Below are 57017 nucleotides of genomic sequence, written 5' to 3'. Positions count from 1 at the left end.
ATCTGGTTATGAAACTTATAAAGACGGTAATAAAGGATATATCATCGCACAGTTCTTCCCAAGAATGGCAGTATACAATGATGTAGAAGGATGGCAGAACTACCAGTTCTGGGGTAACGGAGAGTTTGCATTACCTTTTGGAGATTATGAAGTAGATATTACGGTACCAAAAGATCACCTACTTGATGGTACAGGTGAGATTGTAAACCTAAAAGATGTTTACAGTAAAGAAGAAATGAAGAGATGGGAGCAGGCAAAAAAATCTTATGATAAGCCTGTTATCATCCGTACTCAAGCAGAGGCAGAAAAAATGGCCGCTGGAAAAATGAAAGCAACACAAACGTGGAAGCTTAGAGCAAAAAACGTGCGTGACTTTGCATTTACATCATCACGTCGTTACATAATGGATGCACAGGCAGTAAAGTTTCCAGAGCGTGATGTAATGGCTATTTCTATCTACCCACCAGAAGGAAATCCATTATGGGAGGAGTACTCTACAAAAGCAATTGTACAAACACTAGATACCTACTCAAAGTATACTTTTAACTACCCTTACCCAAAGGCTATTTCTGTACACGCAAAGGGTCAAGGTATGGAGTACCCTATGATCTGTTGGAACTATGGTCGTCCTAACGAAGATGGAACGTACAGTGACAGAACAAAATTTGGTATGATCTCAGTAATTATACACGAGGTAGGTCATAACTACTTCCCTATGATTGTAAACAGTGACGAGCGCCAGTGGGGATGGATGGATGAAGGTCTAGATACCTTTATGCAGTACCTTACAGAGCAAGAGTTTGGTCAAAACTATCCAGAAGCTATAAAAGGAAATGACGCATACCCATCAAGACGAGGAGCACCTTCTAAAATAGTAGGGTATATGAAAGGAAATCAAGAATATATAGCGCCTATTATGTCTAACCCAGAGAACGCTTTTAACCTAGGTGCAAATGCCTATGGTAAGCCAGCAACTGCTCTTAATATCTTAAGAGAGACTGTAATGGGGCACGATCTTTTTGATCACGCGTTTAAAACATATGCACAACGCTGGATGTTTAAACACCCTACACCAGAAGATTTCTTCCGTACGATGGAAGATGCATCTGCAGTAGATCTTGACTGGTTCTGGAGAGGATGGTTTTATAGTACAGAGGCTGTAGATATAGGTCTTAAAGATGTAAAGCAGTACTATGTGACAGATAAAGTAACAGAGGCTGGAAAGGCATTACTAGCTCGTTATGGTATTACAGATCCTAGTCAAATTCAAGCTATTTATGTAGTAGATGAAGATAGCCCAGAATTTACAGAAGATATGAGAGGTAAAGATATGCTAGAAGCATCACCTACCCTTAAAGAATATCTTATGGATAACTTTACTCCAGAAGAGCGCGCAAAGATCAAAACCCCTAAGTTTTTATACAAAGTAGTTTTTGAGAAGCCAGGAGGAATCCCAATGCCTATTATTGTTGAGTATGAATATGCAGATGGATCAAAAAAGAAAGTTACATACCCAGCACAAGTGTGGAGAAAGAATGATGCAGAGGTAAGTAAAGCAATAGCTTCAGATAAGGAAATTGTAAAAATTACAGTAGATCCAGATCTTGAAACAGCAGATATTGATACAGATAACAACAGCTGGCCTAAAGCAAAAAAGCTAGGTAAGTTTGATAAGTTTAAAAACAATGCAAAGGGTAACTAGTAACTAATACCTTTGTCACTATTTATAAAGCCGTTTCTCAATCTTGAGAAACGGCTTTTTTATTACATAGACTTCTAAAGTATTAATAGTACAAGTGGCTGTAAACCATCTTAGCTTGTTTTAACAGAGCCTTTACATAGCTCTTCTTAATAGGGCTGTGGTTGCTAAGTTTATTGTGTTACTGTATTTGTGGAGCTTTTTACGCTTTCGCGAAAGCGTAATTATAACCATCTATTGAGTAGTTATTTTTACTGGAGAAAAGTCTTTTAAAACTTGTAAGACATTCCAAATTGTGCACCTATATAATATGGTCTAAAGTTACTTAGGTTATTTGCATAAGGATTGAGTTGATATCTAAAAACAGGCTCAACATTAAGACGCCATTTTTCGTTTATATTATAATGGCCACCTAAACCAAAGTTAAATGCTAGACTCAGCCCGTTGAGATTAGTTTCACGACCTACAAATATGGATTGTCCAGAGGCCGCGGTTGCATATATTTCATTATTACTCAGGATTAATAAGCTCAAACCAGGGTTTACACTAAATGAAACACGTTTATTTATAAATCTATATTGGAAACCTACTGGAACCTCTATGTAAGAAATATTTTGCTCTATAGAGACGATGTCATTTGCATTAAAAAAACTTTGCGCTTCTGGAGAGCTTTCTGTACTACTACCGCTATTTAAGTTAGCTAAGTTTATAGCAGAAAGTTCATAGATATTAATATTTCCATCTGTTACAGATACTTGAAAGTTATCTGTTTGATATTTTAATGGAGCATAGCCTATACCTAGTCTAAGGCTACTTTTTTCGCCTAGTGTGTAGTCTACGCGCATACCATATCCTACTGTAGATATCGCGTCACGGGGATTGTTTACTAGTCTATCATCTATAGAAGATCCTTTACTTACAGAACCATAACTTAATACACTGGTGTATGGAGAGATGGCAATCTCATATTCTGTAGCGTTTCTACGATCTTCGGCACGTTCTTCTTCTGTTTTAGGTAGTTTTATTTTTTTCTTTGCTCTTGTGTTTGAAGTGAGCGCCTTTTGTACAACCTTGTTAATACTATCTGTCTTTTTCTTTATGACAGCCGCCACTTCTATAGCTGCTTGCTCTTTTTGCTGAGCAATCTCGAGTTCTAATGCCTTCTTGACCTCGGCTTTATACTTTGCAAGAGCCTCTTCATTACCTTTGCTAGTGTAATGAAGTTGAGGGGTGTAACTTTCGTTACTGCGGTTACTGTTTGAAGCCGCAGTAGCACTGTTGTTTTTAAGCGCTTCAATTTCTATTAATGAGTAATTGATTTTGTTACTAGAACTAATAGTATTAATAGTTGGCCTATTTGTAGCTAACCCTGATTGAATTATTACTGTCTGTGAGTTGTAAGTGGTGTCTTGTTGTATCGTTTGTACTTTATCTTGCTCACCAGTAGTCGCTGTAGTGTTTTTATCTTCTATAGATTTTGAAGTTGTGGTTAACGCATCTTCTATATTAACGTTATCAGAGTCTTTAATAGTCTCGCTATTTACTAAGCTTTGTTTCTCTTTTTTTACGACTTCCTCTGGTTGAGCAAACCAAAGTAAGCTTAGTGCTCCTATAATAATAGCACTTCCAAAATAATACCAAAATGGCGCTATACGACGGCCTTTAGTCTGGTCAAGTTCTGCGGCAATATTATCCCATAGTCCAGCATCTGGTGATTGCTCTATACCACCTAGACGCTCTTTAAAGAGTTTGCCTATGTCTTTTCTAGTTCCCATTTACTATGGAATTTTTTTGAGCAGCCGTTAAGGCTATTATTCTTTCTTTTAATATTAGTTTGGCTCTGTGCAAATTAGATTTAGATGTGCCTTGGCTTATATTTAAGGCCATTGCAATCTCTTTATGAGTGTAGTTATCTAGTTGGTACAGGTTAAATACAAGTCTATATCTATCTGGTAATTCTTGCACTAGCTTGAGTAATGTTTGCAAGGGTATAGCCGTATCATCTTGATCTATAGTCGTGTCCTCTTCTTGAACCTGATGATCATCTATAGACTCTAAATATGGTTTTCTCTTATATCTATCTATTGCTTTATTTATAACAATGCGCTTCATCCACCCTTCAAAAGAGCCTGCATTTTTATAAGTATTAATTTTTGTAAATATGGTTACAAATGAGTCTTGAAGATTATCTTGAGCTTCATCTCTGTTTTTACAATACTTCATACTAAGCGCAAAAAGTCTATCCTTGTATACATTGTACAAAGACTGCTGTGCCTTACGGTCACCCTTTTTACATTTTTTTAAAAGCTTCTCTAGCTCCAAGAGATTTGATGTTAAACAGTGAGTATATAAAAAGCTTAAGATCTTTTGGGGTGTAAAAAGAGTTCTTAAGCTTTCAATATATTATTAAGATATTTTCAATTTCATAGCAACTTATTTCTGTTCTTCATAATAAAGACTAGAAGTTATAAAAAGGTTGCGTGAAAACGTAATTTTTTATCAGTAAGGATACCTGTAAAGTTAACAATGCTACTTATTTAAAATAAGAAGCACCCTGTAGAAGTGGGGTGATTATGATATAAAACCTTTAATTAACCTCTGTGTTAATTATAAAATCTATGTTGAGACCACCATTAACAGCTGTATTTGTTGAAGTAAAAACACGACCATCTGTAAGTAATAATTCAAATCTTGTTGTAAAAATATCACCAGCTGCAATGCTAGAAGATGTATTGTTTGTGTTACTTAAAAACTGATCTGCAGTAATTGCTAGGTCATAGACAGGAAAGCTGTTTTCGCCGGCAATAAAGTTACTAGCCGCAATAGTCTCAAAAAGAATTTCTTGCTCTACAAGTGCCTCTGTGCTGTCTCCACTCATCTCAGATAGGTCGTAGTAGGTTAGATACACTCTCATCTCTTCTAGAAGTGTCCCATTCTCATCATCCCTATATTCTAGTCTCGCTTCTAGTGAGCCCTGAGCATCTTCTTGAGAGATTGTGTTATTTGTGGTACTTACTAATTCTATTACAGCTCCATTTGAAGCCGAATCTGCAATACTGCTCAAGTTAACATTGTCATCATCACAGCTAGCAAATACCATAATTATTACGAGAAAGTAAATAGCTTTAAATTTCATAGTTTTTCGATTTTTTGATTAACCATAGCAATGTACAAATCTGTTTTAAATGAGGCTAGATAAGTAAAGTCAACTATTATCGGGAGTTACTTAATGGTTTAAAAGTGATAGGATAACGCTTTCGCGAAAGCGTAAACGCAACCCTAAAAAAATCAATCTATTTGGAACCCTTTTTTTAAGTCATTTTACAAACGCACTATAACTAGCGAGACGTAGTGCGCTGTCTTAATATTGAAAAAAACTTAAATATGTGGTTAAGTTTTCTTGGCGCACACTACTAAGACGTACTGTGCACTTGGATAAGTAGGTATAACTGCTTTAAATCTTACTAAAGTAGTGACTTATCCCAGATAGAATGCTCTGTACTGCATAAGCTGCGAGTATAAGTCCCATAATCTTACTTATGACAGTAATTCCGTAATTACCTATACGTTGTTGTAACCTATTTGCACCTAAAAGTATCAAGCAGGTGAGGCCTATAACTATAAGCACAAGCACGGTAGTGATAAGTTGTTCTTGTATAGAATATAAATGATTGTCTGTGAGTAAAACAACCGCCATTATAGCTCCTGGAGACGCTATAGAGGGTATCGCAATAGGAAAGATAGTAACGTGTTTATAATCTGTGATGCCATTTTTTTCTTGATCTGGCTTGCCATCACCAAAAATCATAGTAAGGGCAAAGAGAAATAAAATCACACCTCCAGAAATCTGAAATGCGTCTAGCGAGACAGACATTCCCTCAAGTATAAGCTGGCCTATAACAATAAAAAAGAGTAATATCATAAACGCCATAACAGAGGCTCTTATGGCAATTTTCTTTTTATACCTTAAGTCAAACTCCTTAGTCGCCTCAAGGTAAACAGGTATTGTCCCTATGGGATCAATAACGGCAAATATGAAAAATATAGAGGTAAATATCTCTGTCATAACAAATATTTATACGCCAAACTGGCCTAAGTGATAATCAAGGTGCTTATACTCAAGTTGTCCCCATTGCTCGTGAGTAAAGTGGCCAAACATAGGGTGTGGTTGCCACTCTTGTTGCTCACGTTTGTTATAAAAAGCATCTACCATAGATAGAAGTTTCTCACGCTCAAGATCTAGATCACGGCTATCTGTGATTTTTGCCTCTGGAGCTGTAGGCAGGTTTTTACGCCAGGGCTTATCATTATATAAAGATTTTTTAAATAACCGCATAATAGGGTTCCACTTTGCTTTTCTTGGTTTGTCACTTAGTGCTACCTTAAAAGGAAATTGACAGTGCGTTACCATTTGCCCTACATTCATCTTACCCCAGCGAGCTGCGCTATCTGGTTGTAAGGCTTGTATTCTGGTTTTTGTCTCTTGGTATGTGGTTGGGTCAAAAAGTGATTTCATAGCCAGTTCTTTGCGATTAATTTTCTTATATCAATATTAGACTATTAATGTACAATAATTACGGCTTCCTTTAAAAATGTGAGCAATCTTGATGTTTATGTTTTCTTTAAAATGCAATAAGATATAATATTGTAAAACCCTATATTTAAGGCTTATGCAAGAAAACACTGTAAAAGACACGTCCTCTTACATTTCAATAAAAAACTGGTCTGAAGATGATAGACCCAGAGAGAAATTAATGATTAAAGGTCGCTCTGTCCTTTCAGATGCAGAGCTTATCGCTATACTTATAGGCTCTGGCTCGCGAGAAGAGAGTGCCGTATCCCTTAGTAAACGCATTCTCTCACAAGCCGAAAATAACTTGTCTGAGCTGGGTAAACTTTCGGTAAAGGATTTAATGAAGTTTAAAGGAATAGGAGAGGCAAAGGCAGTCACTATCGCAGCGGCACTAGAGCTGGGTAGAAGACGTAGTGGCGGAGAGACGCTTTCGCGAAAGCGTATTACTTCTTCAAAAGATGCATATACCATATTACAACCCATTATAGGAGAATTGCCGCACGAAGAATTCTGGGTGTTGTTTCTTAATAATTCTAATAAAGTCTTACGCAAGGAGCAGGTAAGTAAAGGAGGTCTTACAGGCACGCTGGTAGATGTGCGTATGGTTATGAAAACGGCCATAGAGCTTAGTGCTGTGGGGATGATACTAGGGCACAATCACCCATCTGGAACGCTCAAACCCTCTCAGGCAGATAAGATGCTTACTACAAAGTTAAAAACCGCTGCTCAAAGCCTAGATATACAAGTATTAGACCATATTATTGTGACCGAAAAGCAGTATTTTAGCTTTGCCGATGATGGTATTCTATAACAGCAGCGCCCCATATGTTACTTGTTTACACGCACAAAATTACGCCTCGTGTCTCTTATGTTTTTAAACATATTTGCACTAGAGTACTGGGGGTGTCTGTAAAATTTACCACTAAGCTAGAAGAGTTTATTGCATACGAAGGAGCAAAACTCTCGTACACGTCAAAAAAGCTAGGTAATGAGTTGCACATACGTAGTGTAGATTTACTTTTTGAGCAAGGGATACTAGCCATAGATATTGCTGTGCAAGACTGGGAAGGTGTACCGTGTTTTTTTCAAATAAAAGACGCTAGTGCACAAATTCCTTATGATATTTTTGCTGCTTCTTTTTACCTCTTAAGTAGGTATGAGGAGTACTTACCACACGTAAAAGATTGTTTAGGTCGCTTTCCGGCAAGTGAGAGTCTAGCGGGTATGCACAACTTTTTAGAGCAGCCTGTGATAGATATATGGATACAGCGATTTGCTCGTGTACTTACAACTCAATTTCCAGATTTAATTACAAAAAAAACAGACTATAAAGTTCATATGCTCGTTACCGTTCCTCAGGCATTTAAGTATAAAAAACTTGGTGTACTGCGTGCTGTAGGGGGTTATTTTAGAGATTTTGGAAAATTACGCTTTCGCGAAATTTTAAAACGCTCACAAGTACTTCTCGGAACAAGGAAGGACCCTTATGACAGCTTTGGCTGGCTTGCAAACGTGCAAAAACAAAGTGCTATTCCGTTTCAAATATTTTTTCAAATAGGTGATTACGGGCAGACAGGAAAAAATATAAAGCACTCAAAACGCAGCTTTCAAAGTACCATAAAAATGATAGGTGATTATTGCAGCGTAGGTTTACTATTATCACCACAAGCAGCGACAGATAGACAGGCGCTGGCAATAGAGCGTAAACGTCTGGAGGAAATTATACACAGGCCTATGAGAAGTATGCACGTCTCAAACTTTAAACTTAATTTACCATATGTATACAGAGATGCTCTAGATCAAGAAATACAGAGCGATTATACAATGGGATATGCAGATATTACTGGTTTTAGAGCAGGTACCTCACAATCTTTTTTATTTTATGATCTAGACTACGAGATACAAACGCCATTACTTATACATCCCGTATGTATGCAGTCTGATAATGTGATTAATTATAAAAATCACACTATAGATTTTGTAAACCTCAAAGCGTTGAGTGATCGTATAAAGAAAGTAAATGGGGTCTTTAGAATTTCGTTTTCAAATCACTCTTTTGATGATATATACAGTAAAAAACTTTTTAGACACCTACTAGCAGATGAGTAAAATTACAGACGTATTTTTTGATCTTGACCACACCCTTTGGGATTTTGATCGCAATAGTGGTCTTGCGTTTATAAAGATTTTTGAAAGAAATAATCTCAGTATTAACTACAACGAGTTTCTTGAGGTGTATAGCCCTATTAATTTCCAGCAATGGAAATGGTACAGAGAAGAGCGCATCACAAAAGCCCAGCTACGTTACGGAAGGTTTAAAAAAACATTTGACAAGATGGGAATCTCCGTCACAGATGATATTATAGACAAACTCTCTGATGATTATATAGAATGTCTTCCAGAAAACAATCATCTTTTTGAAGGCACTATAGAACTGCTAGATTACTTATCGCCTAGATACAAGATGCATATTATTACAAACGGTTTTCACGAAGTGCAAACTACAAAAATGCATAAATCTGGACTTGCACCATATTTTGAAACGATGACCTCTAGTGAGTCTGTGGGGGTTAAAAAACCTAATGAAAAGATATTTCACTTTGCAATGGATAAAGCTGGCGTTGCGGCAGATCAAAGTATAATGATAGGAGATACTTATGAGGCAGATATTGTAGGAGCGCTTAAAGTAGGTATGGACGCCATTTGTTTTAATTATCATAAATTAAAACTTCCACAAGAGATTAAGGTTGTAGATGAAATAACACATCTCAAGAGTTTTCTATAATAGCAATAACACATAGACTACAAGCGTTTGCATTACATAAAGAACCCCACATATGAAGCCATCGTCAGTAAAACTATTTTTAGGTTGTGTCTTTTCGATATTGCTATATTGTAGCTCTTGTGTAGATGATGTAGATTTTGATCGCCTAGATGAGGTCGTACTTACACCCAGGCTAGATGCAGATTTGTTGTTTTTTACTGTAAACTACACTAGTTTGATTAATGAGGAGATTGTAAATAATCAAATAATACTGAGAGACACGACCCAGCTTAACTTTCTAGATGATGAGGTTACTCAAGAAAATCTAGTAGAGGTAGAAATTACATATAGAGCAACAAATAGTTTTAACCAGTCTATTACAAATAGGTCCATTTTTCTGAGTGAGAACGGAGTTATACAATATGAGATAATCTTTCCTGTTTCTGGTTCTAATAGCGGAGAGCCAGTTGTAACAGAGTTTACAGAGACTGTAACACAACAAGAGCTGCAAAGTATCCGTAATTCCATACAACTAGCAAATGAAGTTATTATTGATGCCGGGACATTACCTCAAACTGGTGAATTGAACTTACAGAGTAAAGCTATTTATTCTCTAGAATTTTCAGATCTGTAAGATGAAAAATAGATTAGTACTCTTCTTCCTATTTTGTACGTCTTATGTTTTTTCTCAGAACAGGCCTCAGCTCTATAATGTTGATGCATTACCGCAAAGCCTGTTAAGCAATCCAGGGACGGCAGTAAGTTTTGATAAACACATAGGAGTTCCATTGCTCTCTGGTCTGTCTTTTGAGGCAGGTTCATCTGGAGTAAGTGCTTATGACATCTTTAGAGATGATATTTCTATTAATGAAGCGATTAGTAATGCTCTTTTTGATTTGAGTAGTACAGACTATTTTAATGCAAACGTGCAAGTGGAGCTCCTCTCATTTGGGTGGCGTTCTTCAAAATCAGACATATATTATTCTGGTGGAATATATCACGAGATAGATGTATTCTCATATTTTCCTAAAGATCTAGCAACACTTGCATATAACGGTAATGCAGGTTATATAGATGTACCTTTTGAGTTTTCTGAGTTGGCTTTTACAGCAGAGGCGCTTTCGGTATACCATTTTGGAATAAATAAAAAAATAAACGATTCCTGGCAACTAGGCGTGAGAGCAAAAATGTATATGAGCGTCACAAATGTAAATAGTATAAATAATAGAGGAGATTTTACCACAAGAACAACACCTAATGGGCCTAATTTTTATACTCATACACTGCGCAATGTTAGTCTCGTGGCAAATACCTCTGGTGTTGCGTCTTTTTATGATGACGAGATAGATACAGACGTTACAGAGCTTGTAAGCAATGCCTTTTTAAGTAAAAACTATGGATTTGGATTAGATATAGGTTTTACTCATTTTATTAATGAGCAATGGTCTATTACAGGAAGTGTCATAGATTTAGGTGTTATAAGTCATAAGGATGATGTGCGCAATTTTACAGCGAGTGGTAACTATGAGACCAATGGTATAGAGCTTACATTTCCTGCGCTTATTGAGGGTGATGAGTTTACAGACTATTGGCAAGATATAGAAGATGAGTTTAAAGACTCGATAAACACAAATGATAGCTTGTCAAATAATTACACATCTTGGAGGCCAGTAAAGTTTAATACATCTGTACAATATGCTTTTGGTGAAGATCGTAGTGGTACTTGTAATTGCCGGGCTTCTAGTTCAAGAAAATATGTAAATAAGCTAGGGCTTCATTTAAATACTATTAGGAGACCTAGAGGGTTACAAACAGCCATTACTGCTTATTATGATAAAGATTGGACTAGTGGCCTACTTACGAGACTTACCTATACGTACGATAAGCGTTCTGCCACTAATCTAGGGTTCTTAGTAAGTACTAAAATTAATAAATTTAATCTTTATCTTGCCACAGACAATTTAATGCAATATACAAATGTTGCAAAAGCCAGAGGAGCAAGTCTACAGCTGGGTATGCAGCTAGTTTTTGATAATAAATTATAATCTAATGAAATACTTTTTTACTTTACTTATTATAGCATTAATGAGTATTAACTTAAACGCACAATCTGTAAATGATTATAAGTATGTTATTGTACCAGAGGAGTTTGATTTTTTAAAGTCACCAGATCAATATCAAGTAAATAGTCTTACAAAGTTTCTGTTTAATAAATATGGTTTTCAAGCATATTTAGAAAAAGATAAAGAAATTCTCAAGAACCCAATTGATCCTTGTGATGCACTGTATGCAGAGGTAAATAGTGAGTCTACTTTTATACAAGCCAAGCTCACGGTAACTTTAAAAGATTGCAATGATCAAGTGATATTTAAAACTTCTGAAGGGAGGAGTAAGAATAAGGATTACAAAAAGGCATACCACGCTGCTTTGCGTGAAGCTTTTTATGATATAGAAGCCCTCAAGTATAGCTATGACCCATCGGCTGGGGTAGAAGAGCGTCAGGTTTCAGAACAAACAAAAAGCGAAGTTGTCGTAAATAATGAAGAAACTGTCTTACAGCCATCTGCGAGTAAAGATAAAGTATTAGATATAGCAGCACCAGAGACGGTTGCTCCGCAATCTGGTCAAGTAAAAACTACTACAACATATACTAGCGAAGATGGGTTTTATAAAGCAAAACAGACGGGTACTTCGATCACATTTTATGATGACGCAAAAAAGATAGGCGTTGCAGAGATGGGTAATGAAGAAACATTTGATGTTACTACAACAGACTTTACTGGGACAGCCTTTTTCTTAGAAGGTAGGCTCGTTGTACAGCGTAAAATAAAAGGTATCGCGGGCGTAGTTGAAATGATATTTACAAAGGAATAATGAAGCAATTTTACACACTACTCATAAGTATACTTTTACTGTCTTGTGGTGATAAGACAGAACAAACTGTTTCAAAAGAAACTAGGCCATCAAAAGTCGTAAACACTAAGGATGTAAAGATTTTTGAGCAAATACCTAGCGATTCAAGCGGGATTACTTTTTCAAATACACTTAAAGAAGATGTAGGCTCACTAGCAAATCTATTTGATTTTGATTATTTCTATAATGGCGCTGGCGTGGGTGTGGCAGATATTAATAATGACGGCCTTCAAGATCTCTTTTTTACAGGTAACCAGGTGGCTAATAAATTGTATCTCAACAAGGGTGATTTACAGTTTGAAGATATTTCTGATACTGCAGGGATTAATGCAGGTAAACAATGGGCAAACGGTGTCACATTTGCAGATGTAAATAATGACGGCCTCATAGATATTTATGTATCACAAGGAGGACCTAAGCAAGCACAAGAGCGTGGTAACCTGTTATATATAAATGAGGGTGATAACCGCTTTCGCGAAAGCGCAAAACAATACAACATTGCAGATACGGGTATAAGTACACAATCTTCTTTTTTTGATTTTGATAGAGATGGAGACCTTGATCTTGTTGTATCAAACGAAAATGAACTCTATGGGCTTGATCCTAAGCGATTTTTTGCCAGTATGGAGATTCGTAAAAATTTAGAAAAAAGTAGTGTCCAGCTTTATGAAAATACGGGAAGTACGTTTGAAAATATAACAGAAAAGGCAGGTTTGCTTAGACCCGCCTTTGGTCTAGGCCTTGTGGTGAGTGATATAAATAATGACGGCTGGCTAGACCTTTATATTGCAAATGACTATTATGTGCCAGATGCGATGTACATAAACAATCAAGATGGAACCTTTACAGATAAAATAAAGGAGCATACCGGCCAAGTTTCTTTTTATGGAATGGGGGTAGATATAGCAGATATTAATAATGATAAGCTACAAGATATTTTTGTTTTAGATATGGCTGCTAGTGATCACGTACGTTCTAAAACCCTTATGGCTAGTATGAATGAGCAACGCTTTAATATGCTTACAGAAGATCTAGGTTTCCAGCACCAGTATATGTTTAATTCATTGCAGCTCAATCGTGGCAATGGCAGGTTTGATAACGTAGTGCACCAAGCCCATATGGCAAAAACAGATTGGAGCTGGGCAGGACTAATGGCAGATCTGGATAATGATGCAGACCGGGATGTATATGTCACAAATGGATACAGACGTTATGCGCTTGATAACGATATTCAAAATCAAGTACGTGAGACGCAGCGAGCCTTTAACGGTGTAGTACCACTAGAGGTGAAGCAAAAATTATATGATGCGATGCCTACTGAGAAGTTGAGCAATATTGCTTTTGTAAATAACGGAGATCTTGAGTTTAAAAATAACTCTTACCAGTGGGGTCTCGCTGTAGCATCTTACTCAAATGGAGGTGCTTATGCAGACCTTGATAATGATGGTGATCTAGAGCTTATCACAAATAATATAGACGACACAGCTTTTCTTTTTAAAAACCTATCGGTCGAAAATGAGATAGGAAACTTCATAAAAGTAAAAACCGAAGGTACCCTCTCAGAAGATTTTGCTAAGGTTACAATCATTACAAAAAATGGAACACAAGTAGCCGAAAATAAAAGAACCAGAGGCTACCTCTCTGCTGTAGAAGATATAGCGCATTTTGGGTTAGGAGACGAAGAAAATATAGATAAAGTTGTTGTACAATGGCTCTCTGGAAAACGCAGTGAGTTTATAGATGTAAGAGCAAATCAAATGCTGGTTGTAAAGGAAAGTGAAGCTGGTTTAACAGGACTTCCGGTTATAGAAATGGAGGAGCCTAAGTACGCTTTCGCGAAAGCTAGAACCACCTACGGGATAGATTTTACTCATAAAGAGAATGATTTTAATGATTTTAAAAAAGAAGTTCTGTTACCGTACAAGCAATCTCAATTGGGGCCTTTTATATCAAAGGGAGATGTAAATAATGATGGTCTTCAAGACTTATATGTAGGTGGTGCCGCTGGGCAAGCTGGCGCTATTTATCTGCAGTCTAAAACCGGATTTATTAAATCTTCACAACCTAGTCTTAATACAGATAAGTCATATGAAGATATGGAATCTCTTTTTGTAGATGTAGATCAAGATGGTGATCAAGATCTCATTGTATTAAGTGGAGGAAATGAGTTTGCTTCACAAGACGCATTACTTGAGAATAGATTGTATATAAATGATGGGAGTGGCAACTATAAGAGAGAAGCATTTGATAGTAATAGTGAGTATCGCTATTCTTTTAGTAAGAGCATAGCAGCTATAGATTATGATCAAGATGGTGATCAAGACATAGTAGTAGGTAATCGTATAGAGCAGGGTAAATTTCCAGTAAGTACAGCCTCTGTAATATACAAAAATGAAGGAGGCGTATTTACAGATGTAACAAAGACTGTAGCGCCAGACCTTTTAGATTTTGGAATTATAAACGATGTACTCACTACAGATTTTGATAATGACGGAAAGGATGATCTATTAATAGTAGGCGAGTGGTCACCCGTAGGATTACTTAAAAACATAGGAGGCACATTTGTTAAGCAGACTCTTCCAGAACTAGACGAAGCTTTAGGCTTATGGTTTGCTGCGACCGAAACAGATGTTAATGGTGATGGTGTGAAGGATTATGTGATAGGAAACATAGGTAATAACATTAAGTACAAAGCATCAAAGAAAAAACCATTTAAGGTCTTTGCAAACGATTTTGATGGCAATGGCACTTTTGATCTTGTGTTAAGTAATGAGTACAATGGTAATTATGTGCCTGCGAGAGGTAAGGAATGTAGCACACAGCAAATGCCCTTCATTTCTGAAAAATTTACAACATATTCTGATTTTGCAAATGCTACCCTCCAAGACATTTATGGAGAAGGTCTTAATAATGCATATGCAAAGGAGGTAAATACATTCTCTTCATTACTTCTTATAGGTAAAAAGGAAGGTGGTTTTACTACGGCTACACTTCCAGCTTTAGCACAAACTGGGCCAGGGCTTGCTATAGAAGTGCTGGACATTAATAAAGACGGGTATGAAGACTTAATTATTGCTGGTGCTATTTATGAAACGGAGGTTGAAACGCCTAGATATGATGCTGGAGTAGGAGTTATTTTAATATCAAATAAGAAAGATGGTTATAATGCACTGTCAACTGCAGAGACGCTACTTTTTCTAGATGGTAATGTAAAAGATATCCAAACTATAGCTCATAAAGGCTTGTCAAAAAATATCTTAATTTCTGCTGTCAATGATGCCGCTATAAGAGTGGTAGATATAGACTAGTAATTGTATTTAGAACCCCACTTGGCTTTTAGGTTTTCTTTTATAGCTTTTTCTCTTGTGTTATCTGTGGGTTCATACAGAGTCGTGCCACTTATTTCTTTTGGTAAAAACTCTTGTTGCACAAAGTTGCCAGGGTAATCGTGTGAGTATTTATAATCATCACCATAACCTATTTCTTTCATAAGCTTAGTAGGAGCATTACGTAAGGGTAGTGGTACAGATAAATCTCCTGTTTGCTTTACAAGTTGTTGTGCCTTTCCTATAGCCATATATGCAGCGTTACTCTTAGGAGAGCTTGCGAGATACGTCACACACTGACTTAAAATAATACGAGCCTCAGGGTATCCTATTGTAGTAACGGCTTGAAAACAGTTATTAGCAATAACTAGTGCAGTAGGATTTGCGTTCCCGATGTCTTCTGCTGCGGCAATAATAAGTCTTCTTGCAATAAATTTCACATCCTCTCCGCCTTCTATCATTCTCGCCAGCCAGTATACGGCAGCATTAGGGTCACTACCGCGTATAGATTTTATAAATGCAGATATGATATCATAATGTTGTTCTCCTGTTTTATCATAACGCACAATGTTTTGTTGCACTTTTGATAATACCATATCATTTGTAACGACTACATCCTTATCATTTTCTGTAGTTACTATGAGCTCAAAAATATTAAGTAATTTACGAGCATCGCCGCCACTTAGTCTTAATAAAGCTTCTGTTTCTGAGAGGGTAATATTTTTTTTCTTAAGGAGCTCATCTGTTTTAATAGCCCTATTGAGTAAGAGGATGAGGTCTTTCTTTTCAAAAGGTTTTAAAATGTAGACTTGGCATCTAGATAAGAGTGCAGGTATTACTTCAAAACTCGGGTTTTCTGTAGTTGCTCCAACTAGAGTCACCCATCCACGCTCAACGGCACCTAGTAGAGAGTCTTGTTGAGACTTTGAAAATCGATGTATTTCATCTATAAATAATATGGGGTTTTTCTGAGTAAAGAGGCCGCCACTTTGCTTTGCCTTATCAATTACCTCTCTAATGTCCTTGACGCCACTGTTTATCGCGCTTAGTGTATAAAAAGGTCTTTTAGACTCTTCGGCGATTATGGTTGCTAGTGTAGTTTTGCCTATACCTGGTGGTCCCCATAATATAAGTGAGGGTATAATCCCGGCTTTGAGAGCCTGTTGCAATGAGCCATTCTCACCTACTAGGTGATGTTGACTCAAGTAATCTTCTAGTTTTTTAGGACGTAGGCGTTCTGCAAGCGGTGTATTCATCATACAAAAATAGCTAATTAAAAATGTCTTGTATGACAATCTTTCATCTAGATACACTATGGTCACAAAATTGCTTTCTTGAGGCAAAGCTTGCGCTTATGGATAGTGAATCTTCGTATTTTAAATTCTATAATGGAGTAGTGGGGTACCCGTTGCTTTTTGTGCTCATTATCTGGTTTGTATTTTGGGTCGAGATTAAATTTGGATTAGATTTTACGCAATGGGGCGTACGTCCCAGAACATTTAAGGGATTAAGAGGTGTCCTTTTCTCACCATTCATACATAGTGGTATAAAGCACTTGTTGCACAATACAACAACGCTATTAGTTTTAAGTAGCGCCCTTTTCTATTTTTATAGAACAATTTCTTGGAAAGTTCTAGTTTTAATAGTGTTTCTAAGTGGTTTAGGAACTTGGTTAGTAGGTCGCACTTCTTATCATATTGGTATGAGCGGCGTTATTTATGGGCTCGTGGCTTTCTTATTTTTTAAAGGTATACTCGCTAAGCACTACAGGCTAGTAGCACTTTCACTTGTTGTGGTTTTTTTATATGGGAGTTTAATATGGGGCACGATGCCTACGAGCCAAAATATCTCTTGGGAAGGCCATCTATCTGGTTTTATAGCTGGTGCTTTAATTGCATTACGCTTTCGCGAAAGCGTACCAAAACCCATTACATATGCTTGGGAGGAACCTGATTATAATGAGGCAGATGATCCTTTTATGAGGCAGTTTGACGAAGATGGAAACTTCTTTGAATTGCCCCCTGATCCAAAAATTGACACAGAGGCAGACTCTTATACAATTATTTATCACTTTGTAAGTAACGACGGTGATGATGCGCAAGCTCTGAATGTCCCTCAGAAAGATTTATAAGCGTTGTCTCACCGCTTCATAAAGAAAGGCCCCACAGGCAACCGAAACATTTAAAGAGGCAATAGAACCCTTAAGAGGGAGTTTTGCTTGATGATCAACAATTTTAAGTACACCTGGTGATACACCGCTATCTTCACGTCCCATTACTATTGCAGTAGGTTCTTTAAAATCTACGTCGTAGAGATTGTTGTCGGTTTTTTCAGTTGCAGCTACAACTTGAATTCCTGATCCTTGCAGGTAGTAAATAGCATCTTTTATATGATCAACTTTGGCAATAGGCATACTAAATGCTGCACCAGCAGATGTTTTTACAGCAACACCATTGAGAGGAGCACCTCCTTTTTTGGGTATTATTACACCGTGGGCTCCTGTACACTCTGCAGTACGTATAATTGCACCAAAGTTTCGTACATCTGAGAGTTGATCAAGCAAAATAAATAATGGTGTTTCTCCACTCTCTACCGTTATATTCACAAGTTCTTCAAAGTCGTGATATTTAACCGGAGATATTGTAGCAACAGCACCTTGGTGGTTGAGTTGTGTAAGCTTATTAAGTTTTTCAATAGGTACAAAAGAGGTTTGTATCCCATTTTTCTTGATAAGTGTATTCAGTTCGCTCAGTAGTGAGTTGTGAAGTCCTTTCTGTAGAAAAACTTTATCTACTTCTTTGCCCGCTTCTATCGCTTCTATGATTGCACGCGTTCCGTGTATTTGTAGTGTTTTTTCCATAGTTTAAGTAATTATTAATAGCGATAAAATTAGGAGCGCAAAGTTACAGTTTATTTTAATGTCATTGCTTGCTTTATGTAATAGTTAGTTTTTAAATATAACCTCAATATCTTCAAACTTAATCTCACTAAAAGGTTTTAATGTTTTAGCATTAAAATATTTTATAAGATCTGGCGTGGCAATAGTATCTTCCTTTGCAACAAATTGTGTGTAATCTGCAAAACGTATCCCATTTATTGTTCTATGATTATAATATCTTTTAATTCTGGGAACTTTGCTTTCTGTAACAAATTTCTGACTTACATACATAATATCCTTTGTAGTAGGATCTATATAGAGGTAGAATTCATTGATGTCAATATCTCTTACAAATTTGGTTTTTACTTTAATGAACTGGTATTTATTTGTGCCTTTTGTAATAAATCCAACCGAGTCAATTTCCATATCGTTTGATGTGAGTACAAACGGTATTGAATTGCTGTAGGTGAAATTAGATAAATGAGACTTTTTTAAATAATTATCACTATCCACATTCCTTAATGAATCATTTAAGTATTCACTTAAAATGCCATTCTCAAGAATAGATTTTAATTGATCACCCTCTCGATTCGATTCTATTAGCGATAGTCCTACTCTGTAGCCATCTCTATCTACTTCGTATTTAAAATTGTTAACTGTGTACGAGATTGTAGAATTATAATAACTTTCGCCACCATAGTGTAATACTAGGTCGTCTAGGGTAACTCTAGTATCTGGATTTTTACAAGACCATAAACTCATAGTCATAATTATTAGACAGAAGTATGGGAGAGGTTTTAAGTTATATATATTGTATGAGTTTAGCACGATTGTGTATAGTTTAGATATGGATTTAATTTAGTCTAAAAGTAAAGAAGAGATTTAAAAAGAAAAAGCTCCGCAGAGCGGAGCTTTTAATATATAATAATATTCTTAAGATTATAAATCTATTGCTTAGTTAACTGAAGAGTTACTACATAACTTCCAGTTCCACAACCAGCATCACCATTAAAATCTTCGAAAGAAATCTCGATAACATCATCGTCACCTGGTTCGAATAGTTGAGAATAAGGAGAAGGGGGAACATCACCTTGAGATTGCTCAATAGTAGTTCCATCACATCCTAGAGTTCCAGCTAATGAAGTTCCAGATACAATAAACTCACCACAATTCATCATTATTGTTAGACGCTGTCCAAAGTCAAACGCTCCTGGGAAGTAAGTAAAATCAAAACCTCTAACTGCTCCAGTACCTTCTACTGTTACAACTTCAGTTCCCCAAGCTTCTCCAAAAGCACTAGATTGTGTACTTGTTTTCTCAAGTAAGTAATCTCCAACAAAATAATCAGCAGGAACTGGACAAGATACAGTTGCTACATATTGAAAAGGAGAAGAAAAGAAACCACCTGTAATAACACCTCCAGCATTATCTGCAGAAAATACTCTTCCATCAGTAAGGTTTAGTGCTAAACGGATAGTAAAGGTATCTCCACCTGTTAACTGATCTTCAGATGCAATATTAGTAAGCGCTCTTAATTCATCAAAACTATATAATAGTTCTGTTCTTGGTAGTCCAAACGGACCATCTACAAAAGCTGAAGCATCAACGTTTTCAATAAAAACTTCGTCTGTTATAGCTCCAGAACTATCAGAATCTGGACCAGGAGTATTGTCAGCGAAAGTAACGTAAACATCTACACTTTGAAGTAAATCCCCTTCGAATGCATCTTGCTCTTCTAAACTCACTGAGAAGTTAGCAACTTCAGCACCTGCTGCTGTAAGCGGCAGGTCATTTTGAAGGTCTAAAGTTCTAAGTACAGCACCACGAGTAACTGACTCTTGTACAAAATCGGTGGTGTTTTGTTCATCGTCCTCACAAGAGGCCATTCCAAAAAGAATGGCTCCAGCGAAGGCAAATTTTAATATATTTTTCATTTTTATCTTTTTTTAAATGTTAGTTCGAAGCCGGGAATCCTCCGTTCGGTGAAGATGGTGGGTTCGTGTCCCAGAATACTTGTATATTCTGATCTGGCTTTTGATTAATATTTGGATTTGCAACAATTTCAGAAGATGCATATGGGAATGATCTTGGGAAGTTACCAGGATCAGCCTCTAAGTTTGGTTGAAGCGTAGTTGGGAATCCTTGTCTTCTGTAGAAATTATAAGATTCAGCAGCCCCACCATAAAGAGTAACCCAGTATTGTTGTGCATAAATATTCCACTTTCCAGTCATATCTGCTGCGTCAAAGTCAGCTATGATATCACTAATAAAGTTTCCAACAACAACATCTGAAGGTTCAGTAGAACCATCATTAGTTGCATCAAGATCTCCAAATGTTTGAACCTTAGCAATAGACTTTGTTAAACCTGCTTCAATAAAATCAGCAGCTCCGTCAGCATCACCAGCTACAAGTGCCGCTTCTGCTCTCCAGAAGTCAACATAAGAAGCAAGTATGATTGGCTCGATACCAGCTCCACCGCCGCCAGCGCCTTGAGAAACACTACCAAATTCTGCTTGGTCATAAAGTCCACCAGAAGGATATACACCTGTTACAGTCCTTAAAAAGTTATCAGGAGGAGTACCGTCATCATCACCGTGATCTCTACCCCAGTAACCGTTTTCTAAGAAACAATACGTAAATCCTGCATAGTGAGGAGGAGGTGTCTCTAAAGAACAAGATAAAGTCTCTCCATTACCTTCTGGAAGACATCCAGCACCTGGAGTACAATCAGATTGACGGTAGAAGTAATATCTAATTCTAGGGTCATTAGTCTCAGACATATAGTTCATCAACCAGTTAGAACGGTATAAGTTACCTCCAGAAGGAGTGTAATCATTAGCGTAATCTGGGTGTCTGTTGTCTGGATTTAATAAGTTAGATCCAAATTTGAATTCTAAATCATCTTCAGTAGAGCTAATAAAGTTATCATCAGCAACGATAGCATTGAAAGTAGTTAGATCACCAGTTGTAATAGCTGCTTTCATTAGAATAGTGTTAGCTGCTTTTAACCACTTTGAAATATCTTCATCATAAAATAGATCTTCAACTGCAGTATTTACATCACCTTCAGATTCTGTAAGATCATTATTTAAAGCAGTAAGAGTAGCGCTTCCTTCTGAAACTAAATTTTTAGCCGCTTCATATACAGAAGCTCCATCTTGAACATTTGGACTTGGGAAATCTGTAGGATTAAACGCTTCATCAAAAGGAATATCTCCTATAAAATCTACTAGCCAAAGTAGTGAGTGTCCTAACATTATTTTACCTGTTCCAACTTGGAAACGAAGGTCTAATGATGGATCTGCATCTAAATCTTCTAGAGTTCTTACATCAACAAGCATTCCTGCATATGTACGACTCCAAGCACCATTTAAAGTACCTCCAGTTAAACCAGCAAAGTAGTTTCTATTTCCAAAATATTGAATTCTGGTTAGTGCTCCACCGTTACCATTGAATGTCTGTGCATTCAATTGGTAGTTCAGTTGAACCGAGTTTAGCAGAAAATTAGGATCTGCCTGGTCTGGTGTTAAGTTGTTAGGATCATTTACTAACTCTAGTTCTGTGGTTTCACAAGAATAGAAGAGAGATGAACCTGCTATAACAACAGCCATTATGAACTTAAATGTATTTTTCATAATTCTATTTTTATATATCTTTTAATTAAAATGATGCTTTTACGCTTACTCCATAACGTTTTGAAGAAGGACCGTTGATGTAATCAAATCCACGACCATTTCCAACTCCAACACCTGCTACGTTAGGATCGAAGTTTGCTCCATCTGGAGTGTTATAAGCGTCATACCATAGGTTAAATCCACTAGCTGTAACACTAAATGAACCAAATGGTGTTTTCTCTAAGAATTTTTTAGGTAAAGAATATCCTAAAGAAACTTCTTGTAATCTAAGAACAGAAGCATCATATACTTGAAGTTCTTTTGGGCCGAAAAGTACGTTGTTGAAGTAGTACTGAGAATTGTTAATTTGTACTTGGTTTTCAGAACCATCAGCTTGAACACCTGGAAGAATATAAGTATTCTCACGGTCTTCAGTTTCTGTAATAAGACCACGTCCTAATAATACTCCAATTGTAGAAGATGCAATATCTCCACCTTTTGTATGGTTTACTTGGAAACCAAGATTGAAGTTTTTGTAAGATAATGAGTTAATCCAGTTTAATACATAATCTGGGTTAGGGTTACCAATAATTGGTGTAATGCTACGACCATCATCAAGTATAACGTTATCTTGAACAACATAGTTACCAGCACCATTTACAACAAAGTTACCATCATCATCTCTTAAGATTCTAGTACCAACGATAACACCTAATTGCTCACCTCTAATTGCAGCATTTGCTCCAAGTACTGGGTCAGTAGATCCAGCATAAAGAATCTGGTCATCATCTTGTTCTGTTACAATCTGCTCACTTGTTGTAAAGTTAACTCTAGAGTTCCAGTTAAATCCATCATTTTCGCTTTGGAAGATGTCAACACCTAAATCAACTTCAAATCCGTCACCTTCAACCTTACCAATATTACTCTGTGTAGAAGTAAATCCAGTTGATGGAGGTAATGGTTTAAATACGATTAGATCATCAGTAGATCTGTTAAAGTAAGAGAAATCTAAGCTTACTCTGTTCTTAAGTAAACGAGCATCAAATCCAACTTCAAATTCAGAGATAAGTTCTGGCTTAAGATCAGGATTAGCTTGGAAGTTACTTACACTGTTAGTTGTAGTGTTACCACCACCAGCGTTTTGATCAATGTATTGGTTTGTAAATTGGTTAACAGTATTTACTGTTGGGAAACCACCAGGGAAACCAGCAGAAGTACCAAGACCAGCTCTTACTTTTAAGTAATTAAGTCCATCACCTTTAAGTCCATCAAATGCAGTAGTAGGTAAGAAAGATACACTTACAGATGGGTATAACTGTGAGTTGTTCTCTTTTGGTAGGTTAGAAACCCAATCATTACGAGCTGCAAGAGTAAGGAAAAGCATATTGTCATAATCTATATCTGCTTGTCCTAATACACCTACAATATTTTGGTAAGATGTAAATTGGATTGGAGCTTGCTCTAGGAAGTTAAAGTGTCTCTGTACACCAAAAACAAGTTGTCCTGTACTAGCTACACCTTGTTGATCAAATTCAACAGATCTTGATGTTGCTCCAGTAATGAACGTTAAACCTATTTTCTCAGAAAGATCGTAATCTCCACTTAATGCTAAGTAGTGATCCCAGATTCTGTTGTTGTTATCCCAAGTGTTATATTCACCGTTAATATCATCAACAGTTGCACCTAAAACTCCGCCTTTATTTACGTAGCTTACGTTACGCTCATTGTAGAAATCTACACCTGCACGATATTGTAAGTTAAGATTATCACTAATTGCGTATTGTAAAGTAGATGTTCCATATACACGGTTTGTTAACTGTGTATTTTTTGCATTTTGTACAATCCAGTTAGGGTTGTTAATGTCATTACCTTGACGGTAGTAAACACTTCCTCCTGTTTCAGGAATTGTGAATGGTAAGTTTGCTAAGTCTACGTTACGAGGTGTAAAGAATACATTTGCAAATACTGAGAATCCTAAAGTACCATTACCACGAGATGCAGCTACTGGAGGAGAAGAGAAATCAGTTCTAGAGAAGTTTAATGTTCCTGAGATTGTAAACTTATTAGATAATTGTGCTCTACCACCTACAGAAAGGTTATTTCTACGTAATTGGTTTCCAGGGATAAATCCTTTATCCTCTAAGTGACCGTAGTTTAAGTTGTAGTTTACTTTACCATCTTCAGATGCTCCGTTAATGTTTATAGAAGTGTTAGAAACACCACCTGTACGGAAGAACTGAGATACGTTATTATAAGGTCTGTACTCGTAACGTTGTCCAGCAAACTCATCTCTTAAGATTTGTCCGATATCTGCTCCTGTAGTTGAGTAAGGGTGAGCAACTGTACCGTTTTCGTCGATCTGTCCTGAAGGCTCATTTAAGTAACCTGCAACACCACCTGCTTCAAAAGCTGGACCCCAGTTTGAGAAGAACCATCCGAAAGATTGGTCAAAACCTCCACCAAACTTGTCTTGGTAATCTGGTAATGAAGCGATTTCATTAACAAAGTAAGACTGGTTGATTGTGATTTCAGTTTTCTTAGGTCCGCCAACTCCACTTTGCCCTGACTTTGTAGTAATAACGATAACTCCGTTACGTCCTGCTGTACCATAAAGCGTTGCAGCAGCAAGTCCTTTAAGAACGTTTACGCTAGCAATGTTGTTTGGATCAAGATCTAAGAAACGAGAAGAACCATTGTTTCCATTTAAGAAATTTCCTTGAGAGTTAGTATCACTACTAAAAGGTACACCATCTACAATAAATAATGCTTGGTTACTTCCATTAATAGAAGTATAACCACGTATTACCACGTTTGTTGCAGATCCAGAAGCACCACTCTGTGATGTAATCTGTACACCAGAAGCTTTTCCTGAAAGTACACGAGCAACGTCACCTTCGGTACGTCCTTCGATTTCTTCAGAAGCAACCTCACTTACTGCATAACCAAGCGCTTTTTTCTCACGCTTAACACCTTGTGCAGTTACAATTACCTCGTCTAAGGCATTGTCTGCAGCAAGAGCTACATTAATTGTTGATTGATTTCCTACTGTAACCTCTTGTGTTGCGAAACCAACAAAACTAAAGACAAGTACATCAGATGGACTTGCTTGAATTGAGTAATTTCCGTCAAAATCGGTTTGAGTTCCCGTAGAAGTACCTTTGATAATGACATTTGCACCAGGCAAAGGACCATTGTCTTCAGTAACAGTTCCGGAAACTGTTGTTTGTGCAAACGAAACTTGCACTACAAACGCTAGCAATAGCGTTAAAATTCCACTAAACTTTGTTTTCATTTTTATAAATTATTTGAATTAGCCAATGCCAAAAATCACAATAAAAAGTTAATTACACAACTAATAGTTCCTAAAATTTAGTTTTTTTTTAACGCTTTGTAAATGGTGTTAATCCCTTTATTTAAAAGCGTACGGCAAGAATTAGATGTAATTTTGTGTTTGAGAAGTCAAATGTGGAATTGTTAAATTTTCCGTTTGCAATATTGATTTGCAGTAGTCCTGCCTTAGTCCGTATTCCTGCTCCTGCTCCTAGGCTTAACAGGTGATTCTTTTCATTTGTAATACTATTTTCTACATACCCGCCGTCTGTTACTGTATTGATGTATAGGCTATTGCTTAATTTTAGTCTGTATTCTGTGTTTATGATAGCAGAGAGATTTGCAAAGATGCTGTTCTCTTCAAAGCCTCTTATAGAAGTAATTCCTCCTAGTCTGAAAAGTTCGTTTGTGATATAGTTTTCAGAAAACAAACTGTTAAAAGATCCAGAAATGTAGACTGAGTTTTTGTTATTAAAATTGAAAATCCTTTTCATTTTTAATAAAATTTGGGTCTGTGGTGTTTTTGTCATATTCGCAATTCTAGTTCCGTAATTAGTTTGAAAATGAAATTGCGTGGTTATAGGGAAGAAATAGTCATTGTTTCTTTTGGTATACTGGTATTCCAGGTATCCTGTTGTGGTATTAAAGTCTGCTACGTACTGTTCTGTTTCTTGATTGGTGAGAAGGTTTTCTGATGTTATATTATTGTATCCTGTTGAGATTTTGTGATTAGTAGTCGGGTGGTAATATGCCTGAATGTTTATATCTGTAGTTGAGAATGTGCTATCTTTTCTAAAGATGGAGAGTGAGCTTTCTATTCCTAAGGGTGTCTTTAGTATATAGGGTAGTGATGCTTTTATTTTAAGTTGTGATTGATCCTCCCCATCAGATTTGTAGTTAAGTGATAGCTCTTCGCCATAGTTAAAGTTGTTTATGAGTTGCAAGTCTAGGTAGCCATCTAGTCTTAAAGAGTTGTCTTCGTTTGATGCAAAACCAATAAAACCGTCAAATTGATTTTGATCTACTTTTTTAATGTAGTAAAAAACGGTGGTGCTATCTTTTTTAAAAAGAGCCTGAGCTTTTCTAGTTGTACTTATAAAACGTAAACTGCGTAACTCATCGTTTATGGTATTCAGCTTCTCTTGGTTGTAGGTTTTGTTGAGTACTTTTTTTGTTATGTTGTTTAAAAGCGTAGTTGGATAATTTGGATATCCTTTATAAATCACATCGGTTATTTTTCGTTGTTGATTAGATGTTACTTCTAGTCTACCATTTATGATGTTATTGGTTTTTGTGAGTTCTGTTATTCGAAAGTTTGCAAACGGATCACCATTGTTTGCGGCAATTGTTGTTAGTTGCTCTAATAGTGCTTTCGCGAAAGCGGTTTCTATAATTAGAAGATCATTATCTATTGTGTAGGCTGTCTCCTTAATATAAGTTTTGAGAATGGGTTGTTTTGAGATGTCAAGAGTTAATGAATTGTATCTAGTGTTTAGTGAGAGTATTGCTGTGTAGATGTTATTATTTTGTTGAACTGTTTTTTCAATATCAAAATAGCCTTCTGTAATGAGTTGGTTTGTGATGCTGTCTATTTCGTTATAGAGTAAAGCAGCTTCGGTAAAAGATTTAGTGTGTGGTATTGTGTTGAGTAATTCAGTTTCTTCTTTATTCTCTCCTTCTAGTAGTAGGAGTAGTTTTGAACCTGAATTTTGACCACCTAATGTAATGGTGAAGACAAATAGTGTAAGTAATAATATGTGGGTCTTCAAAAAATGGATGGATTTATGGTTGTTTTGGTAACGTGTTTTTCTGTTGCTAAAGTATGTTAGTTTTTTGGTATTCAGAACTTTTTTGAAAAATTAGCAGGCTGCTATTTGATGGCTGAGAAAAATTTCATACTTTTGCCAACCCTTAAAATGGGTATATTAAGTAAATTAACAATTAGGTAGAAAGAAATTATGCCAACAATTTCACAATTAGTACGTAAAGGAAGAACCAAGATTACCAAGAAGAGTAAATCGGCGGCCCTTGAATCGTGCCCACAACGCCGCGGCGTATGTACTCGTGTTTACACGACTACACCTAAGAAACCAAACTCGGCTATGCGTAAAGTTGCGCGTGTTCGTTTAACAAATGGTAAAGAGGTGAATGCATACATCGGAGGAGAAGGTCACAATTTACAAGAGCACTCGATAGTATTGGTAAGAGGTGGAAGGGTAAAAGATTTGCCAGGAGTTAGATATCATATTGTACGTGGAGCCTTAGACACTGCTGGTGTTGCAGGAAGAACGCAATCGAGATCTAAATATGGTGCAAAACGCCCTAAGAAGTAAATCAACAACACTTTAAGAAGAAGTAATGAGAAAAAAACAGGCCAAGAAGAGACCTATTCTTCCAGATCCAAAATTTAACGATCAGTTAGTAACTCGTTTCGTTAATATGATGATGTGGAGTGGTAAGAAGTCTACAGCTTTTAAAGTATTTTATGATGCAATTGACATCGTAGAAGAAAAGAACACAAATGAAGAAAAAACAGCTTTAGAGCTGTGGAAAGATGCTTTGTCTAACGTAATGCCTCACGTAGAAGTGCGTAGTCGTCGTGTAGGAGGGGCAACTTACCAAATACCAAACCAAATTCGTCCAGATCGTAAGATCTCTACTGCGATGAAGTGGTTAATTAGCTTTTCTCGTAAGAGAAATGAGAAGTCTATGGCTGCAAAGCTAGCTGCAGAGATTATGGCTGCGGCAAAAGAAGAAGGTGCTGCGGTTAAAAAGCGTGTTGATACACACAAAATGGCAGAAGCAAATAAAGCATTCTCACACTTTAGATTCTAAGAAATGGCAAGAGATTTAAAATTTACTAGAAATATTGGTATTGCGGCTCACATTGATGCTGGAAAAACCACTACTACAGAGCGTATACTTTATTATACGGGTGTAAGTCATAAAATCGGTGAGGTTCACGATGGTGCTGCAACGATGGACTGGATGGAGCAAGAGCAGGAGCGTGGTATTACAATTACCTCTGCTGCAACTACTTGTACTTGGAAGTTCCCAATGGAGAACGCTAAGCCTCTTCCAGAAACTAAAGACTATCACTTTAATATTATTGATACTCCTGGTCACGTTGATTTTACGGTAGAAGTTAACCGTTCTTTACGTGTTCTTGATGGATTAGTTTTTCTTTTTAGTGCTGTAGATGGTGTTGAGCCTCAGTCAGAAACTAACTGGAGACTTGCAGATAATTATAAAGTGCCTAGAATAGGTTTTGTAAACAAGATGGACCGTCAAGGTTCTAACTTCCTTGCTGTTTGTCAGCAGGTGAAGGATATGCTGAAGTCAAACGCTGTGCCTATCGTTTTAAACATAGGTGACGAGGGTGACTTTAAAGGTATTGTTGATCTTGTGAAGAACCGTGCAATTGTATGGCACGATGAAACTCAGGGGTCTACGTTTGACGTTATTGACATTCCTGAAGATATGAAAGAGGAAGCTCGTAAGTACCGAGCTATGCTTATTGAGGAGGTTGCAACATATGATGAAAACCTTCTTGAGAAATTTATGGAAGATGAAGATTCTATTACAGAAGAAGAGGTGCACGCTGCACTTCGTGCTGCTGTAATGGATATGGCGATTATCCCTATGATATGTGGATCTGCCTTTAAGAATAAAGGAGTTCAATTCCTTCTTGACGCAGTATGTCGTTACCTTCCTTCTCCTACAGATAAAGATGGTATCGTTGGGATTAACCCGGATACAGAAAAAGAAGAGCTACGTAAGCCAGACGTAAAAGAGCCATTTGCTGCTCTAGCGTTTAAAATTGCAACAGATCCTTTTGTAGGTCGTCTTGCATTCTTCCGTGCTTACTCGGGTCGTCTAGATGCTGGATCATATATCTTAAATAACCGTTCAGGTAAAAAAGAGCGTATCTCGCGTATATACCAAATGCACTCTAATAAGCAAAATGCTATCGATTTTATCGAGGCTGGAGATATTGGAGCAGCGGTAGGATTTAAAGATATTAAGACTGGAGATACAATGTCCGATGAAAAGAACCCAATTGTTCTTGAATCTATGGACTTTCCAGATCCAGTAATTGGTATCGCTGTTGAGCCAAAAACTAAGGCAGATGTTGATAAGTTAGGTATGGCTTTAGCAAAACTTGCTGAAGAAGATCCAACGTTCCAAGTAAAAACAGATGAGGCATCAGGACAGACTATTATATCTGGAATGGGTGAGCTTCACTTAGATATTATTGTAGATCGTCTTAAGCGTGAGTTTAAGGTAGAAGTTTCTCAGGGTCAGCCACAGGTTGAGTACAAGGAGGCTATTACTCAAAAAGCACAGCACAGAGAGACTTATAAAAAGCAATCTGGTGGACGTGGTAAATTCGCAGATATCGTATTTACACTTGAACCAGCAGAAGAAGGCGCTGAAGGATTACAGTTTGAATCTACTATTAAAGGAGGTAACGTACCAAAAGAATTTGTTCCTTCTGTAGAGAAAGGATTCAAAATGGCAATGGTAAATGGACCTCTTGCAGGTTATGAGGTTGATGCTATGAAAGTAACATTAACAGATGGATCTTACCACGATGTGGATTCTGATCAACTTTCTTTCGAACTTGCTGCAAAGCTTGGATTTAAGAACGCTGCAAAAGCTGCAAAAGCTGTTATAATGGAGCCTATTATGAAGCTTGAAGTTATTACTCCAGAAGAAAATATGGGTGATATCGTAGGTGACCTTAACCGTCGTCGTGGTCAAGTATCTGATATGGGAGACCGTGCAGGTGCAAAGACAGTAAAAGCTACTGTGCCACTTTCTGAGATGTTTGGATATGTAACAACGTTACGTACGCTTTCATCTGGTCGTGCGACTTCAACTATGGAATTCTCGCACTATGCAGAAACTCCTTCTAATATTGCAGAAGAAGTAATCGCTGCCTCAAAAGGTACAAACGAATAATTACTAAGGAAATGAGTCAAAAAATTAGAATAAAACTAAAATCTTACGATCACAACTTAGTAGATAAGAGTGCTGAGAAAATCGTAAAGACTGTGAAGACGACAGGTGCTGTAGTAACTGGACCTATTCCGCTTCCAACACATAAAAAAATCTTTACTGTATTACGTTCTCCACACGTAAACAAGAAATCTCGTGAGCAGTTTGAGCTTAGCTCTTACAAGCGTTTACTTGATATCTATTCTTCTTCATCAAAGACTATTGATGCTTTAATGAAGTTAGAATTACCATCTGGAGTAGAGGTAGAGATTAAGGTGTGATAGGTGTTTACGCTTTCGCGAAAGCGTAAATAATAACCGCACTAACTTGTCCTGAGCTGCGCGCGAGGGAAAAACGGAAAACACACATTCAAGGTCGAACGTGTTCGGCCTTGTTTTTTGAATTGAATTTTAATAATTAATATTTATAAATATGTCTGGGTTAATCGGAAAGAAAGTAGGTATGACTAGCATCTTTGACGAGAACGGGAAGAACATTCCTTGTACAGTTATTGAAGCAGGTCCCTGCGTTATCACCCAAGTCAGAACCAAAGAAACTGACGGGTATGAAGCCCTTCAACTTGGTTTCGATGACGTTAAAAAGGCAAACAAAGCTGCTAATGGTCACGCCAAAAAAGCAGGAACTGTTGCTAAACGTAAAGTTGTCGAGTTTCAAGGATTTGAAGGAGAGTTTAAATTAGGAGATGCAATTACTGTAGATCATTTTGCTGAAGGAGAGTTTGTTGATGTATCGGGAACTTCAAAAGGTAAAGGATTTCAAGGGGTTGTAAAGCGTCACGGTTTTGCCGGTGTAGGTCAAGCGACTCACGGTCAACATAACCGTCTTAGAGCTCCTGGTTCTATTGGAGCAGCATCTTACCCTGCACGTGTATTCAAAGGAATGCGTATGGCAGGACGTATGGGTGGTGACAAAATAAAAGTTCAAAATCTTAAAGTATTGAAAGTAGTAGCTGAGAAGAACCTACTTGTAGTGAAAGGATGTGTTCCTGGTCACAAAAATGCTTATGTAATCATTCAGAAGTAATGAAGGTAGCAGTTGTAGATATAAAAGGAAAAGAAACAGGGAGAAAGGCAGACCTTTCTGATGCTGTTTTTGGAATTGAACCAAACAAGCACGCTGTTTACTTAGACGTTAAGCAATTTCTTGCAAACCAACGTCAAGGTACGCACAAGGCTAAAGAAAGAGCAGAGATCGCAGGATCTACTCGTAAAATCAAAAAACAAAAAGGAACAGGTACGGCTCGTGCGGGTAGTATCAAGTCTGGTGTTTTTAAAGGTGGAGGACGTATGTTCGGACCAAGACCGAGAAATTACTCTTTCAAATTAAACAAAGGATTAAAGAGACTTGCACGTCGTTCTGCACTTACAATGAAGGCTAACGATAACGCAATCACTGTAATAGAAGACTTCAATTTTGACGCTCCAAAAACAAAGGATTTTGTGAACGTTTTGAAAGCCTTAGGCTTAGAAAATAAAAAGTCACTAATAGTGTTGGGAGAGTCAAATAATAATGTATATTTGTCGTCGCGCAATTTAAAGTCCTCAAAAGTCGTAAAAAGCTCAGAATTAAGCACTTACGGTATTATGAATGCAAATAATGTTGTATTCTTAGAGGGTTCTTTAGAAGGTGTTGAGGCAAACTTAGCAAAATAAGACACGATGAGTATTTTAATAAAACCTGTTATTACAGAAAAAGCGACAAAAGATAGTGAGGAAATGAATCGCTATACTTTTGAAGTTAGTATGAGAACAAATAAGGTTGAAATTAAGAAAGCGGTAGAAGCTGCTTATGGTGTTTCAGTTGAAAAAGTTCGCACAATGAATGTCCGCCCGGATCGCAAGTCTCGTTATACGAAGTCTGGTGTTCTTTCTGGTAAAACAAATGCTATTAAGAAAGCAATTGTACAGCTGGCGGAAGGTGATACAATAGATTTTTATAACAACATTTAAGACAACAAAATGTCAGTAAGAAAATTAAAACCTATCACTCCTGGGCAGCGATTTAGAGTTGTAAATGGTTTCGACCAGATTACAACTGATAAGCCGGAAAAAAGCCTTTTGGCTCCGAAAAAACGCTCAGGTGGTAGAAACAATACGGGTAAAATGACAATTCGCCAAGTAGGTGGAGGTCACAAGAAGCGTTACCGTATTATCGATTTCAAACGTAACAAAGAAGGAGTTCCTGCAACTGTTGCGTCTATCCAGTATGATCCAAATAGAACTGCGTTTATCGCACTTCTTAACTATCAAGATGGAGAAAAGAGGTATATCATTGCTCAAAACGGTCTTCAAGTAGGTCAGAACTTAGTTTCTGGGTCTAACGTAGCGCCAGAGATTGGTAATGCGATGCCACTTTCAGATATTCCATTAGGTACTATAATCTCTTGTATAGAGTTACGTCCAGGTCAAGGAGCTGTTATGGCTCGTTCGGCTGGAGCATTTGCTCAGTTAATGGCTCGTGATGGTAAATTTGCAACTGTAAAGTTACCTTCAGGTGAAACAAGATTGATTCTTGCAACGTGTATGGCTACAATAGGAGCTGTGTCTAACAGTGATCACCAGTTACTTGTATCTGGTAAAGCTGGTAGAAGCCGTTGGTTAGGTCGTCGTCCACGTGTACGTCCAGTAGTGATGAACCCTGTTGATCACCCTATGGGAGGTGGTGAAGGTAAGTCTTCTGGAGGTCACCCTAGAAACCGTAATGGTGTGCCTGCTAAAGGTTTCAGAACGCGTTCTAAGACGAAGTCGAGTAATAAGTATATTGTAGAACGTAGAAAGAAATAATAAGATATGGCACGTTCATTAAAAAAAGGACCTTACGTTCACTATAAATTAGAAAAGAAAGTTGCTGCAAACGTAGAAGGCAATAAAAAGACTGTCATTAAGACTTGGTCTAGAGCTTCTATGATTACTCCAGATTTTGTGGGGCAAACTATTGCAGTACATAATGGTCGCCAGTTTGTACCAGTATATGTTACTGAGAATATGGTAGGTCATAAGCTAGGAGAATTTTCACCTACGCGTTCTTACAGAGGACACGGAGCTGATAAGAAAAATAAAGGTAAAAGATAACAGGAGATGGGAGTTCGTAAAAAAGAAGCGGCAAATCGTCGCAAAGAGGCTAACAAGTCTATCGCTTTCGCGAAATTGAATAACTGCCCTACCTCTCCACGTAAAATGCGTCTTGTAGCAGATATGGTACGAGGAACGCAAGTGGAAAGAGCACTTCAGTTATTGAAATTTAGTAATAAGGAAGCATCACGTAAAGTTGAGAAACTAGTTCTTTCTGCAGTTGCAAACTGGGAAGCAAAGAATGAAGACGCAAGTATCGAAGATGCAAATCTTTTTATTAAAGAGATCAAAGTTGATTCTGGAACAATGTTGAAAAGATTACGTCCAGCACCACAAGGTCGCGCGCACCGAATAAGAAAACGTTCTAACCACGTAACAGTGGTTCTTGGAGCAAAAGATAACACACAAAGCAATTAATTAGATGGGACAGAAGACAAATCCAATCGGAAATCGCCTTGGAATAATCAGAGGATGGGAATCTAACTGGTACGGAGGTAATGACTACGGTGATAAACTTGCCGAAGACGATAAGATTAGACGTTATATTCACGCTCGTTTAAGTAAAGCTAGTGTGTCAAGAGTTATCATTGAGCGTACGCTTAAACTTGTAACCGTTACTATTACTACTGCAAGACCTGGTATCATTATCGGGAAAGGTGGTCAGGAAGTAGACAAGTTAAAAGAAGAGCTTAAGAAACTCACAGGTAAAGAAGTACAAATTAATATCCACGAAATCAAACGTCCAGAGCTAGATGCATTTCTAGTAGGTCAGAGTGTTGCTCGTCAGATAGAAGGAAGAATTTCTTTCCGTCGTGCAATAAAGATGGCAATTGCGGCTGCAATGCGTATGAATGCTGAGGGTATTAAGATCCAGATTTCTGGACGTCTGAACGGTGCAGAGATGGCACGTACAGAGTCTTATAAAGATGGACGTATTCCTTTATCAACTTTTAGAGCCGACATAGATTATGCTTTAGTTGAAGCTCACACTACCTACGGTAGACTGGGTGTTAAAGTATGGATTATGAAAGGTGAAGTATATGGCAAGAGAGAGCTTTCTCCTTTAGTTGGACTTCAAAACAGTAAGTCTAAAGGTGGCGGAGGTCGTAAGGATAACAGAGGACCACGTCGTAGAAAGTAATTTTTTAAAAAGACAGTAAAAAATGTTACAGCCTAGAAAAACAAAATTCCGCAAGCAGCAGAAGGGTCGTATGAAAGGACTAGCGCAAAGAGGGCACACGCTTTCTAATGGCCAGTTCGGTATAAAATCATTAGACTCAGCTTTTGTAACTGCGAGACAAATAGAAGCAGCTCGTATTGCAGCAACACGTTATATGAAAAGGGAAGGAACTCTTTGGATTAAGATCTTCCCGGACAAGCCTATTACAAAGAAACCTCTTGAGGTACGTATGGGTAAAGGTAAAGGTGCTGTAGAATATTGGGCAGCAGTTGTAAAACCAGGACGCATTATGTTCGAATTAGGAGGTATTCCTGAGCCAGTTGCAAAAGAGGCATTACGTCTTGCAGCTCAGAAATTACCAGTGAGAACTAAGTATGTCGTAGCTAGAGATTTTTCAGCTGAATAAATTTGAGTACTATGAAACAATCAGAGGTAAAAGGATTATCTACAGCAGAATTGCAAGAAGAGCTTGGTAAAGCAAAGAGATCTTATATGGATCTTAAGATGGCTCACGCTATCTCTCCACTTGACAATCCTATTCAATTGCGTTCTATGAGACGTACAGTCGCTAGAATTGCAACTGAATTAACTAAAAGAGAACAATAACGCTGCTTAAGATGGAAAAAAGAAATTTAAGAAAAGAGCGTGTTGGTGTAGTAACTAGTAACAAGATGCAAAAATCTATCGTTGTTGCCGAAGTTAAAAAAGTAAAGCACCCTATGTATGGTAAGTTCGTTTTAAAAACGAAGAAGTATGTAGCACACGACGAAACAAACGACTGCAACGAAGGAGATACGGTTAGGATAATGGAAACACGTCCTATGAGTAAATCTAAGACTTGGAGACTAGTAGAAATCATTGAAAGAGCGAAGTAATGTTACAGCAAGAATCAAGATTAAAAGTAGCAGACAATACAGGAGCAAAAGAAGTTTTGACTATCCGTGTATTAGGAGGTACTAAGAGAAGATATGCTTCTGTAGGAGACAAGATTGTTGTATCTGTAAAGGATGCAACACCTAATGGCCAGGTTAAAAAAGGTGCCGTGTCTACAGCAGTAGTTGTGCGTACTAAGAAAGAAGTACGTCGTCCAGATGGATCTTATATCCGTTTTGATGATAATGCTTGTGTTCTTTTAAATGCTCAAGGTGAGATGCGCGGTACTCGTGTATTTGGACCAGTAGCAAGAGAGCTTCGTGACAAACAGTTTATGAAGATTGTATCATTAGCACCAGAGGTGCTTTAATACAGAGAAGAAGATGACAAAGCTTAAAATAAAAACGGGAGATACTGTAAAGGTTATTGCTGGAGATCATAAAGGATCTGAAGGTAAAGTCGTAAAAGTATTTATCGAGAAGAACAAAGCTATCGTTGAGGGTGTTAATATGGTGAAGAAGCACGAAAAGCCTAGCGCCGCAAATCCTCAAGGTGGAATAAAAGAAAAAGAAGCGCCACTTCAAATATCTAACCTTTCCCTTTTAGATAAGGATGGTAAAACTACGAGAGTAGGTTACCGTATGGAAGATGGTAAGAAGGTACGCTTTGCAAAGTCTAACAACGAAATATTATAGTGATGGGATACGTACCAAGACTAAAACAAGAGTTTAATGACCGCGTGACGCCAGCCCTTCAAGAAGAGTTTGGATATAAGAACGTTATGCAGGTACCTCGTCTTAATAAGATTGTAGTATCTCGTGGTGTTGGAGCTGCGGTTGCAGATAAGAAGTTAGTTGAAAATGCTGTAGAAGAGCTTACTCTTATTACAGGACAGAGAGCTATCTCGACAATGTCTAAAAAAGATGTTGCAACATTTAAATTACGTAAAGGAATGCCTATTGGTGCAAAAGTAACTTTACGTGGAGAGCGTATGTATGAGTTCTTAGATAGACTTGTAACATCTGCATTACCACGTGTACGTGACTTTAACGGTATCAATGCAACAGGATTTGATGGACGTGGTAACTATAGTATGGGTATCACTGAGCAAATCATTTTCCCAGAGATCAACATTGACAGAATTAAGAAAATTGATGGTATGAACATCACTTTTCAAACATCTGCTCAAACTGATAAGGAAGCAAAATCGTTGCTTAAAGAATTAGGTTTACCTTTTAAAAAGAACTAAGATATGGCTAAAGAATCAATGAAAGCCCGTGAGGTAAAGCGTGCTAAAACAGTTGCAAAATATGCTGAAAAACGTAAAGCTTTAAAAGAAGCTGGAGATTACGAAGGACTGCAAAAGCTACCTAAGAACGCTTCACCTATACGTCAGCACAATCGTTGTAAACTTACAGGTCGTCCTAAAGGTTATATGCGTCAATTCGGTATATCACGTGTGATGTTCCGTCAGATGGCTAACCAAGGGTTGATACCAGGTGTTAAGAAAGCAAGCTGGTAGATTAAAGAGTATAAATTGGTAGAAGGTTCTTTTTATGCTTTCGCGAAAGCGGAAATAGAGAAAACCACTACCGTAACTATAATTAAATGAATACAGATACTATTGCAGATTTTCTGACACGTGTGCGTAACGCATCGGCAGCAAATCACAGAGTGGTCGAGATTCCAGCATCAAACCTTAAGAAGGCGATGACTAAAATCTTATTTGACCAAGGTTACATCCTTAGCTACAAATTTGTAGAAGGTAAAGCGCAAGATACTATCAAGATTGCCTTGAAGTATGATCGCATTACTAAAGAAGCAGTTATTAAGGATATCCAAAGAATCAGTAAGCCTGGTTTACGTAAATATTCTTCATCTAGTGAGATACCTCGTATCTTAAATGGTTTAGGTATTGCTATTGTTTCAACTTCAAAAGGAGTTATGACAGGTAAGCAAGCACAACAACATAATGTTGGAGGAGAGGTACTTTGTTACGTTTACTAATCAGATAAAAAGACAAAGACATGTCAAGAATAGGTAAAAGTCCAATTACAGTGCCAGAAGGAGTTACAGTAACTCTTGCTGATAACATTGTAACAGTTAAAGGAAAATTAGGCGAGCTTACGCAAGAGTACTCTGGTATTGAGATCAAAATCGAAGAAGGGGTTATTACTTTAGAGCGCGCATCAGATAAAAAAGACCTTCGTGCAAAGCACGGTCTTTATAGAGCTCTTATCGCAAATATGATAGAAGGAGTTTCTAAAGGTTTTGAAAAGCAACTTGAGTTAGTAGGAGTAGGATACAGAGCAAGTAATCAAGGGAATAAGCTTGATCTAGCTGTAGGTTTCTCTCACAACATCGTTTTAGATGTTGCTCCAGAAGTAAAAGTGGAGACAATCTCAGAAAAAGGTAAGAATCCTATCGTGAAGTTAACTTCACACGATAAACAACTAGTAGGAGCTGTTGCTGCAAAGATTCGTGGTTTCCGTAAGCCTGAGCCTTACAAAGGAAAAGGAATCAAGTTTGTAGGAGAGGTAATAAGAAGAAAAGCAGGTAAATCTGCATAATACATAGAGAAATGGCATTATCAAAAAGTGAAAAAAGAAATAGAATTCACCTTAGAATTCGTAAGACTATTTCTGGATCTGCGGAGAGACCAAGACTCTGTGTATTTAGAAGTAATAAAGAGATTTATGCACAGTTAATAGATGACCTTAACGGGAAGACTATTACAGCTGCATCGTCACGTGATAAGGATATCGCTGCTGCGAAAACTAACAAATCTGAAACTGCAAAACTTGTAGGTAAGGCAATCGCCGAAAAAGCTACAAAATCTGGAGTTGAAGCTGTAGTATTTGATAGGGGAGGTTACCTTTACCACGGAAGAATTAAACAACTAGCAGAGGGCGCAAGAGAAGGCGGTCTTAAATTCTAATAAAGTTATGTATCAAGATTATAAAAACGTAGAGTTAGTAAAGCCAAGTGGCTTAGACTTAAAAGATCGTCTAGTAGGCGTTCAGCGTGTTACTAAGGTAACTAAAGGAGGTAGAGCTTTTGGATTTTCTGCTATAGTTGTAGTAGGTGATGAGAATGGTGTTGTAGGACACGGATTAGGAAAGTCAAAAGAAGTAGCATCTGCAATTGCAAAGGCTATGGAAGATGCTAAGAAAAACCTAGTGCGTATACCGCTTAACAAAGCAACTATCCCTCACGAACAGAAAGGTAAATTTGGAGGAGCTCGTGTATTACTTTTACCAGCAGCTGCCGGTACAGGAGTAATCGCAGGTGGTGCAATACGTGCAGTACTTGAATCAGTAGGTATACACGATGTACTTTCTAAGAATCAAGGATCTTCAAACCCACACAACGTAGTAAAAGCAACTTTTGATGCTTTATTACAATTAAGAAGTGCAGAGACAGTTGCAAAGCAACGTGGTATCTCACTTGATAAAGTGTTTAAAGGATAAATCAAGGAACAATGGCAAAAATCAAAGTAACAAAGGTGAAGAGCGCGATTAATCGCACACAGAACCAGAAGAGAATTTTAGAATCTCTTGGATTGAGAAAAATAGGCCAGGTAAAGGTGCACGAAAATACACCTAACATCCTTGGTATGGTAAATAAAGTAAGTCACTTAGTTTCTGTAGAAGAAGCTTAATATAAATAACAGATGGAGTTAAATAACTTAAGACCTGCAAAAGGCGCTGTTAAGAAAAACGACGGTCGTAAAGGACGTGGCCAGGCAACTGGAAACGGAGGAACAGCTGGTCGTGGACACAAAGGACAGAAGTCACGTTCTGGGTATAGTAAGAAAATCGGTTTTGAAGGAGGTCAAATGCCACTTCAGCGTCGTGTACCTAAGTTTGGATTTACAAACATAAACCGTAAGGAGTATGCTGGTGTAAATCTAGATACATTACAAGAGTATGTAGACGCTGGTCGTCTTACAGAAGAGGTTTCTATAGATACACTTATTGAAGCTGGCCTTGTAGGTAAGAACGATTTAGTAAAGATTTTAGGTAGAGGTGAGCTTAAAGCTAAAATCAAAGTAACTGCTCATAAATTTACTGCAACTGCAAAAGCTGCTGTTGAGGCTGCTGGTGGTGAAGCTGTAACTTTATAATCGATAGAAGAGGATGAAATTTATAGATACAATAAAGAATATCTGGAAGATTGATGAGCTTAGGAATAGAATAATTCTTACGCTTACGCTTCTCCTCGTATATCGTTTTGGTGCACAAGTTGTACTTCCAGGTATAGATGCGTCACAATTGGGAGGTCTTCAAGCTTCTACAGACCAAGGGCTTTTAGGGCTTTTGGCTGCGTTTACAGGAGGTGCCTTTTCTAACGCATCTGTATTTGCATTAGGTATTATGCCTTACATTTCTGCTTCGATTGTAGTACAGTTAATGGGTATTGCAATACCTTATTTACAAAAACTACAGAAGGAGGGAGAAAGTGGTCGTCGTAAGATTAATCAGATTACGCGTTGGTTAACTATCGCTATCTGTTTATTACAGGCACCAGGGTACCTAGCTGCATTACCTGCGCTAGGAGTACCTTCAACTGCTTTTGTAATGGGTCTTACACCTACATTCTACATTTCTTCAGTACTTATCCTTGTAACAGGATGTATCTTTGCGATGTGGTTAGGTGAGAAGATTACAGATAAGGGAATAGGAAACGGTATATCACTACTTATTATGGTAGGTATTATCGCAACTATGCCTATATCATTTGTACAAGAGTGGGTTGCCCGTGTTACTGAATCTAATGGTGGATTAATAATGATCCTTATTGAATTAGTAATTTGGTTTGTGATTATTCTTCTTTGTATCCTATTGGTTATGGCAGTGCGTCAAGTTCCTGTATCATATGCAAGAAGAACTGCAACTGGTGAGTATGAAAAGAACGCGTTTGGAGCTAGAAATTTTTTACCTCTTAAATTAAATGCTTCTGGAGTAATGCCAATAATATTTGCACAGGCTATTATGTTTGTACCGGGTCTTATTGGAGAAGCGAGTTTCCTTGCTGACACATCGGTAGGTACTTGGTTACAGACTAACTTTGGAAATAATATATTTGGATTTTGGTATAATTTAGTTTTTGGACTTTTGATTATTATCTTTACATATTTTTATACTGCGATTACAGTTCCTACCAATAAAATGGCAGAGGATCTTAAGCGTAGTGGAGGTTTCATTGCAGGGATTCGTCCTGGATCTGAAACAGCAGAGTATTTAGATAAGATTATGTCTCAGATTACATTGCCTGGATCTATATTTTTAGCACTTATCGCTATATTTCCTGCTATCGCAGTTAATGTTTTAGGTATGCAACAGGGATGGGCTTTATTTTATGGAGGAACTTCCCTACTCATTATGGTAGGAGTGGCAATAGATACTATGCAACAAGTGAATTCTTACCTACTTAATAAGCATTATGATGGTCTTATGAAGTCTGGTAAAAACCGTAAAGCAGTAGCATAATGGCAAAACAAGCAGCAATAGAACAAGATGGGTCTATAATAGAAGCATTATCAAATGCAATGTTTCGTGTAGAACTAGAAAATGGTCACGTTGTGACAGCGCATATCTCAGGTAAGATGCGTATGCACTATATTAAATTATTACCTGGGGATAAAGTAAAATTAGAAATGAGTCCTTACGATTTGTCAAAGGCTCGTATAACGTACCGCTACTAAGCGGAAAAAAGCTGGATATGAAAGTAAGAGCATCCATTAAGAAAAGAAGTGCCGATTGCAAGATCGTTCGTCGCAAAGGCAGATTATACGTAATAAACAAAAAGAACCCTAGGTTTAAACAAAGACAAGGTTAATAGTTATGGCTAGAATTGCAGGGATAGATATCCCAAAACAAAAGAGAGGTGTAATTGCATTAACGTACATCTTTGGAATAGGAAAAAGTAGAGCACAAGAAATACTTGCTACTGCAAATGTATCAGAAGATAAGAAAGTATCTGATTGGGATGATGACGAGATAGGTCGTATTCGTGATGCTGTTGGTACATTTACTATCGAAGGGGAACTTCGTTCTGAAGTATCTTTGAACATTAAACGTCTGATGGACATCGGTTGTTACCGTGGTATTCGTCACCGTGTAGGTCTTCCATTAAGAGGACAACGTACAAAGAATAACTCACGTACGAGAAAAGGAAAGCGTAAAACAGTTGCAAACAAGAAGAAAGCAACTAAATAATAAGGCATAATGGCAAAGCAAACTGCAAAAAAACGTAAAGTTGTTGTAGAATCAGTAGGAGAGGCGCACGTAACAGCTTCTTTTAACAACATCATCATATCGTTAACAAACAAAAAAGGAGATGTAATCTCTTGGTCATCTGCTGGTAAAATGGGCTTCAGAGGTTCTAAAAAGAACACTCCTTATGCTGCTCAAACTGCTGCAGAAGATTGTGCAAAGGTTGCTCACGAGGCAGGCCTTCGTAAAGTAAAAGTTTATGTAAAAGGACCAGGTAACGGACGTGAGTCTGCTATACGTGCTGTACATAATAGCGGAATTGAAGTGACAGAAATCATTGATATCACTCCAATGCCACACAACGGGTGTCGTCCTCCAAAGAGACGTCGCGTTTAATAAATAATTATTTAATTAATATCTCGAGGGAGAACGGTTTGCAAAGGATTGACCTTAATTTCTAACCACCCTCAAAACACACATTTAAAATGGCAAGATATACTGGTCCCAAAACAAAGATCGCACGTAAATTTAGCGAGGCAATCTTCGGAGAAGACAAATCTTTTGAAAAAAGAAATTACCCTCCAGGGCAACACGGAAACAACAGACGTAGAGGAAAAAAATCTGAATACGCTGTACAACTAGCTGAGAAGCAAAAAGCAAAGTATACTTATGGTATACTTGAGCGTCAGTTTAGAAATATGTATGACAGAGCAAACCGTGCTCCTGGAATTACAGGTGAAGTTCTCTTACAATTATGTGAGTGTCGTCTAGACAACGTTGTTTATAGAATGGGAATGTCTCCTTCTAGAAGCGGTGCACGTCAGTTAGTAGGACACCGTCATATTACTGTAAATGGAAACATTGTAAATATCCCTTCTTATCAAGTAAAAGCTGGTGATGTTATCGCTGTACGCGAAAAGTCTAAATCTTTAGAAGTAATTTCTAACTCACTTTCTAATGCAAGTCACGTTTTTGAGTGGATCACTTGGAACAACGATAAGAAAGAGGGAACATTTGTGGCAGTACCACAACGTCTTCAGATACCTGAAAACATCAACACACAGTTCATCGTCGAGCTGTACTCTAAGTAATAACCACTAAAGCTAGAAAACCGATATGGCAATATTAAATTTCCAGAAGCCCGATAAAGTCATTATGATTGACTCTACTGATTTTGAAGGTAAATTTGAGTTTAGACCTTTAGAACCAGGTTATGGTTTAACAGTAGGAAACGCTTTACGTCGTGTATTACTATCTTCATTAGAGGGTTTTGCAATTACATCTGTACGTATAGAAGGTGTAGACCACGAGTTTTCAACATTGGCTGGAGTAGTAGAAGATGTTACAGAAATTATTCTTAACCTCAAACAAGTACGTTTCAAACGTCAGATAGAGGAGATAGATAATGAGACTGTAACTATATCCTTATCAGGTGTTGATCAATTAACAGCTGGAGATTTCCAAAAGTTTATTTCAGGATTCCAAGTGCTTAACCCAGATATGGTTATAGCAAATATGGATAAGAAAGTGAACCTTAATATGGAAATCACTATAGAGAAAGGACGTGGGTACGTTCCTGCAGAGGAGAATAAGAAATCTAATGCTCCATTAGGAACAATATTTACAGATTCTATTTATACACCTATCCGTAATGTAAAATACAGTATAGAAAATTACCGTGTTGAGCAAAAGACTGATTACGAAAAATTAGTTTTTGAGATAATTACAGATGGTTCAATCCACCCAAAAGAAGCACTTACTGAAGCTGCAAAAACACTTATCCACCACTTTATGTTATTCTCTGATGAGCGTATCACTCTAGAGGCAGATGAGATTGCACAAACTGAGACTTATGATGAGGAATCTCTTCATATGCGTCAGTTACTTAAAACAAAGCTTATCGATATGGATTTATCTGTACGTGCGCTTAATTGTTTAAAGGCTGCAGAGGTAGAAACTTTAGGAGATCTTGTTTCTTATAACAAGAATGATTTGATGAAGTTTAGAAACTTTGGTAAAAAATCACTTACTGAGCTTGAAGAGTTAGTAAATGTAAAAGGACTAAGTTTCGGAATGGATCTAGCCAAATATAAATTAGATAAAGACTAGGTAGCTGTACTTTAAATAGAATAGCGCTTTCGCGAAAGCGGAAAAATAATTATTACAATGAGACACGGAAAGAAATTTAATCACTTAGGGAGAAAGACTGCACATAGAAAATCTATGCTTGCAAATATGGCTTGCTCTTTGATTGAACATAAAAGAATAAACACTACAGTTGCAAAGGCAAAAGCACTTAAGCAATTTGTAGAGCCTATGATCACTAAATCAAAATCTGATACGACTCACAACCGTCGTATTGTATTTGCAAAACTTCGTCAGAAGGATGCAGTTACAGAATTATTTAGAGATGTTGCGGCAAAGGTAGGTGATCGTCCAGGAGGTTATACTCGTATCATCAAGTTGGGTAACCGTCTTGGAGATAACGCAGATATGGCAATGATCGAACTTGTAGATTACAATGAGATTTACAACGCTGGTAAACCTGCCAAAAAGAAATCTACTCGTCGTGGAGGTAAGAAAGCTGAAGCTGCTCCTGCAGTTACAGAAACTGCTTCTAATGAGGAAGAATAGAACGGTAAACCTTATGAAAATAGGTTAATTAGTATCGGGATTTACTGCAAGGTAAATCCCTTTTTTTATTTTTGGCGGTATAATTAAATGTTTGGCAAAGTGTTTGCCTATAAGTTACTGAAATTAAAATATTAGAAAATGAAAAAAATAGCTATAGTAGTAATGTGTGTTTTAGCAACATCACTTTATGCACAAAAGGATGCAGTAGATGCAAATAACAATGTACTTGGAGCACTTGCCTCTTTCGGTCCAGATGGAGCTGGCGTAGGAGGTTCTAGTATAGTTTTTAATCCAGCAAGGCGTATAGACGGTACTGTTCACGTTTTTGAAACGTGGCGTAACACGGCTATTATCCAAACTACCGGAGGTATGACGTTGCGTTTGCGTGATAATATTAATCTCAATGCCAGACGTAATGTTTTTGAATCTAAGATAGGAACAGACTCAGTATTTACTTTTGATTTTACAAACATTGAGAAAATGGTTGTAAATAATAAGACGTATAAAAACATCTTTTCTCCTGTAGAGGGAGGTTACCGTCTAGTAGAGGTTGTAGCAGAAACTGATGATTTTGCTATATATAAAGATTATAAAATCGATATTAAGGAAGGAAGCCCTAACCCGATGCTTGCTCAACAAAATGACAAGTACCTTATGAAAGACTCTTACTATGTGAAGAAGGGTAGAAGTTTTAAAAAGTTTAAATTAAAAAAATCTAGCTTTTTAAAACTTGCAGGTAGTAAAGCCGATATGCTTGAGGCCTATGCAGATAAAAATGATCTCAATTTTAGAGATGAGAAAGACCTTGAAAAGATCGCCAGTTACTATGGCAGTTTATAATATTATTTATGGGAGCTATTTGGCTCCCATTTTTTTTTGTTTAGATATGGGATAAAGTCCTTTTCTGAAAACCTTTTTTTAACCTATTTTTGTAAAGTTTATAAAATAAATTCTGAATGAAATATCAATCTAGAAGACCTGCCTTACTTTTATTATCAGATGGGACTATATTTCACGGTAAAGCCGTTGGAGATAAAGAAGCAACTTCATATGGAGAAGTTTGTTTTAATACCGGTATGACGGGATATCAAGAGATCTTTACAGATCCTTCATATTTTGGGCAATTAATGGTAACTGCAAATGCTCACATAGGTAACTACGGAGCTACAGATGTTGAGACAGAGTCTGATAAAGTAAAAATATCAGGTCTTATATGTAGAAACTTTAGTTATAATTATTCTCGCAAAGATGCTCAGGAGTCTCTAGAGCAGTTTTTAGATAAGAGTGATTTGTTTGCTATTTCTGATGTAGATACTAGAGCCCTAGTAGCACACATACGTGATAATGGATCTATGAATGCTTTAATTACTACAGATGTAGAAAATATAGAAGCGCTTAAGGCAAAGCTAGCCGAAGTTCCCGATATGAAAGGACTTGAACTAGCATCAAAAGTGTCTACAAAGGAGCCATACTACTTTGGAGAAGAAGATGCGGAGGTTAAAATTGCAGCCCTTGATATTGGAATTAAGCGCAACATCTTACGTAACCTTGCAAAGCGTGGAGCTTATGTAAAGGTTTTTCCTTATGATACAACATACCAAGAAATGAAATCTTGGAATCCAGATGGATATTTTCTATCAAATGGTCCTGGTGATCCAGAACCGCTCGTAAATGCCATTCAGGTCGCAAAGGATATCATTGCAGATGATGAGCCTCTTTTCGGGATATGTCTCGGCCATCAAGTAATTGCCCTTGCAAATGGAATTTCAACATATAAGATGCATAATGGGCATCGCGGTATTAACCACCCTATTAAGAACCTAATTACAGGTAAAGGAGAGATAACCTCTCAAAATCACGGTTTTTCTATTAATAGGGAAGAGACAGAAGCACATCCAGAGGTAGAGATAACACACGTTCACCTTAATGATCATAGTGTTGCTGGTATTAAAATGAAAAATAAGAATTGCTTCTCAGTACAATATCACCCAGAAGCAAGCCCAGGACCTAATGACGCTACCTATCTATTTGATCAGTTTATAGAAAATATAAAAAGCGTAACAGCATAAAAATTTAATCCCTTCCATTATGGCAGGGATTTTTTTATAACGCTTACGCGAAAACGTTATCGCGACAATAACCTATCAATTTATAGAAATTAAGGTCAAAATCGTATTTTTACGTAACTAACAAAACAACTAAGAAAATGAGCATTATCATAGAAATTCACGCAAGACAAATATTTGATTCAAGAGGTAACCCTACAGTAGAGGTAGATGTATTTACAGAACTGGGCGCTATGGGTAGAGCAGCAGTACCTTCTGGAGCATCTACAGGTGAGCACGAAGCTGTTGAGTTGCGTGATGGTGGTACAGATTTTATGGGTAAAGGTGTTAAGAAAGCGGTAGAAAATGTAAACACCCTTATCGCTCCAGAACTCTTAGGTGTTTCAGTTTTTGAACAAAATGCCATAGATGAGTTAATGATTGAGCTAGATGGCACTCCTAACAAGTCAAAATTAGGAGCAAATGCTATATTAGGAGTTTCATTAGCCTGCGCAAAAGCCGCAGCAGCCGAGCTTAATATGCCATTATATAGATATATAGGTGGAGTTAGTGCAAACACACTTCCAGTACCTATGATGAATATTATAAATGGAGGTTCTCATAGTGATGCACCTATTGCCTTTCAAGAGTTTATGGTAATGCCTGTAAAAGCAGAGAGCTTTAGTCACGCCTTACAGATGGGCACAGAAATATTTCATAATCTTAAAAAAGTATTGCACGACAGAAATTTAAGTACAGCTGTAGGAGATGAGGGAGGATTTGCGCCTGCACTTGACGGTACAGAAGATGCACTTGATAGTGTAAAACTTGCTGTAGAAAAAGCTGGTTATTCTTGGGGTGATGAGATAATGATTGCCTTAGACTGTGCCGCTGCAGAGTTTTATGTAGACGGAAAATATAACTATGCAAAATTTGAAGGAGAAGGAGGTAAAATACGCACTAGTGAGGAGCAAGCAGATTATCTAGCAGAACTAGCAGATAAGTATCCTATTATCTCAATAGAAGATGGTATGGATGAAAATGACTGGGAAGGCTGGAAATACTTAACCGATAAGGTGGGTGATAAAGTGCAGCTTGTAGGAGATGATTTATTTGTTACTAACGTAGAGAGACTCTCTCGAGGTATTAATGAAGGTATTGCAAACTCAATTCTTATTAAGGTAAATCAAATAGGGACTCTTACAGAAACTATTGCAGCCGTAAATATGGCTCACAATGCTGGATATACATCAGTAATGTCACACAGGTCTGGAGAAACCGAAGATAATACTATTGCAGATCTCGCAGTAGCACTTAATACGGGACAGATCAAAACTGGTTCGGCCTCTAGGTCAGATCGTATGGCAAAGTATAATCAACTTATTCGTATAGAAGAAATGCTTGCAGATACTGCTTACTTTCCGGCAATGAATGCTTTTAAAATTAAATAGAATTAAAACTATATTTTTTAAAACCCTCTCTCTGAGAGGGTTTTTTTATGAGACTATTTTTATTTATGAGTCTAGTTTACTTTGTTGGTTTGCTGGTATATAGGAGTCAGTTTAAGTAAAAAACAAAAATTTTATTAATTTTTACAAGTAGAATGTTTGTTAAATGCAAATTTTTTAAAAAAGAAAGAATAAACTTACATAAAAACACTTGCGCATCGATAAAAAGGATGTAAATTGCCGACGTAAAGATGAAGTAACCGCTATAAGGTTATCTTTAGACTTTCATTAGGTAGTTAAAATTCAAGAAGTAACACCTTAATAGTTTGCCCACAATTGTTGATACCACGTTAGTGAATAAACAGGTATATAATTTTTTAAGTTGGGTAAAGAGCGGGCAGTGAGGCCCTTTTGCTGCACGCTCGCTCTTTTTAAAAAACTGTATCTAAGCATTAAATCTTTATTTTAAATTTGAGGGCTTAGCTATGATTTCAGAGAGTTATCGCACAGTACTATCTTAAGATAATTTATACATCTCCATCTATTTATTTACGCGGTAAGTAATAGAAAGGTCAAAAGACCGATATTTTTACATTTTATTAACCATCTAGCGGCGTATTATGTTAAATAAAACGACTTCTTTTTTGTAATTTAGCCTTCCAAAATAAACTAAGTAAAAATAAATTTTTTCAGGCATAGATGGCAGATAAAGCAACTTTAACAATAGACGGAAAGAGCTACGAGTTTCCTATCATTACAGGGACAGAGCAAGAGCAGGCAATAGATATTAAAGCACTTAGAGGTGCTACTGGAGGTATAACGACTATTGACCCAGGTTATAAAAATACAGGGTCTTGCCAGAGTGCTATAACTTTCCTTGATGGAGAAAAAGGTATTCTTAGATATAGAGGATACTCAATAGAAGAACTTGCCGAAAAAGCAGACTTTCTTGAAACTGCATATCTTTTAATTTTTGGAGAATTACCTACAAAGGAGCAACTTGCAAAATTTGATGCAGATATTAAGTCTGAGTCTCACGTAGATGAGGATATGAAGAAAATCTTAGATGGTTTTCCTAAGTCGGCTCACCCTATGGGAGTATTAAGTGCTCTTACATCTGCACTTATTGCATTTAATCCTTCTACAGTAAATGTAGATTCTGAAGAAGAAATGTATAACGCAATCGTAAAGCTACTAGCTAAGTTTCCTGTGCTAGCTGCCTGGGCAATGCGTAAAAAGAAAAGTCAGCCGTTAGATTACGGAGATAACTCACTAGGGTATGTAGAGAACTTCCATAAAATGATGTTCTCAAAACCTAATGAAGCTTATACCGTAGATAAAGAGATAATCGCTGCTATAGATAAGTTATTAATCTTACACGCAGACCACGAGCAAAACTGTTCTACATCTACAGTGCGTATTGTAGGATCATCTCACGCTGGTCTATTTGCTTCTATCTCTGCAGGTATCTCTGCATTATGGGGTCCTTTACACGGAGGAGCAAACCAAGCAGTTATAGAAATGCTTGAGGCAATAAAGAATGATGGTGGTGACACTAAAAAATATATGGCAAAGGCAAAGGATAAGCAAGATCCTTTCCGTCTTATGGGCTTTGGACATAGAGTTTATAAAAACTTTGATCCGCGCGCAAAGATCATAAAAGTAGCTGCAGACGAGGTTCTTGGTCAACTAGGTATACAAGATCCAGTTCTTGATATTGCAAAAGGTCTTGAAAAAGAAGCGCTAGAAGATCCATATTTTGTAGATCGTAAATTATATCCTAATGTAGATTTTTACTCAGGTATTATTTACAGAGCTTTAGACATTCCAGTAGAGATGTTTACGGTTATGTTTGCATTAGGTCGTCTTCCAGGATGGATTGCACAATGGAGAGAAATGCGTCTTAACAAAGAACCTATAGGTCGTCCACGTCAGGTTTATACTGGTGAAAACTTAAGGGCTTTTAAAGAAGTTTCTGAGAGATAAAAATTCAATAGTACATTATAAAGGAGCAAGCGTTTAGCTTGCTCTTTTTTTATGCCTTAAAAGCAATAACGTAACTATTTAAAAATTGTAAATTCACTTTCGTGAAAAATTCCAAATACCCATCACCAGTTATCGTAGAGCAACCTGAACTTATCCTAGTAGGTTTACAGGCTACAATGTCTCTAGCTCATAATACTACAATGCAGTTATGGCAAACCTTTGGACCGCTAAGGAGGACTATTCTTAACAAGTCTAATAGAGGGAGTTATAGTGTGCAATGCTATGCAGATGATTTTATGACTACTCCATTTACACCAGAAACTAAGTTTGTAAAATGGGCCGCAGTAGCTGTAACAACCGAAAATGACATTCCAAATCAATTAGAAGTATTAAAAGTTCCAAAAGGTAAATGGGCAGTTTTTCCATACAAAGGAACCACACGTGATTTTGGAGTATTTGCTCAATATATCTACAGTCAGTGGTTGCCAAATTCTGGGTATCAATTAGATGATAGACCACATTATGAATTTATGCCAGAGGACTACCTAGGCCCAAATAATCCACAATCTCAAGAAGAAGTGTGGATACCTATTAAGTAAGCTTTCGCGAAAGCGTAAAAATCAAAATGCACTGCATATATGATAAATTTCATATAGATTGGCATTCTTTTTTTAGCAAATCTGAGTTATCTTTACCTTATGCTTAAACTAAACGTAAAGAACGAAACTTCAAGGCTTAGAGCCGTAATCTTAGGTACTGCCGAAAGTAATGGACCTACGCCAAAACTTGAGGAAGCCTATGATCCAAAATCTGCGCTACATTTAAGAGAAGGAACATATCCTCTAGAGAAAGATATGGTTCCAGAGATGGAAGCCGTTGCAGCAGTCTTTAAAAAGTATGATGTAGAGGTTTACAGACCGCAAATTATAGAGAACCTAAATCAGATCTTTACACGTGATATAGGATTTGTTATAGATGATAAATTCTTTAAATCTAATATATTACCAGACAGAGAAGAAGAGATAGAGGCCATTGAGCACGTTATAAGACAGGTGCCGTCTACACACGTTTTTAGATTACCAGAAGAAGCGCACATTGAGGGGGGAGATGTTATGCTGGCAGATAATCATATTTTTATAGGTACTTATCGTGGTGATGATTATCCAGATTATATCATTGCGCGTACCAATATGCTTGCTGTAGGTATGATACAAGATTTGTTTCCTCGCAAGAAGGTAATGTCTTTTGATCTCAGAAAGTCTAATACAGATCCTTATAATAATGCCTTACATTTAGATTGCTGTTTTCAGCCAGTGGGGAATGGGAAAGCTATACTTCATAAAAATGGCTTTTTACAAGAAAAGGAATACGAGTGGCTGGTAAACTTTTACGGGAAAGAAAATATCTTTGAAATCACCTCTCAGGAGATGTTTAATATGAATTCAAACATCTTTAGTATCTCTCCAGAGGTAGTAATTTCTGAACGCAATTTTACTAGATTAAACACTTGGCTACGTGATCAAGATATCACTGTAGAAGAGGTTCCTTATGCAGAGATAGCAAAGCAAGAAGGCTTGCTGCGCTGCAGTACATTGCCACTTAGAAGAGATTAAAAAATAAAAAGGCTGGAAGTTTTATCTTCCAGCCTTTTTTACTTTAATTAGTCCAGTAATCTATTACCATAACATCTGCTACGTGCGGCTGTATAGAGGCTACAAAATTTTGATGAGCAGTATGGGGTAGATATGTATCTAGACCATCTTGCGAGTCAAACGTTAATAAAAATGCGTGGGTAAAACCTTTGTTTAAGTCTTCTGCACTTTTATGTAATCCCCATTCATAATCTTTTATGCTTTTAATTTGAGATGGTAAGGTCGAGAAGTCTGTAACAATTTTTTCAATCTCTTGCACCGTACTCTCTTCATTAAATTTAAAGAGTACCATATGCCTTAGCTGTCTTGTATGCTTCATTTCTTGCTTGCTTATTTCACGGGTTGATGTAGTATTTTCTTGTGAGCACCCAAGGGTGATTATTAATACAAATAAGGTTACGGTTAGTTTCATATAGTACAGTTTAAATTATTTAGTAAAAATCAGATGTTAAGTAGTTTTAACTGCACCAGCAAGTTTTTTTGCTCTCGATACTACCTCTGTAATATCTCCATTAAGGTCATCATAGGTTACTACAACCCCCATACGTCTGTATGGACGAGAAGTAGGTTTTCCAAATAGCCTGAAATCGCTTTTTGGCGCAGTAGCCAAGGTATTAATGCCAGTAAAACCTGGATTTTCTGAGTGAGCCGTAGCTAGTATAACTGCACTTGCACCTATACGTTCTTGAGTAATTTCTTTAATAGGAAGTCCTAGCACAGCTCTTAGGTGTAGCTCAAACTCATTATAATTTTGCGTGTTTGCAAGCGTTACCATACCGGTGTCGTGTGGACGTGGTGAAAGCTCAGAAAAGTAAACGCCATCATCTCCTATAAAAAATTCTACGCCCCAGATACCGGCACCGCCTAGCGCTGCAGTAACTTGAGCCGCCATATCTTGAGCGGTTTTAAGATGATCTTCTTGCATTGCGGCGGGTTGCCAGCTTTCTTGATAATCGCCACGTTCTTGACGGTGACCTATAGGAGGACAAAACAAAGTGTTGCCGTCGTGTTGTGTAAGCGTGAGTAGGGTTATCTCATAATTAAAGTTTACAAAAGCCTCTACAATCACCTCTGCAACATCACCTCGAGAGCCTTCTTGAGAGTAGTCCCACGCTCGTTGTATGTCGTCTGGTGTTTTAATGGTAGATTGTCCTTTTCCGCTAGAAGACATTAGTGGTTTCACCACGCAAGGAATGCCTACTTCTTTAACCGCTTTTTGGAGCTCTTGAGCAGAGGTTGCATAGCGATAATTTGCAGTTTTTAAGCCAAGGTCTTTTGCAGCAAGATCGCGTATAGATTTGCGATTCATTGTAAAATTTGCTGCTTTTGCACTAGGTATTACAGTGATTCCTTGTTTTTCATAATCATATAATCGCTCTGTTCTTATAGCTTCTATTTCTGGTACTATATAGTCTGGGCTATGTTTTGCTACAAGCGCATCTAGTGCCTTCCCATCTAGCATATTAATTACTTCGCGACCATCTGCTACTTGCATAGCAGGGGCATTATCATAACTATCTACAGCAATTACGGTCTGACCTAGACGTTGTGCAGCTATTATAAATTCCTTTCCTAGTTCTCCTGAGCCTAGTAATACTATTTTTTTATTCATAATGTTTTGCTTTCGCACTTCGGCAAGCTTAGTATAAACTTCACTTGCGTGAAAACGGTATTATTTACTTTCTTCTATCCAACCATTAATTTTTTCCTCAAGTAGTTCGAGAGGGATACACCCTGTCTCGAGTACCTCTTTGTGAAAATCTCTTATGTCAAATTTATCACCTAGCTCCTGAGTTGCTTTTTCTCTAAGTTCTCTAATCTTAAGTTGGCCTATTTTATAAGAAAGCGCTTGTCCTGGATTTGCCATATAGCGCTCAATTTCTGATGTAATACCTGCTTCACTTTCGGCTTCATTTTCTAGGCAATATGCGATTGCTTTCTCACGGCTCCATCCTTTGGTGTGGATTCCTGTATCTACTACAAGCCTAACTGCTCGGTGCATTTCGGCTCCTAGTGTTCCAAAATATTGGTATGGGTCTGTATAAAGTCCTAATTCCTTACCAAGCGACTCTGTATATAATGCCCAGCCCTCGCCATAAGCACTGTACCATAAAGTTTTTCTAAACTGTGGTAGTGTCTCGCTTTCTTGCGTGAGTGACACTTGGAAGTGGTGACCTGGTATAGCCTCGTGTAAAAACAAAGACTCGTCTGAGTATACATTATAGGTAGTTGCGTCTGGTATAGGCGTGTAGAAAATACCTGGTCGAGTACCATCTAGCGATCCTGGGTTATACTCTGCACTTGCAGATTTCTCACGGAAAGCTTCTGTCTGTCTTACTTCAAAAGCTGTTTTAGGCTGTAGGCTAAAGAGCTGGTCTACCTGCGGCTTTATTGTCTCGTGCATTGCATTAAAGTTTGCAATAATCTCTTCTGGAGTAGTGTACGGCATTAGCTTTTTGTTAGTACGTACATCGTCAAAAAATGCTTTAAGATCTCCTTTAAAACCTACTTGCTCCTTAACTTTTTCCATCTCCTTGCGTATACGAGCTACCTCACTTAGACCAAGCTGGTGTATCTCGTCTGCGCTCATTGTGGTAGTGGTGTATAATTTTATTGCATAGTCATAATACTCACTTCCTTGTGGTAAGTCACTATAACCAGAGCTATCGCGTCCAGCCGCTAAATATTCATTTTGTAAGAAGTCACGCATCTTTGCATAAGCAGGGATTACTTTACCTTCTATCATATTTTTATAATCTGTGCGTATGATATTCTGATCTTCTTCTGTAATTCCATCAGGAAAATTTGCGACAGGCTTGTAAAAAAGGTGGTTCTCTATGGTAGGCTCTGTCATAGCATCCATTTGCGGGATGATTTTCTTAATAAGTGATTTAGGAAGTACATACCCTTCTGTCATACCCTTGCGCATATTTGTTACTGAGCTGTTGAGCCACACTAGGTACTCATCTACTCGTTGTTGCCAGTTGCGGTAATCTTCTACAGTGTTAAAAGGTTGTGCACTCGCTCCACTTGCAAGCTGGCCAAACATAAGATGTGGTGACCACATCTGGTCTATAGGCGTGAGGTCTTTTTTAAATTCCATACCCTCTAGATTGATAGCAATATCCCAGAGCAATACCTCCTTACTCATCTTCTCTGTGTCTGTAAGGTCACTGTCGTTAAACAGCTGTATAGAATCACGGTAAGATGTATAATAAGTTTTTACTGCATCCTTATGAGATTGAGATAGTGCATCTGGAAATTTGTCATTATACCTATTATCACCAGACATTGTTGCATTAAGCGGGTTAAGCTTTAGGCCGTCTTCATAATAGTTATCTAGCACATTGTTAAATGCCAGAGATGTGTCTCTTGTGCTAGTTGTTTCTGTGGTAGCGTCGTTTTTACAAGCTATAAGGCTTAGAGCCATCATTCCTGCAAGTAGCGTTTTTTTCATAAGTCGAGTCGTATTAATTCTCACAGTATTTTACTACTGATCGTGGTTTTTGTGGGTTTTTACGCTTTCGCGAAAGCGAGATTACTCATTTTAAAAATTACTCTACTAAGATACCTATAAGTACATAAATTATGAGGTAATAACTTGCTTGTTAAATTAGGTGTGTATGTGATTTTTGTCGCATCTTTAAGGCAGTCAGGTTCTTAAAGCTGTAAATTATGATACATCTATTGACAAAGAAAGTGAGCAATACCTCTAGAAAGTGGTTATTAACGCTATGTTTAATTGCTGCTTGTGCTAGTTCTATGTATGCGTGTTCTATTTTGTATTATGTAGATAAAGAGACAGGTACCATTTATGCCGTAAATAATGAAGACTTCTGGCTTGATACCGACGCTTATATACAGATAGAAAAGGCGACTTCAAAAAAGCTCGCTAGATTATGGTATGGCTGGGATAATTTTGCTCAGGGAGGTATAAATAGCGCAGGATTGTTTTTTGACGTAGCGGTAACGCCAGAACAAAAAATGCCAGAAGGGTATGGCTGGACAAAAGGTAACATAGGAGATGATTTACTGGCAAACGCAAGTACAGTAGCGGAAGCGCTTGCCTGGATAGAGGAGCAAAAACTCGCCGTGCACCAGAGTCATTTTTTAATAGGTGATGCCACCGGTAATGCAGTTATTGTAGAGTGGATAGACGGCAAGAAACATATCATACCTATGGAGGGCAACACGCTAGTAGCCACAAATTTTTTGATAAATGCTCCAGAAGAAGGCGGCTTCCCTTGCCACAGATATCAATCTATAAACTCACGCGTAGATGAGCTAGAACGCAGTGGTGAAGACATCACCTTAAAATCTGTGGGGCAAACGATGGCTGGAGCAGTGCAACCAGCTGTAGACTGGGGTGAAGGTAGAATGGGAGGGACGCTCTACACTACCTTTTTTGATATTACAGCAATGCAAATGGTTATGGTGCCAAAACTAGATGGAAGTAAAATGATGCGTATAGATCTCAATAAAGAATTTGCACTTAACAAAAAACGAAAAATCGATATGGATTAACTCCATTTAAAATGAAAAACCCGCTAAGAGATTAGCGGGTTTTGTTTTGCTTTCGCGAAAGCGTAATATATAAGGTCTATGAAACAGCAGCTTTAATCTGCTTCATTGCATCATTAATGTTGTCTACACTCGCTGCATAAGATATACGTATACAATCTGGGTTTCCAAATGCTTCACCAGTAACCGTAGCAACATTTGCCGCTTCAAGAAGGTAAAGAGAAAAATCTGTTGCGTTTTCTATTTTTTGACCTCCTAGCGTTTTTCCAAAATAGTTTGAGATATTTGGGAATACATAAAATGCACCTTCTGGCTCGTTACATTTAAAGCCTTCAATGTCATTGAGTAAGTCCAGTATTAACGTACGACGACTTTTAAACTCATCAATCATATATTGTACTTTACTTACTGGAGCCTCAAGAGCGGTAATTACTGCACGTTGTGCAATACAGTTTGTACCACTAGTAATCTGTCCTTGCATCTTGTTACAAGCGCGTGCAATATATTCTGGTCCCCCTATGTAACCTACACGCCATCCCGTCATTGCAAATGCTTTTGAAACACCATTTACAGTTACCGTACGGTCATACATATCTGGAAACTGTGCCATACTTGCGTGATCTCCCACATAATTAATGTGCTCATAAATCTCGTCACTTACTACTATAATTTGAGGGTGCTTTGCAAGTACATCTGCCAGAGCGCGTAGCTCTTCTTTACTATATATCGATCCAGATGGATTACAAGGAGAGCTATACCAAAGCATCTTTGTCTTAGGCGTGATAGCTGCTTCTAGCTGCTCTGGTGTCATTTTAAAATCTGTATCTATTGAGGTTTTTACCTCTACTGGTACACCTTCGGCTATTTTTACAATGTCTGAGTAGCTCACCCAGTAAGGGCAAGGTAATATCACCTCGTCACCTGGGTCAAGGCATACAAGAGCAATATTTGCAAGTGACTGCTTTGCACCTGTAGAAACTACAATTTGTGGTAGGGTGTAATCTAGATTATTATCTCTCTTAAATTTTGTGATAATCGCCTCTTTTAACTCTACATAACCATCTACCGGTGTGTATGAGTTGTAATTATCATTTACTGCTTGAATTGCAGCATCTTTAATAAAGTCTGGAGTATTAAAATCTGGTTCTCCTAGACTAAGACCTATGATGTCTTTTCCTTCTGCTCTTAATTCGCGAGCCTTTGCAGCCATTGCAAGAGTTGCAGAGGTTGCCATATTTGTAACGCGGGTAGATAAATTCTTCATACGAG

The 57017-nt window shown here is 37.5% G+C and carries 64 protein-coding genes (1 of these 64 running past the window's edge); 48 read left to right on the top strand and 16 right to left on the bottom strand.

Annotation, left to right across the window (positions count from 1 at the left end; genetic code table 11):
• Positions 1 to 1702, top strand: partial view of a M1 family metallopeptidase gene (locus tag ABVM49_RS01615; protein ID WP_375252657.1) — the 3' portion only. 605 nt of this gene lie to the left of the window's left edge; the window shows 1702 of its 2307 coding nt (coding positions 606–2307); the start codon falls outside the window, past its left edge; its stop codon occupies positions 1700 to 1702.
• A 266-nt stretch (positions 1703 to 1968) separates the two neighbouring features.
• Here ABVM49_RS01615 and ABVM49_RS01610 read toward each other — a convergent pair whose 3' ends face one another.
• From ABVM49_RS01610 to ABVM49_RS01590, 5 genes are all read right to left on the bottom strand, one after another.
• Complete coding sequence (locus ABVM49_RS01610) at positions 1969 to 3474, bottom strand: hypothetical protein (RefSeq protein WP_405202741.1); 1506 nt, start codon at positions 3472 to 3474, stop codon at positions 1969 to 1971.
• On the bottom strand, positions 3464 to 4021 hold the full coding sequence (locus ABVM49_RS01605; protein ID WP_038599546.1) for an RNA polymerase sigma factor: 558 nt from the start codon (positions 4019 to 4021) through the stop codon (positions 3464 to 3466). The genes ABVM49_RS01610 and ABVM49_RS01605 overlap by 11 nt, the downstream gene beginning before the upstream one ends.
• Positions 4022 to 4286: 265 nt before the next feature.
• Positions 4287 to 4835: a hypothetical protein gene (locus ABVM49_RS01600; RefSeq protein ID WP_405202740.1), complete on the bottom strand. Its 549-nt coding sequence runs from the start codon at positions 4833 to 4835 to the stop codon at positions 4287 to 4289.
• Positions 4836 to 5153: 318 nt separating this feature from the next.
• On the bottom strand, positions 5154 to 5765 hold the full coding sequence (locus tag ABVM49_RS01595) for a MarC family protein (RefSeq protein ID WP_405202739.1): 612 nt from the start codon (positions 5763 to 5765) through the stop codon (positions 5154 to 5156).
• A gap of 9 nt (positions 5766 to 5774) precedes the next feature.
• Positions 5775 to 6215: a DUF1569 domain-containing protein gene (locus ABVM49_RS01590; protein WP_038599554.1), complete on the bottom strand. Its 441-nt coding sequence runs from the start codon at positions 6213 to 6215 to the stop codon at positions 5775 to 5777.
• 154 nt (positions 6216 to 6369) lie between these two features.
• Between ABVM49_RS01590 and radC the strand changes: the two genes are divergently transcribed.
• From radC to ABVM49_RS01555, 7 genes are all read left to right on the top strand, one after another.
• Positions 6370 to 7083, top strand: coding sequence for a DNA repair protein RadC (gene radC / locus ABVM49_RS01585; protein ID WP_038599557.1), 714 nt, complete (start codon positions 6370 to 6372; stop codon positions 7081 to 7083).
• Positions 7084 to 7175: 92 nt separating this feature from the next.
• Positions 7176 to 8381 (top strand): polysaccharide deacetylase family protein, encoded by a 1206-nt coding sequence (locus ABVM49_RS01580; protein WP_405202738.1) that lies wholly within the window; start codon positions 7176 to 7178, stop codon positions 8379 to 8381.
• Positions 8374 to 9057 (top strand): YjjG family noncanonical pyrimidine nucleotidase, encoded by a 684-nt coding sequence (locus ABVM49_RS01575; RefSeq protein ID WP_375252651.1) that lies wholly within the window; start codon positions 8374 to 8376, stop codon positions 9055 to 9057. The genes ABVM49_RS01580 and ABVM49_RS01575 overlap by 8 nt, the downstream gene beginning before the upstream one ends.
• Before the next feature lie 52 nt (positions 9058 to 9109).
• Positions 9110 to 9670 carry a hypothetical protein gene (locus ABVM49_RS01570; protein WP_405202737.1) on the top strand — a complete coding sequence of 187 codons (561 nt, stop codon included), beginning with the start codon at positions 9110 to 9112 and terminating at the stop codon, positions 9668 to 9670.
• A 1-nt stretch (position 9671) separates the two neighbouring features.
• Positions 9672 to 11081, top strand: a complete 1410-nt coding sequence (locus ABVM49_RS01565) for a DUF5723 family protein (protein ID WP_405202736.1) — start codon at positions 9672 to 9674, stop codon at positions 11079 to 11081.
• A 4-nt stretch (positions 11082 to 11085) separates the two neighbouring features.
• Positions 11086 to 11910: a hypothetical protein gene (locus ABVM49_RS01560; protein ID WP_405202734.1), complete on the top strand. Its 825-nt coding sequence runs from the start codon at positions 11086 to 11088 to the stop codon at positions 11908 to 11910.
• Positions 11910 to 15257, top strand: a complete 3348-nt coding sequence (locus tag ABVM49_RS01555) for a VCBS repeat-containing protein (RefSeq protein WP_405202733.1) — start codon at positions 11910 to 11912, stop codon at positions 15255 to 15257. Before ABVM49_RS01560 ends, ABVM49_RS01555 begins: the two co-directional genes overlap by 1 nt.
• Here ABVM49_RS01555 and ABVM49_RS01550 read toward each other — a convergent pair.
• Positions 15254 to 16531: a replication-associated recombination protein A gene (locus ABVM49_RS01550; protein ID WP_405203646.1), complete on the bottom strand. Its 1278-nt coding sequence runs from the start codon at positions 16529 to 16531 to the stop codon at positions 15254 to 15256. The two genes, ABVM49_RS01555 and ABVM49_RS01550, sit on opposite strands and share 4 nt — an antisense overlap.
• A 98-nt stretch (positions 16532 to 16629) precedes the next feature.
• On the opposite strand from ABVM49_RS01550, the gene ABVM49_RS01545 reads away from it, so the two are divergent.
• The gene (locus ABVM49_RS01545; RefSeq protein ID WP_405203645.1) at positions 16630 to 17406 is read left to right on the top strand and encodes a rhomboid family intramembrane serine protease; all 777 of its coding nucleotides are present in this window, start codon (positions 16630 to 16632) and stop codon (positions 17404 to 17406) included.
• Here the strand turns inward: ABVM49_RS01545 and rlmB are convergent.
• From rlmB to ABVM49_RS01515, 6 genes are all read right to left on the bottom strand, one after another.
• A complete protein-coding gene (gene rlmB / locus ABVM49_RS01540; RefSeq protein WP_405202731.1) occupies positions 17401 to 18135 on the bottom strand; it encodes a 23S rRNA (guanosine(2251)-2'-O)-methyltransferase RlmB in 735 nt (244 codons plus the stop codon). The genes ABVM49_RS01545 and rlmB overlap by 6 nt on opposite strands.
• An 84-nt stretch (positions 18136 to 18219) precedes the next feature.
• Positions 18220 to 18921 (bottom strand): hypothetical protein, encoded by a 702-nt coding sequence (locus ABVM49_RS01535; protein WP_405202729.1) that lies wholly within the window; start codon positions 18919 to 18921, stop codon positions 18220 to 18222.
• Positions 18922 to 19100: 179 nt separating this feature from the next.
• A complete protein-coding gene (locus tag ABVM49_RS01530) occupies positions 19101 to 20039 on the bottom strand; it encodes a hypothetical protein (protein WP_405202727.1) in 939 nt (312 codons plus the stop codon).
• Between the two features lie 67 nt (positions 20040 to 20106).
• Complete coding sequence (locus tag ABVM49_RS01525) at positions 20107 to 21789, bottom strand: SusD/RagB family nutrient-binding outer membrane lipoprotein (RefSeq protein ID WP_405202726.1); 1683 nt, start codon at positions 21787 to 21789, stop codon at positions 20107 to 20109.
• 25 nt (positions 21790 to 21814) lie between these two features.
• Positions 21815 to 25060 (bottom strand): SusC/RagA family TonB-linked outer membrane protein, encoded by a 3246-nt coding sequence (locus ABVM49_RS01520; protein ID WP_405202725.1) that lies wholly within the window; start codon positions 25058 to 25060, stop codon positions 21815 to 21817.
• A gap of 121 nt (positions 25061 to 25181) precedes the next feature.
• Positions 25182 to 26867 carry a hypothetical protein gene (locus ABVM49_RS01515; RefSeq protein ID WP_405202724.1) on the bottom strand — a complete coding sequence of 562 codons (1686 nt, stop codon included), beginning with the start codon at positions 26865 to 26867 and terminating at the stop codon, positions 25182 to 25184.
• Between the two features lie 189 nt (positions 26868 to 27056).
• Between ABVM49_RS01515 and rpsL the strand changes: the two genes are divergently transcribed.
• From rpsL to ABVM49_RS01325, 38 genes are all read left to right on the top strand, one after another.
• Positions 27057 to 27431 carry a 30S ribosomal protein S12 gene (rpsL, locus tag ABVM49_RS01510; RefSeq protein ID WP_013751318.1) on the top strand — a complete coding sequence of 125 codons (375 nt, stop codon included), beginning with the start codon at positions 27057 to 27059 and terminating at the stop codon, positions 27429 to 27431.
• A 25-nt stretch (positions 27432 to 27456) separates the two neighbouring features.
• Positions 27457 to 27933, top strand: coding sequence for a 30S ribosomal protein S7 (rpsG, locus tag ABVM49_RS01505; RefSeq protein ID WP_035327538.1), 477 nt, complete (start codon positions 27457 to 27459; stop codon positions 27931 to 27933).
• A 3-nt stretch (positions 27934 to 27936) separates the two neighbouring features.
• Positions 27937 to 30063, top strand: coding sequence for an elongation factor G (gene fusA / locus ABVM49_RS01500; RefSeq protein ID WP_035327540.1), 2127 nt, complete (start codon positions 27937 to 27939; stop codon positions 30061 to 30063).
• 11 nt (positions 30064 to 30074) lie between these two features.
• A complete protein-coding gene (gene rpsJ / locus ABVM49_RS01495; RefSeq protein ID WP_013073266.1) occupies positions 30075 to 30380 on the top strand; it encodes a 30S ribosomal protein S10 in 306 nt (101 codons plus the stop codon).
• Positions 30381 to 30531: 151 nt separating this feature from the next.
• Positions 30532 to 31143: a 50S ribosomal protein L3 gene (gene rplC, locus ABVM49_RS01490; protein WP_375252338.1), complete on the top strand. Its 612-nt coding sequence runs from the start codon at positions 30532 to 30534 to the stop codon at positions 31141 to 31143.
• On the top strand, positions 31143 to 31772 hold the full coding sequence (gene rplD, locus ABVM49_RS01485; RefSeq protein WP_405202719.1) for a 50S ribosomal protein L4: 630 nt from the start codon (positions 31143 to 31145) through the stop codon (positions 31770 to 31772). The genes rplC and rplD overlap by 1 nt, the downstream gene beginning before the upstream one ends.
• A gap of 6 nt (positions 31773 to 31778) precedes the next feature.
• Positions 31779 to 32069 (top strand): 50S ribosomal protein L23, encoded by a 291-nt coding sequence (rplW, locus tag ABVM49_RS01480; RefSeq protein WP_035327547.1) that lies wholly within the window; start codon positions 31779 to 31781, stop codon positions 32067 to 32069.
• A gap of 9 nt (positions 32070 to 32078) precedes the next feature.
• Entirely contained in the window at positions 32079 to 32903 is an 825-nt protein-coding gene (gene rplB, locus ABVM49_RS01475) for a 50S ribosomal protein L2 (protein WP_035327549.1), read from the top strand.
• 6 nt (positions 32904 to 32909) lie between these two features.
• Positions 32910 to 33191: a 30S ribosomal protein S19 gene (rpsS, locus tag ABVM49_RS01470; protein WP_035327551.1), complete on the top strand. Its 282-nt coding sequence runs from the start codon at positions 32910 to 32912 to the stop codon at positions 33189 to 33191.
• Positions 33192 to 33197: 6 nt separating this feature from the next.
• Positions 33198 to 33608, top strand: a complete 411-nt coding sequence (gene rplV, locus ABVM49_RS01465) for a 50S ribosomal protein L22 (RefSeq protein ID WP_035327553.1) — start codon at positions 33198 to 33200, stop codon at positions 33606 to 33608.
• Between the two features lie 4 nt (positions 33609 to 33612).
• Positions 33613 to 34332 (top strand): 30S ribosomal protein S3, encoded by a 720-nt coding sequence (rpsC, locus tag ABVM49_RS01460; RefSeq protein ID WP_035327555.1) that lies wholly within the window; start codon positions 33613 to 33615, stop codon positions 34330 to 34332.
• Positions 34333 to 34354: 22 nt separating this feature from the next.
• On the top strand, positions 34355 to 34777 hold the full coding sequence (gene rplP / locus ABVM49_RS01455; protein WP_035327557.1) for a 50S ribosomal protein L16: 423 nt from the start codon (positions 34355 to 34357) through the stop codon (positions 34775 to 34777).
• 11 nt (positions 34778 to 34788) lie between these two features.
• Entirely contained in the window at positions 34789 to 34977 is a 189-nt protein-coding gene (rpmC, locus tag ABVM49_RS01450) for a 50S ribosomal protein L29 (RefSeq protein ID WP_035327559.1), read from the top strand.
• Between the two features lie 11 nt (positions 34978 to 34988).
• Positions 34989 to 35246 carry a 30S ribosomal protein S17 gene (gene rpsQ / locus ABVM49_RS01445; RefSeq protein ID WP_013751331.1) on the top strand — a complete coding sequence of 86 codons (258 nt, stop codon included), beginning with the start codon at positions 34989 to 34991 and terminating at the stop codon, positions 35244 to 35246.
• A complete protein-coding gene (gene rplN / locus ABVM49_RS01440; protein WP_089373242.1) occupies positions 35246 to 35614 on the top strand; it encodes a 50S ribosomal protein L14 in 369 nt (122 codons plus the stop codon). Before rpsQ ends, rplN begins: the two co-directional genes overlap by 1 nt.
• 13 nt (positions 35615 to 35627) lie before the next feature.
• Complete coding sequence (gene rplX / locus ABVM49_RS01435; RefSeq protein WP_035327563.1) at positions 35628 to 35939, top strand: 50S ribosomal protein L24; 312 nt, start codon at positions 35628 to 35630, stop codon at positions 35937 to 35939.
• A gap of 2 nt (positions 35940 to 35941) precedes the next feature.
• Positions 35942 to 36493 carry a 50S ribosomal protein L5 gene (gene rplE, locus ABVM49_RS01430; RefSeq protein WP_035327564.1) on the top strand — a complete coding sequence of 184 codons (552 nt, stop codon included), beginning with the start codon at positions 35942 to 35944 and terminating at the stop codon, positions 36491 to 36493.
• A gap of 3 nt (positions 36494 to 36496) precedes the next feature.
• The gene (gene rpsN, locus ABVM49_RS01425; RefSeq protein WP_035327565.1) at positions 36497 to 36766 is read left to right on the top strand and encodes a 30S ribosomal protein S14; all 270 of its coding nucleotides are present in this window, start codon (positions 36497 to 36499) and stop codon (positions 36764 to 36766) included.
• 86 nt (positions 36767 to 36852) lie between these two features.
• Positions 36853 to 37251 carry a 30S ribosomal protein S8 gene (gene rpsH / locus ABVM49_RS01420; RefSeq protein ID WP_038599609.1) on the top strand — a complete coding sequence of 133 codons (399 nt, stop codon included), beginning with the start codon at positions 36853 to 36855 and terminating at the stop codon, positions 37249 to 37251.
• 20 nt (positions 37252 to 37271) lie between these two features.
• Positions 37272 to 37814 (top strand): 50S ribosomal protein L6, encoded by a 543-nt coding sequence (gene rplF / locus ABVM49_RS01415; protein WP_380033498.1) that lies wholly within the window; start codon positions 37272 to 37274, stop codon positions 37812 to 37814.
• 11 nt (positions 37815 to 37825) lie between these two features.
• Entirely contained in the window at positions 37826 to 38182 is a 357-nt protein-coding gene (rplR, locus tag ABVM49_RS01410) for a 50S ribosomal protein L18 (protein WP_375252340.1), read from the top strand.
• Between the two features lie 7 nt (positions 38183 to 38189).
• Entirely contained in the window at positions 38190 to 38714 is a 525-nt protein-coding gene (rpsE, locus tag ABVM49_RS01405) for a 30S ribosomal protein S5 (protein WP_035327573.1), read from the top strand.
• Positions 38715 to 38725: 11 nt separating this feature from the next.
• Positions 38726 to 38905: a 50S ribosomal protein L30 gene (gene rpmD / locus ABVM49_RS01400; RefSeq protein WP_035335938.1), complete on the top strand. Its 180-nt coding sequence runs from the start codon at positions 38726 to 38728 to the stop codon at positions 38903 to 38905.
• A 12-nt stretch (positions 38906 to 38917) separates the two neighbouring features.
• Positions 38918 to 39370, top strand: coding sequence for a 50S ribosomal protein L15 (rplO, locus tag ABVM49_RS01395; protein ID WP_038599618.1), 453 nt, complete (start codon positions 38918 to 38920; stop codon positions 39368 to 39370).
• A 13-nt stretch (positions 39371 to 39383) separates the two neighbouring features.
• Positions 39384 to 40736 (top strand): preprotein translocase subunit SecY, encoded by a 1353-nt coding sequence (gene secY / locus ABVM49_RS01390; RefSeq protein ID WP_035327579.1) that lies wholly within the window; start codon positions 39384 to 39386, stop codon positions 40734 to 40736.
• Positions 40736 to 40951, top strand: coding sequence for a translation initiation factor IF-1 (gene infA, locus ABVM49_RS01385; protein ID WP_013751343.1), 216 nt, complete (start codon positions 40736 to 40738; stop codon positions 40949 to 40951). The genes secY and infA overlap by 1 nt, the downstream gene beginning before the upstream one ends.
• 17 nt (positions 40952 to 40968) lie before the next feature.
• Positions 40969 to 41085, top strand: a complete 117-nt coding sequence (gene ykgO, locus ABVM49_RS01380; RefSeq protein WP_010519235.1) for a type B 50S ribosomal protein L36 — start codon at positions 40969 to 40971, stop codon at positions 41083 to 41085.
• 5 nt (positions 41086 to 41090) lie between these two features.
• A complete protein-coding gene (rpsM, locus tag ABVM49_RS01375) occupies positions 41091 to 41465 on the top strand; it encodes a 30S ribosomal protein S13 (RefSeq protein ID WP_038599622.1) in 375 nt (124 codons plus the stop codon).
• A 9-nt stretch (positions 41466 to 41474) separates the two neighbouring features.
• Positions 41475 to 41858 (top strand): 30S ribosomal protein S11, encoded by a 384-nt coding sequence (rpsK, locus tag ABVM49_RS01370; RefSeq protein ID WP_035327583.1) that lies wholly within the window; start codon positions 41475 to 41477, stop codon positions 41856 to 41858.
• Positions 41859 to 41947: 89 nt separating this feature from the next.
• Positions 41948 to 42553 (top strand): 30S ribosomal protein S4, encoded by a 606-nt coding sequence (rpsD, locus tag ABVM49_RS01365; protein WP_038599625.1) that lies wholly within the window; start codon positions 41948 to 41950, stop codon positions 42551 to 42553.
• Between the two features lie 25 nt (positions 42554 to 42578).
• Entirely contained in the window at positions 42579 to 43571 is a 993-nt protein-coding gene (locus tag ABVM49_RS01360) for a DNA-directed RNA polymerase subunit alpha (protein WP_013751347.1), read from the top strand.
• Between the two features lie 57 nt (positions 43572 to 43628).
• Positions 43629 to 44096, top strand: coding sequence for a 50S ribosomal protein L17 (rplQ, locus tag ABVM49_RS01355; protein WP_038599628.1), 468 nt, complete (start codon positions 43629 to 43631; stop codon positions 44094 to 44096).
• A gap of 138 nt (positions 44097 to 44234) precedes the next feature.
• Positions 44235 to 44936, top strand: coding sequence for a hypothetical protein (locus ABVM49_RS01350; protein WP_375252341.1), 702 nt, complete (start codon positions 44235 to 44237; stop codon positions 44934 to 44936).
• A gap of 116 nt (positions 44937 to 45052) precedes the next feature.
• Positions 45053 to 46165: a glutamine-hydrolyzing carbamoyl-phosphate synthase small subunit gene (carA, locus tag ABVM49_RS01345; protein ID WP_375252342.1), complete on the top strand. Its 1113-nt coding sequence runs from the start codon at positions 45053 to 45055 to the stop codon at positions 46163 to 46165.
• A 137-nt stretch (positions 46166 to 46302) separates the two neighbouring features.
• Positions 46303 to 47592, top strand: coding sequence for a phosphopyruvate hydratase (eno, locus tag ABVM49_RS01340; protein WP_035327593.1), 1290 nt, complete (start codon positions 46303 to 46305; stop codon positions 47590 to 47592).
• A gap of 696 nt (positions 47593 to 48288) precedes the next feature.
• Positions 48289 to 49575 (top strand): citrate synthase, encoded by a 1287-nt coding sequence (locus ABVM49_RS01335; RefSeq protein WP_298351821.1) that lies wholly within the window; start codon positions 48289 to 48291, stop codon positions 49573 to 49575.
• Between the two features lie 101 nt (positions 49576 to 49676).
• A complete protein-coding gene (locus ABVM49_RS01330; RefSeq protein ID WP_405202717.1) occupies positions 49677 to 50174 on the top strand; it encodes a GyrI-like domain-containing protein in 498 nt (165 codons plus the stop codon).
• Between the two features lie 99 nt (positions 50175 to 50273).
• Positions 50274 to 51188 carry a dimethylarginine dimethylaminohydrolase family protein gene (locus tag ABVM49_RS01325; RefSeq protein WP_405202716.1) on the top strand — a complete coding sequence of 305 codons (915 nt, stop codon included), beginning with the start codon at positions 50274 to 50276 and terminating at the stop codon, positions 51186 to 51188.
• 43 nt (positions 51189 to 51231) lie between these two features.
• Here the strand turns inward: ABVM49_RS01325 and ABVM49_RS01320 are convergent, their stop codons facing one another.
• From ABVM49_RS01320 to ABVM49_RS01310, 3 genes are read right to left on the bottom strand one after another with little or no spacing between them, the layout of a single operon-like run.
• Positions 51232 to 51639 (bottom strand): Dabb family protein, encoded by a 408-nt coding sequence (locus tag ABVM49_RS01320; RefSeq protein ID WP_405202715.1) that lies wholly within the window; start codon positions 51637 to 51639, stop codon positions 51232 to 51234.
• Between the two features lie 36 nt (positions 51640 to 51675).
• Positions 51676 to 52839, bottom strand: a complete 1164-nt coding sequence (purT, locus tag ABVM49_RS01315) for a formate-dependent phosphoribosylglycinamide formyltransferase (protein ID WP_405202714.1) — start codon at positions 52837 to 52839, stop codon at positions 51676 to 51678.
• Positions 52840 to 52899: 60 nt separating this feature from the next.
• Complete coding sequence (locus ABVM49_RS01310) at positions 52900 to 54684, bottom strand: DUF885 domain-containing protein (RefSeq protein ID WP_405202713.1); 1785 nt, start codon at positions 54682 to 54684, stop codon at positions 52900 to 52902.
• Positions 54685 to 54902: 218 nt separating this feature from the next.
• On the opposite strand from ABVM49_RS01310, the gene ABVM49_RS01305 reads away from it, so the two are divergent.
• Positions 54903 to 55751 carry a carcinine hydrolase/isopenicillin-N N-acyltransferase family protein gene (locus ABVM49_RS01305; protein ID WP_405202712.1) on the top strand — a complete coding sequence of 283 codons (849 nt, stop codon included), beginning with the start codon at positions 54903 to 54905 and terminating at the stop codon, positions 55749 to 55751.
• Between the two features lie 76 nt (positions 55752 to 55827).
• On the opposite strand, the gene ABVM49_RS01300 is transcribed toward ABVM49_RS01305, so the two are convergent.
• Positions 55828 to 57012, bottom strand: a complete 1185-nt coding sequence (locus tag ABVM49_RS01300) for a pyridoxal phosphate-dependent aminotransferase (RefSeq protein WP_405202711.1) — start codon at positions 57010 to 57012, stop codon at positions 55828 to 55830.
• Positions 57013 to 57017 lie beyond the last annotated feature (5 nt).

Source organism: Dokdonia sp. LLG6352-1 (genome assembly GCF_045055815.1).
Lineage (GTDB): Bacteria > Bacteroidota > Bacteroidia > Flavobacteriales > Flavobacteriaceae > Dokdonia > Dokdonia donghaensis.
Note: the sequence above shows the minus strand (reverse complement) of the source record. Positions and strands in the feature narration are given on the sequence as shown.

What these genes read in the sequence shown, in the direction of transcription:
- ABVM49_RS01610 (WP_405202741.1), bottom strand. Translation starts at nt 3,474, where the DNA reads ATGGGAACTAGAAAAGACATAGGCAAACTCTTTAAAGAGCGTCTAGGT.
- ABVM49_RS01600 (WP_405202740.1), bottom strand. Translation starts at nt 4,835, where the DNA reads ATGAAATTTAAAGCTATTTACTTTCTCGTAATAATTATGGTATTTGCT.
- ABVM49_RS01595 (WP_405202739.1), bottom strand. Translation starts at nt 5,765, where the DNA reads ATGACAGAGATATTTACCTCTATATTTTTCATATTTGCCGTTATTGAT.
- ABVM49_RS01590 (WP_038599554.1), bottom strand. Translation starts at nt 6,215, where the DNA reads ATGAAATCACTTTTTGACCCAACCACATACCAAGAGACAAAAACCAGA.
- radC (WP_038599557.1), top strand. Translation starts at nt 6,370, where the DNA reads ATGCAAGAAAACACTGTAAAAGACACGTCCTCTTACATTTCAATAAAA.
- ABVM49_RS01575 (WP_375252651.1), top strand. Translation starts at nt 8,374, where the DNA reads ATGAGTAAAATTACAGACGTATTTTTTGATCTTGACCACACCCTTTGG.
- ABVM49_RS01570 (WP_405202737.1), top strand. Translation starts at nt 9,110, where the DNA reads ATGAAGCCATCGTCAGTAAAACTATTTTTAGGTTGTGTCTTTTCGATA.
- ABVM49_RS01565 (WP_405202736.1), top strand. Translation starts at nt 9,672, where the DNA reads ATGAAAAATAGATTAGTACTCTTCTTCCTATTTTGTACGTCTTATGTT.
- ABVM49_RS01560 (WP_405202734.1), top strand. Translation starts at nt 11,086, where the DNA reads ATGAAATACTTTTTTACTTTACTTATTATAGCATTAATGAGTATTAAC.
- ABVM49_RS01555 (WP_405202733.1), top strand. Translation starts at nt 11,910, where the DNA reads ATGAAGCAATTTTACACACTACTCATAAGTATACTTTTACTGTCTTGT.
- ABVM49_RS01550 (WP_405203646.1), bottom strand. Translation starts at nt 16,531, where the DNA reads ATGAATACACCGCTTGCAGAACGCCTACGTCCTAAAAAACTAGAAGAT.
- ABVM49_RS01545 (WP_405203645.1), top strand. Translation starts at nt 16,630, where the DNA reads ATGGATAGTGAATCTTCGTATTTTAAATTCTATAATGGAGTAGTGGGG.
- rlmB (WP_405202731.1), bottom strand. Translation starts at nt 18,135, where the DNA reads ATGGAAAAAACACTACAAATACACGGAACGCGTGCAATCATAGAAGCG.
- ABVM49_RS01535 (WP_405202729.1), bottom strand. Translation starts at nt 18,921, where the DNA reads ATGACTATGAGTTTATGGTCTTGTAAAAATCCAGATACTAGAGTTACC.
- ABVM49_RS01530 (WP_405202727.1), bottom strand. Translation starts at nt 20,039, where the DNA reads ATGGCCTCTTGTGAGGACGATGAACAAAACACCACCGATTTTGTACAA.
- ABVM49_RS01525 (WP_405202726.1), bottom strand. Translation starts at nt 21,789, where the DNA reads ATGAAAAATACATTTAAGTTCATAATGGCTGTTGTTATAGCAGGTTCA.
- ABVM49_RS01520 (WP_405202725.1), bottom strand. Translation starts at nt 25,060, where the DNA reads ATGAAAACAAAGTTTAGTGGAATTTTAACGCTATTGCTAGCGTTTGTA.
- rpsL (WP_013751318.1), top strand. Translation starts at nt 27,057, where the DNA reads ATGCCAACAATTTCACAATTAGTACGTAAAGGAAGAACCAAGATTACC.
- rpsG (WP_035327538.1), top strand. Translation starts at nt 27,457, where the DNA reads ATGAGAAAAAAACAGGCCAAGAAGAGACCTATTCTTCCAGATCCAAAA.
- fusA (WP_035327540.1), top strand. Translation starts at nt 27,937, where the DNA reads ATGGCAAGAGATTTAAAATTTACTAGAAATATTGGTATTGCGGCTCAC.
- rpsJ (WP_013073266.1), top strand. Translation starts at nt 30,075, where the DNA reads ATGAGTCAAAAAATTAGAATAAAACTAAAATCTTACGATCACAACTTA.
- rplC (WP_375252338.1), top strand. Translation starts at nt 30,532, where the DNA reads ATGTCTGGGTTAATCGGAAAGAAAGTAGGTATGACTAGCATCTTTGAC.
- rplD (WP_405202719.1), top strand. Translation starts at nt 31,143, where the DNA reads ATGAAGGTAGCAGTTGTAGATATAAAAGGAAAAGAAACAGGGAGAAAG.
- rplW (WP_035327547.1), top strand. Translation starts at nt 31,779, where the DNA reads ATGAGTATTTTAATAAAACCTGTTATTACAGAAAAAGCGACAAAAGAT.
- rplB (WP_035327549.1), top strand. Translation starts at nt 32,079, where the DNA reads ATGTCAGTAAGAAAATTAAAACCTATCACTCCTGGGCAGCGATTTAGA.
- rpsS (WP_035327551.1), top strand. Translation starts at nt 32,910, where the DNA reads ATGGCACGTTCATTAAAAAAAGGACCTTACGTTCACTATAAATTAGAA.
- rplV (WP_035327553.1), top strand. Translation starts at nt 33,198, where the DNA reads ATGGGAGTTCGTAAAAAAGAAGCGGCAAATCGTCGCAAAGAGGCTAAC.
- rpsC (WP_035327555.1), top strand. Translation starts at nt 33,613, where the DNA reads ATGGGACAGAAGACAAATCCAATCGGAAATCGCCTTGGAATAATCAGA.
- rplP (WP_035327557.1), top strand. Translation starts at nt 34,355, where the DNA reads ATGTTACAGCCTAGAAAAACAAAATTCCGCAAGCAGCAGAAGGGTCGT.
- rpmC (WP_035327559.1), top strand. Translation starts at nt 34,789, where the DNA reads ATGAAACAATCAGAGGTAAAAGGATTATCTACAGCAGAATTGCAAGAA.
- rpsQ (WP_013751331.1), top strand. Translation starts at nt 34,989, where the DNA reads ATGGAAAAAAGAAATTTAAGAAAAGAGCGTGTTGGTGTAGTAACTAGT.
- rplN (WP_089373242.1), top strand. Translation starts at nt 35,246, where the DNA reads ATGTTACAGCAAGAATCAAGATTAAAAGTAGCAGACAATACAGGAGCA.
- rplX (WP_035327563.1), top strand. Translation starts at nt 35,628, where the DNA reads ATGACAAAGCTTAAAATAAAAACGGGAGATACTGTAAAGGTTATTGCT.
- rplE (WP_035327564.1), top strand. Translation starts at nt 35,942, where the DNA reads ATGGGATACGTACCAAGACTAAAACAAGAGTTTAATGACCGCGTGACG.
- rpsN (WP_035327565.1), top strand. Translation starts at nt 36,497, where the DNA reads ATGGCTAAAGAATCAATGAAAGCCCGTGAGGTAAAGCGTGCTAAAACA.
- rpsH (WP_038599609.1), top strand. Translation starts at nt 36,853, where the DNA reads ATGAATACAGATACTATTGCAGATTTTCTGACACGTGTGCGTAACGCA.
- rplF (WP_380033498.1), top strand. Translation starts at nt 37,272, where the DNA reads ATGTCAAGAATAGGTAAAAGTCCAATTACAGTGCCAGAAGGAGTTACA.
- rplR (WP_375252340.1), top strand. Translation starts at nt 37,826, where the DNA reads ATGGCATTATCAAAAAGTGAAAAAAGAAATAGAATTCACCTTAGAATT.
- rpsE (WP_035327573.1), top strand. Translation starts at nt 38,190, where the DNA reads ATGTATCAAGATTATAAAAACGTAGAGTTAGTAAAGCCAAGTGGCTTA.
- rpmD (WP_035335938.1), top strand. Translation starts at nt 38,726, where the DNA reads ATGGCAAAAATCAAAGTAACAAAGGTGAAGAGCGCGATTAATCGCACA.
- rplO (WP_038599618.1), top strand. Translation starts at nt 38,918, where the DNA reads ATGGAGTTAAATAACTTAAGACCTGCAAAAGGCGCTGTTAAGAAAAAC.
- secY (WP_035327579.1), top strand. Translation starts at nt 39,384, where the DNA reads ATGAAATTTATAGATACAATAAAGAATATCTGGAAGATTGATGAGCTT.
- infA (WP_013751343.1), top strand. Translation starts at nt 40,736, where the DNA reads ATGGCAAAACAAGCAGCAATAGAACAAGATGGGTCTATAATAGAAGCA.
- ykgO (WP_010519235.1), top strand. Translation starts at nt 40,969, where the DNA reads ATGAAAGTAAGAGCATCCATTAAGAAAAGAAGTGCCGATTGCAAGATC.
- rpsM (WP_038599622.1), top strand. Translation starts at nt 41,091, where the DNA reads ATGGCTAGAATTGCAGGGATAGATATCCCAAAACAAAAGAGAGGTGTA.
- rpsK (WP_035327583.1), top strand. Translation starts at nt 41,475, where the DNA reads ATGGCAAAGCAAACTGCAAAAAAACGTAAAGTTGTTGTAGAATCAGTA.
- rpsD (WP_038599625.1), top strand. Translation starts at nt 41,948, where the DNA reads ATGGCAAGATATACTGGTCCCAAAACAAAGATCGCACGTAAATTTAGC.
- ABVM49_RS01360 (WP_013751347.1), top strand. Translation starts at nt 42,579, where the DNA reads ATGGCAATATTAAATTTCCAGAAGCCCGATAAAGTCATTATGATTGAC.
- rplQ (WP_038599628.1), top strand. Translation starts at nt 43,629, where the DNA reads ATGAGACACGGAAAGAAATTTAATCACTTAGGGAGAAAGACTGCACAT.
- ABVM49_RS01350 (WP_375252341.1), top strand. Translation starts at nt 44,235, where the DNA reads ATGAAAAAAATAGCTATAGTAGTAATGTGTGTTTTAGCAACATCACTT.
- carA (WP_375252342.1), top strand. Translation starts at nt 45,053, where the DNA reads ATGAAATATCAATCTAGAAGACCTGCCTTACTTTTATTATCAGATGGG.
- eno (WP_035327593.1), top strand. Translation starts at nt 46,303, where the DNA reads ATGAGCATTATCATAGAAATTCACGCAAGACAAATATTTGATTCAAGA.
- ABVM49_RS01335 (WP_298351821.1), top strand. Translation starts at nt 48,289, where the DNA reads ATGGCAGATAAAGCAACTTTAACAATAGACGGAAAGAGCTACGAGTTT.
- ABVM49_RS01325 (WP_405202716.1), top strand. Translation starts at nt 50,274, where the DNA reads ATGCTTAAACTAAACGTAAAGAACGAAACTTCAAGGCTTAGAGCCGTA.
- ABVM49_RS01320 (WP_405202715.1), bottom strand. Translation starts at nt 51,639, where the DNA reads ATGAAACTAACCGTAACCTTATTTGTATTAATAATCACCCTTGGGTGC.
- purT (WP_405202714.1), bottom strand. Translation starts at nt 52,839, where the DNA reads ATGAATAAAAAAATAGTATTACTAGGCTCAGGAGAACTAGGAAAGGAA.
- ABVM49_RS01310 (WP_405202713.1), bottom strand. Translation starts at nt 54,684, where the DNA reads ATGAAAAAAACGCTACTTGCAGGAATGATGGCTCTAAGCCTTATAGCT.
- ABVM49_RS01305 (WP_405202712.1), top strand. Translation starts at nt 54,903, where the DNA reads ATGATACATCTATTGACAAAGAAAGTGAGCAATACCTCTAGAAAGTGG.
- ABVM49_RS01300 (WP_405202711.1), bottom strand. Translation starts at nt 57,012, where the DNA reads ATGAAGAATTTATCTACCCGCGTTACAAATATGGCAACCTCTGCAACT.